At 42.8% G+C, this 57,671-nt stretch carries 42 protein-coding genes (1 of these 42 running past the window's edge); 27 read left to right on the top strand and 15 right to left on the bottom strand.

The features are described 5' to 3' along the window. The 3 genes from BM176_RS23550 to BM176_RS23540 all read left to right on the top strand — a co-directional run. Nucleotides 1-2,540: the 3' portion of an efflux RND transporter permease subunit gene (locus BM176_RS23550; protein ID WP_090106798.1), read on the top strand. It extends 607 nt beyond the left edge of the window; the window shows 2,540 of its 3,147 coding nt (coding positions 608-3,147); its start codon lies beyond the left edge, outside the window; it ends in the stop codon at nucleotides 2,538-2,540. Then, entirely contained in the window at nucleotides 2,527-3,642 is a 1,116-nt protein-coding gene (locus tag BM176_RS23545) for an efflux RND transporter periplasmic adaptor subunit (RefSeq protein WP_177230515.1), read from the top strand. Before BM176_RS23550 ends, BM176_RS23545 begins: the two co-directional genes overlap by 14 nt. 68 nt (nucleotides 3,643-3,710) lie before the next feature. Further along, the gene (locus BM176_RS23540) at nucleotides 3,711-5,000 is read left to right on the top strand and encodes a tetratricopeptide repeat protein (RefSeq protein ID WP_090106796.1); all 1,290 of its coding nucleotides are present in this window, start codon (nucleotides 3,711-3,713) and stop codon (nucleotides 4,998-5,000) included. Here the strand turns inward: BM176_RS23540 and BM176_RS23535 are convergent. The 7 genes from BM176_RS23535 to BM176_RS23510 form a co-directional block, all read right to left on the bottom strand. Then, nucleotides 4,992-5,606, bottom strand: coding sequence for a HupE/UreJ family protein (locus BM176_RS23535; protein WP_090106936.1), 615 nt, complete (start codon nucleotides 5,604-5,606; stop codon nucleotides 4,992-4,994). The two genes, BM176_RS23540 and BM176_RS23535, sit on opposite strands and share 9 nt — an antisense overlap. 123 nt (nucleotides 5,607-5,729) lie before the next feature. Further along, the gene (locus BM176_RS23530) at nucleotides 5,730-6,278 is read right to left on the bottom strand and encodes a DUF4331 family protein (RefSeq protein WP_090106795.1); all 549 of its coding nucleotides are present in this window, start codon (nucleotides 6,276-6,278) and stop codon (nucleotides 5,730-5,732) included. Between the two features lie 23 nt (nucleotides 6,279-6,301). Next, nucleotides 6,302-6,958 (bottom strand): DUF4331 family protein, encoded by a 657-nt coding sequence (locus BM176_RS23525; protein WP_090106794.1) that lies wholly within the window; start codon nucleotides 6,956-6,958, stop codon nucleotides 6,302-6,304. A 286-nt stretch (nucleotides 6,959-7,244) separates the two neighbouring features. Further along, complete coding sequence (locus tag BM176_RS23520) at nucleotides 7,245-7,877, bottom strand: response regulator (RefSeq protein WP_090106793.1); 633 nt, start codon at nucleotides 7,875-7,877, stop codon at nucleotides 7,245-7,247. Nucleotides 7,878-7,889: 12 nt separating this feature from the next. Further along, complete coding sequence (locus BM176_RS23515; RefSeq protein ID WP_177230514.1) at nucleotides 7,890-8,675, bottom strand: sensor histidine kinase; 786 nt, start codon at nucleotides 8,673-8,675, stop codon at nucleotides 7,890-7,892. Continuing rightward, on the bottom strand, nucleotides 8,645-9,301 hold the full coding sequence (locus BM176_RS32580; RefSeq protein WP_177230513.1) for a hypothetical protein: 657 nt from the start codon (nucleotides 9,299-9,301) through the stop codon (nucleotides 8,645-8,647). The genes BM176_RS23515 and BM176_RS32580 overlap by 31 nt, the downstream gene beginning before the upstream one ends. Nucleotide 9,302: 1 nt before the next feature. Beyond that, the gene (locus BM176_RS23510; protein ID WP_090106791.1) at nucleotides 9,303-9,746 is read right to left on the bottom strand and encodes a hypothetical protein; all 444 of its coding nucleotides are present in this window, start codon (nucleotides 9,744-9,746) and stop codon (nucleotides 9,303-9,305) included. 704 nt (nucleotides 9,747-10,450) lie between these two features. Between BM176_RS23510 and BM176_RS23505 the strand changes: the two genes are divergently transcribed. The 3 genes from BM176_RS23505 (at nucleotide 10,451) to BM176_RS23495 (ending at nucleotide 16,196) form a co-directional block, all read left to right on the top strand. Then, entirely contained in the window at nucleotides 10,451-12,499 is a 2,049-nt protein-coding gene (locus BM176_RS23505) for a pectate lyase family protein (protein WP_090106790.1), read from the top strand. 335 nt (nucleotides 12,500-12,834) lie between these two features. Next, a complete protein-coding gene (locus BM176_RS23500; protein WP_143097897.1) occupies nucleotides 12,835-13,695 on the top strand; it encodes a hypothetical protein in 861 nt (286 codons plus the stop codon). Nucleotides 13,696-14,237: 542 nt separating this feature from the next. Then, complete coding sequence (locus BM176_RS23495; RefSeq protein ID WP_090106788.1) at nucleotides 14,238-16,196, top strand: NUMOD1 domain-containing DNA-binding protein; 1,959 nt, start codon at nucleotides 14,238-14,240, stop codon at nucleotides 16,194-16,196. Nucleotides 16,197-16,220: 24 nt separating this feature from the next. On the opposite strand, the gene BM176_RS23490 is transcribed toward BM176_RS23495, so the two are convergent. Further along, nucleotides 16,221-16,772 carry a DUF4303 domain-containing protein gene (locus BM176_RS23490; RefSeq protein ID WP_090106787.1) on the bottom strand — a complete coding sequence of 184 codons (552 nt, stop codon included), beginning with the start codon at nucleotides 16,770-16,772 and terminating at the stop codon, nucleotides 16,221-16,223. A gap of 125 nt (nucleotides 16,773-16,897) precedes the next feature. Between BM176_RS23490 and BM176_RS23485 the strand changes: the two genes are divergently transcribed. The 3 genes from BM176_RS23485 to BM176_RS23475 all read left to right on the top strand — a co-directional run bounded on the left by BM176_RS23485 (nucleotide 16,898) and on the right by BM176_RS23475 (nucleotide 19,038). Continuing rightward, a complete protein-coding gene (locus BM176_RS23485) occupies nucleotides 16,898-17,728 on the top strand; it encodes a tetratricopeptide repeat protein (protein ID WP_090106786.1) in 831 nt (276 codons plus the stop codon). 300 nt (nucleotides 17,729-18,028) lie between these two features. After that, nucleotides 18,029-18,250, top strand: a complete 222-nt coding sequence (locus BM176_RS23480) for a hypothetical protein (RefSeq protein ID WP_090106785.1) — start codon at nucleotides 18,029-18,031, stop codon at nucleotides 18,248-18,250. Nucleotides 18,251-18,354: 104 nt separating this feature from the next. Further along, on the top strand, nucleotides 18,355-19,038 hold the full coding sequence (locus BM176_RS23475; RefSeq protein WP_090106784.1) for a DUF6624 domain-containing protein: 684 nt from the start codon (nucleotides 18,355-18,357) through the stop codon (nucleotides 19,036-19,038). On the opposite strand, the gene BM176_RS23470 is transcribed toward BM176_RS23475, so the two are convergent. Further along, entirely contained in the window at nucleotides 19,035-20,336 is a 1,302-nt protein-coding gene (locus tag BM176_RS23470) for an aldo/keto reductase (RefSeq protein ID WP_090106783.1), read from the bottom strand. The genes BM176_RS23475 and BM176_RS23470 overlap by 4 nt on opposite strands. 213 nt (nucleotides 20,337-20,549) lie before the next feature. Between BM176_RS23470 and BM176_RS23465 the strand changes: the two genes are divergently transcribed. The 14 genes from BM176_RS23465 to BM176_RS23405 all read left to right on the top strand — a co-directional run bounded on the left by BM176_RS23465 (nucleotide 20,550) and on the right by BM176_RS23405 (nucleotide 38,862). Then, the gene (locus tag BM176_RS23465; protein WP_090106782.1) at nucleotides 20,550-20,774 is read left to right on the top strand and encodes a hypothetical protein; all 225 of its coding nucleotides are present in this window, start codon (nucleotides 20,550-20,552) and stop codon (nucleotides 20,772-20,774) included. 104 nt (nucleotides 20,775-20,878) lie between these two features. After that, a complete protein-coding gene (locus BM176_RS33000; protein WP_255373578.1) occupies nucleotides 20,879-21,010 on the top strand; it encodes a hypothetical protein in 132 nt (43 codons plus the stop codon). Nucleotides 21,011-21,158: 148 nt separating this feature from the next. Continuing rightward, nucleotides 21,159-22,145 carry a grasp-with-spasm system ATP-grasp peptide maturase gene (gene gwsG / locus BM176_RS23460; RefSeq protein WP_090106781.1) on the top strand — a complete coding sequence of 329 codons (987 nt, stop codon included), beginning with the start codon at nucleotides 21,159-21,161 and terminating at the stop codon, nucleotides 22,143-22,145. Next, on the top strand, nucleotides 22,138-22,344 hold the full coding sequence (locus tag BM176_RS23455) for a hypothetical protein (protein ID WP_090106780.1): 207 nt from the start codon (nucleotides 22,138-22,140) through the stop codon (nucleotides 22,342-22,344). Before gwsG ends, BM176_RS23455 begins: the two co-directional genes overlap by 8 nt. Nucleotides 22,345-22,346: 2 nt before the next feature. Further along, nucleotides 22,347-23,348, top strand: a complete 1,002-nt coding sequence (gene gwsS / locus BM176_RS23450; protein ID WP_090106779.1) for a grasp-with-spasm system SPASM domain peptide maturase — start codon at nucleotides 22,347-22,349, stop codon at nucleotides 23,346-23,348. Nucleotides 23,349-23,397: 49 nt separating this feature from the next. Continuing rightward, the gene (locus BM176_RS23445; RefSeq protein ID WP_090106778.1) at nucleotides 23,398-25,620 is read left to right on the top strand and encodes a peptidase domain-containing ABC transporter; all 2,223 of its coding nucleotides are present in this window, start codon (nucleotides 23,398-23,400) and stop codon (nucleotides 25,618-25,620) included. After that, nucleotides 25,610-26,911, top strand: coding sequence for an HlyD family secretion protein (locus BM176_RS23440; RefSeq protein ID WP_090106777.1), 1,302 nt, complete (start codon nucleotides 25,610-25,612; stop codon nucleotides 26,909-26,911). The genes BM176_RS23445 and BM176_RS23440 overlap by 11 nt, the downstream gene beginning before the upstream one ends. Nucleotide 26,912: 1 nt before the next feature. After that, the gene (locus BM176_RS23435; protein WP_090106776.1) at nucleotides 26,913-28,052 is read left to right on the top strand and encodes a hypothetical protein; all 1,140 of its coding nucleotides are present in this window, start codon (nucleotides 26,913-26,915) and stop codon (nucleotides 28,050-28,052) included. A 306-nt stretch (nucleotides 28,053-28,358) separates the two neighbouring features. Then, entirely contained in the window at nucleotides 28,359-28,958 is a 600-nt protein-coding gene (locus tag BM176_RS23430; protein ID WP_090106775.1) for an RNA polymerase sigma factor, read from the top strand. A gap of 87 nt (nucleotides 28,959-29,045) precedes the next feature. Next, nucleotides 29,046-30,209, top strand: a complete 1,164-nt coding sequence (locus BM176_RS23425; protein ID WP_090106774.1) for a FecR family protein — start codon at nucleotides 29,046-29,048, stop codon at nucleotides 30,207-30,209. 238 nt (nucleotides 30,210-30,447) lie between these two features. Then, nucleotides 30,448-33,774 (top strand): SusC/RagA family TonB-linked outer membrane protein, encoded by a 3,327-nt coding sequence (locus BM176_RS23420; protein WP_177230512.1) that lies wholly within the window; start codon nucleotides 30,448-30,450, stop codon nucleotides 33,772-33,774. A 14-nt stretch (nucleotides 33,775-33,788) separates the two neighbouring features. Then, entirely contained in the window at nucleotides 33,789-35,192 is a 1,404-nt protein-coding gene (locus BM176_RS23415; RefSeq protein WP_090106772.1) for a RagB/SusD family nutrient uptake outer membrane protein, read from the top strand. A gap of 66 nt (nucleotides 35,193-35,258) precedes the next feature. Further along, the gene (locus BM176_RS23410) at nucleotides 35,259-37,718 is read left to right on the top strand and encodes a zinc-dependent metalloprotease (protein ID WP_177230511.1); all 2,460 of its coding nucleotides are present in this window, start codon (nucleotides 35,259-35,261) and stop codon (nucleotides 37,716-37,718) included. Next, entirely contained in the window at nucleotides 37,696-38,862 is a 1,167-nt protein-coding gene (locus BM176_RS23405; RefSeq protein WP_090106771.1) for a redoxin family protein, read from the top strand. Before BM176_RS23410 ends, BM176_RS23405 begins: the two co-directional genes overlap by 23 nt. A gap of 357 nt (nucleotides 38,863-39,219) precedes the next feature. Here BM176_RS23405 and BM176_RS23400 read toward each other — a convergent pair whose 3' ends face one another. Beyond that, nucleotides 39,220-39,933 (bottom strand): ion channel, encoded by a 714-nt coding sequence (locus tag BM176_RS23400; RefSeq protein WP_177230509.1) that lies wholly within the window; start codon nucleotides 39,931-39,933, stop codon nucleotides 39,220-39,222. Nucleotides 39,934-40,202: 269 nt separating this feature from the next. On the opposite strand from BM176_RS23400, the gene BM176_RS23395 reads away from it, so the two are divergent. Further along, nucleotides 40,203-42,029 (top strand): T9SS type A sorting domain-containing protein, encoded by a 1,827-nt coding sequence (locus tag BM176_RS23395; RefSeq protein ID WP_090106769.1) that lies wholly within the window; start codon nucleotides 40,203-40,205, stop codon nucleotides 42,027-42,029. Between the two features lie 224 nt (nucleotides 42,030-42,253). Here the strand turns inward: BM176_RS23395 and BM176_RS23390 are convergent, their stop codons facing one another. After that, nucleotides 42,254-44,311: a glucosidase family protein gene (locus tag BM176_RS23390; RefSeq protein ID WP_090106768.1), complete on the bottom strand. Its 2,058-nt coding sequence runs from the start codon at nucleotides 44,309-44,311 to the stop codon at nucleotides 42,254-42,256. 728 nt (nucleotides 44,312-45,039) lie between these two features. Between BM176_RS23390 and BM176_RS23385 the strand changes: the two genes are divergently transcribed. Next, complete coding sequence (locus tag BM176_RS23385) at nucleotides 45,040-45,411, top strand: hypothetical protein (RefSeq protein ID WP_090106767.1); 372 nt, start codon at nucleotides 45,040-45,042, stop codon at nucleotides 45,409-45,411. Nucleotides 45,412-45,547: 136 nt separating this feature from the next. Here BM176_RS23385 and BM176_RS23380 read toward each other — a convergent pair whose 3' ends face one another. Together BM176_RS23380 and BM176_RS23375 are read right to left on the bottom strand one after the other, a co-directional pair. Beyond that, entirely contained in the window at nucleotides 45,548-45,739 is a 192-nt protein-coding gene (locus BM176_RS23380; protein WP_090106766.1) for a hypothetical protein, read from the bottom strand. A gap of 4 nt (nucleotides 45,740-45,743) precedes the next feature. Then, nucleotides 45,744-46,916: a DUF6985 domain-containing protein gene (locus BM176_RS23375; RefSeq protein ID WP_090106765.1), complete on the bottom strand. Its 1,173-nt coding sequence runs from the start codon at nucleotides 46,914-46,916 to the stop codon at nucleotides 45,744-45,746. Between the two features lie 1,316 nt (nucleotides 46,917-48,232). Between BM176_RS23375 and BM176_RS23365 the strand changes: the two genes are divergently transcribed. Further along, nucleotides 48,233-49,369, top strand: coding sequence for a ComEC/Rec2 family competence protein (locus BM176_RS23365; RefSeq protein ID WP_255373580.1), 1,137 nt, complete (start codon nucleotides 48,233-48,235; stop codon nucleotides 49,367-49,369). After that, nucleotides 49,362-54,257 carry an NACHT domain-containing protein gene (locus tag BM176_RS23360; protein ID WP_090106762.1) on the top strand — a complete coding sequence of 1,632 codons (4,896 nt, stop codon included), beginning with the start codon at nucleotides 49,362-49,364 and terminating at the stop codon, nucleotides 54,255-54,257. Before BM176_RS23365 ends, BM176_RS23360 begins: the two co-directional genes overlap by 8 nt. Nucleotides 54,258-54,470: 213 nt before the next feature. Here the strand turns inward: BM176_RS23360 and BM176_RS23355 are convergent, their stop codons facing one another. Both BM176_RS23355 and BM176_RS23350 read right to left on the bottom strand, forming a co-directional pair. Beyond that, on the bottom strand, nucleotides 54,471-56,909 hold the full coding sequence (locus BM176_RS23355) for a DUF262 domain-containing protein (protein WP_090106761.1): 2,439 nt from the start codon (nucleotides 56,907-56,909) through the stop codon (nucleotides 54,471-54,473). Beyond that, nucleotides 56,899-57,546 carry an HNH endonuclease family protein gene (locus BM176_RS23350; RefSeq protein ID WP_090106760.1) on the bottom strand — a complete coding sequence of 216 codons (648 nt, stop codon included), beginning with the start codon at nucleotides 57,544-57,546 and terminating at the stop codon, nucleotides 56,899-56,901. The genes BM176_RS23355 and BM176_RS23350 overlap by 11 nt, the downstream gene beginning before the upstream one ends. Nucleotides 57,547-57,671 lie beyond the last annotated feature (125 nt).

The following is a 57,671-nucleotide window of genomic DNA, read 5'->3' as shown; positions in this document are numbered from 1 at the left end:
TAGTACAAACGATAGCGAAGTTTAATACAATTTCTCCTGCCGGTAATGTCAGAATTGGAGACACTACTTATATCACACCTCAAAACAGTGTGATTGAAAGCCTGCAGGACTTACAGAATACCCCACTGCAATTGGGTGCCGGCCCGTCCATCTATGTAAAAGATATAGCCAACGTAAGCCTGGGAGCTGATGTCACTACCAGTTATGCCCTGATCAATGGTAAACGGTCAGTATATATTCCTGTTACCAAGAGAGCAGATGCTTCTACCTGGGACGTAGTACAACGGGTAAAAGCAGCACTACCGGATATGCAGTCAGCCGTACCTTCAGATATTCATGTATCATATGCATTTGATCAGTCAGGGTACGTGATCAATTCTTTGAAGAGCCTTTTATTTGAAGGAGGGTTAGGCGCCATACTTACAGGGCTGATGGTATTACTGTTCCTTGGAGATCGCCGGAGTGCCCTGATTGTTATTATGACTATTCCGCTTGCATTGCTTACATCATCAACATTACTTTATCTGGTTGGCCAGACGATCAATATTATGACGTTGGGCGGTCTCGCATTATCGGTAGGTATTCTTGTTGACGAGGCCACCGTAACAATTGAAAATATCCATCGTCATATGGAGACGGGTAAAAGTAAAGCCCGTGCGATAGTAGATGCCAGTAAGGAAATTGCAGGGCCAAAACTATTAATCCTGCTTAGTATTCTGGCAGTGTTTATACCTGCCATGTTTATGAATGGAGTGCCAAAGGCAATGTTTCTACCGTTATCACTGGCGGTAGGTTTTGCCATGATCGCATCATTTCTGCTTTCACAAACCTTTGTACCTGTTGTTTCCAATTGGCTGTTAAAGGAACACGTGGAGAAAAAGGATATAGAGCCGGAGAAAGGATTTTATTACAGACTAAAACAGTGGTATATATCAGCCGGACAACGTTTGCAAGCAGGTTTCAGTGTAGTGGCAATTTTGTTCCTGGTTGTTTCGCTTGGACTTGTTGCTCTTCTGTATTCTTTTACCGGTACTGAGCTTTTCCCGCAAACAGATAGCGGGCAGGCACAGGTACGGCTACGTTTACCCGTAGGTACACGGTTTGAACGTACAGAAGATGCCACCAGGAAACTCTTACTATTAGCAGACAGCATTGCAGGTGTTGGAAATACGGAAATTACTTCCGCTTTTATAGGCACGCAGCCATCCAGTTTCCCGGTAAACTACATTCATTTATGGACCAGCGGCCCCAATGAAGCAGTAATCAAAATAAAGTTAAAAAAGGGCGTTATCCCGATTGCTGTTTTTAGAGAAAAGTTACGCAATACAGTAGCAAAAGAAATTCCGAAAGCTAAAATCTCATTTGAGCCTGGTGATATTGTAGAACAAGTGTTAAACCTTGGCAGTAATAATCCTGTGGAAATAGCGGTCGTAAACCGTAATCTGTCAGAAGGCAGAAAAACAGCCCAGGAACTGGTCAAAAAATTATCTGTTATGCCGGCTTTACGTGATTTGCAAATAGCAACACCACTCGATTATCCGGCTCTTAACCTGGAAGTAGACCGGGTGAAAGCAGGACAATTGGGAATCAGTGGAGAACAGGCAGCCCGTTCTATTTCAATTGCTACGTCTTCCAGTCGTTTTACCACGCCTAATTACTGGCTGGATAAATCTACCGGAACTGCTTACCAGGTGCAGGTACAATATCCGGAATACCGTATGAACAGCACTGCTACATTAGAGGCTATTCCTGTATCCGGTGGCGTTGGCAATACACATTATCTAAGTGAAGTCGCTACCTGGAAACGTACCGTTGTAGCCGGTGAATATGACCGGCTGAACCAGCAGCGGTATGTCACCATTACAGCCAATACACATAAACAGGATCTTGGAACCGTATTCAAAAGTGTAAATAAAGCTATTGCCAGCATGGGGAAATTACCTAATGGTGCAAAAATCCTTTTACGAGGACAACCGGTATTGCTGGAGCAAACACAAACAAGTTTGCAGTTTGGATTGCTGGTAGCTATCATTGTTATTTTCCTTGTAATGGCGGTGTATTTTCAATCATTCAGTATAGCTTTGGCAACTTTATCTATTATTCCTGCAGTAATCGCCGGCGCTTTACTTTTCCTTTTTATCACCAGTAATTCATTGAATATACAATCCTATATGGGCATCATTATGGCTGTTGGTGTAGCAATTGCCAATGCCGTACTCTTTATTACCAGCGCAGAGCAAAACAGGAAAGCGCAACTATCAGTGGGTCATATAAAGGCAGCAGAAACCCGTCTGCGACCCATTCTTATGACAAGTGCTGCTATGATTGCCGGAATGATTCCTATGGCTTCAGGATTATCGGATGGTGGTGATCAGACCGCCCCTTTGGGTATTGCCGTTATTGGAGGGCTTATTTTTTCAGCTATCGGTGTATTATTCTTCCTTCCACATGTCTATCAATTTATAATAGGAAGAAGAGCTTATAAATATGTTTCATTTGATCCTGACGATGCTAACAGCGCAAACTATGACCAACATTAACAATGTAAAGTTTAAATATATGCGATCACTCGCTTTTATAAGTTTATCCATATTACTCGCAGCTTGTGCTAATACAGAAAGCAAGCAGGAAAAAGAGACCACTGTTGAGGTGAAGGATACCGTACCTGTTTTTATCCTTAAACAGGATACTATCAAAAAAACGGTAGAATTACCTGCGGAACTGATACCATATGAAAATGCGGTGTTATTTGCCAAGATACAGGGATTTGTACGTGCTATGAAAGTAGACCTGGGAGACCGTGTCAGAAAAGGTCAGACACTTGCAATCATTGAAGCACCGGAAGTAAACAGCCGGTTTGCAGAGTCAGAAGCAACATTACAATCTGCCAAAGCCAGATGGGCTTCCAGTAAAGACAATTATGAAAGGATGCTGCGGGCTTCTCAGGCCAAAACACCTGGCATTGTAGCTCCTGTTGATCTTGAACGTAGCCATAACCTGATGCTTGCCGACAGCTCCACATACATTGCCGCCGCTAAACAGTCGCAAGCCTATAAAGAAGTATCAGGGTACCTGTATATCACCGCCCCATTTGATGGAGTTATCACTGCCCGTAATGCGGATCCGGGATCGCTGGTAGGAACAAATGCCATGCTGCTCACTGTCCAGAACAACAACACTTTAAGATTACGTGCAGCCGTACCGGAAATTTATACTGCAGTTGCCAATTCATCAGAAAATATAGATTTCAGGATAGATGCTTATCCTACTCAACGCTTTAAGGCAGTGCTTACCCGTAAATCATCCACCATTGATCCTGCAACACGCACAGAGCTATGGGAGTTTGAAGTAAGTAACAAAGATCATCAACTCAAAGCCGGATCATTTGCTTATGTCAGGATTGGGATGCAGCGTAGTGCTACTTCTTTCATCGTGCCATTTACGGCCATTGCCACAACTCAGGAACGTAAGTTTGTCATTAAGCTAAAGGACGGGAAAGCCGAATGGGTGGATGTTCGTCAGGGAATGACAGTGGATGCAGGAGTAGAAGTATTTGGTAATATCCTGGCCGGAGATACATTATTGAGAAAAGCTACCGATGAAAGAAAGCCAGGCAGCACTGGCTTCTGGGTAGTGAAATAATCACTGAATCCAAAGTAGGAGAATATTCAATCTGATTCGTATCCATTTACGTACTTATTACCAAAAAGATGAAATATCCGATTGGTGCACTTCTCCTCGCATCATTGTTTTCTTCCTGTAATAATCTTAATCAGAAAATTGTTGATACCGGATATATCGATAGTTTGATAAATAATTATACGTTCCCTCCGCTGGTAAAGGATAATGAAAAAGAATTGCTATTCTGGAAAAATAGAATTGATCCCGGGCGTCCAGGGCAGGTAAATGAATCAAAATATGCATCGGCTCTTATTACCAGGTATCATGAACAGGGAGATATTAATGATGTAAAGGAAGCGGAATTATTGCTGAAAAATATTAACAGAACATATAATTCGACATTATCTCTCCCATTTATAGCATTAACCTCTTCTGCCCTATTACAACACCAATTTACACAGGCAGATACTCTATTTCAAAAAGCAAAAAAGATAGGAATTAATGGCTTTACTTCCAATACACTTTCTTTTGATGTAAATTTTGAATTAGGAAGGTACAATAATGCTGGTTACAGTTTAAAACAATTAGAAAAGGGAAATGATTACAGTTACTATTTCAGGCTCTCAAAATATACTCATTTAAATGGTACTATTGACAGCGCTATTAATGCTATGCTTCACGCTGCCGGTCTGGTTAAGGAATCTGCCTACCTGCAGGGTATTGCTTTATCGAATGCAGGAGATCTGTATATTCACGCCGGGGATTTGAGAAAGGCAGCTGATTTATATAAAAATTGTATCCGCTTAAATTGTGCGGATTTTCACAGCATAACAGGGTTAGGCTGGATTGCGCTGGTACATGATAAAAATGATACGCTGGCAGAAAAAATATTTAAGTTCGTTCAAACAAAAAACAAACTACCTGATCCTCTGTTTAAATTATACCAGATGGCGCAAGGCAGAGGAGATAAAATACTCGAAAAAAAATATGCCAGTGAATTTGTTGCAAAAGCAACGGATACACAATATGGGGAAATGTATACCAAATATTTAATTGAAATTTATGCAGGTATTTTAGATGAACCTGCTAAAGCTGAAAGCATCGGAAAAGAGGAATTAAATAACCGGGCTACCCCTCAAACATATGCATGGTATGCTTATAGCCTCTTTGCGAATAATAAAAAGGACGACGCTTACAAGGTATTTCAACAGTATATTTCAGGAGAACCACTGGAAGGACTTGAACTTTATTATATGGGCAAAATGATGAATGCCCTTGGTAAAGGATATAATGCGCAGGAGTTTTTCAAAGCAGCAAATAAAAATAAATATGACCTGAGTCCGGATATGGCAAAAGATCTGGAGAATAACTTACAATAATAATCGTTGTACGGTCCAGTAACCAGCAATTATTGTGATAGTTATGGATAATGGGATGACAATACGTTTAGAATAATAAGGTTTATTGGCAAACCATCTGGCCAATAAAAAGTATGCCATCAGAATAATAGTTAATTGTCCTAATTCAATCCCTGCATTAAACATAATCAGGGAAATAAGATACGCATCTCTGGGTAAACCTACCTGTCCTAAAGCACCGGCAAACCCCATCCCATGTACTAATCCGAATAAGAAAACCACTCCGATACGTGATGTTTTCAATTTTCCGCAGAAAATATTCTCCAATGCCACATACATTATGGATAATGCGATAACAGGTTCTACAATCCTTTCAGGAGGAGTGATTACATGATATATTGTGAGGCCAAGGGTAACCGAATGGGCTATTGTAAAAGCAGTAGCCTGCCATAAAACAGGCTTTAATCCCGGACTTAATAGAAACAAACAGAGCACAAACAAAATATGATCAAACCCCAGAGGAAGGATATGTTGATAGCCCATGCGAAGATAAACAAGTCCTGCATCCGTTTTTGACATCTTTTCCAATTCTCTTACCACCACATGGGCGTAAAGCGGTAAGCTCATTCCTGATATTAATAACAGAATACAGAAGCCCTTGCTATAATGTAGTGAGAATTTGCCAGAATAATATTTCATAAAACACATAAAAACAAAAGCCGGAAATAATTCCCGGCTTTGTTAGAATTATTACCAGGGAGCAGCCTCATAGGGGAATGAAGCTGAAAATGCTTTATCATTACTATCTACATTATCCGAAATCAATGTAGGGTTCGAAGCTCCTGTGGGCCCGCCAAAGATCAAAATCAAGCTAACATCTATCACATCGTCATCCAAAGTTCTTCCGGTAAGTACATTTGTTCCGTCGTAATAAGTGGTTTTTCCGGTTGTTTTAACACCTAATACATCTGTTGCTAAAACGCCGGTAAATGCAGCTGCATCCAGGGTTAATGCATTAGTTGTAAAACCACCACTGTTATAGGCCTGTAACTGCGCTTCAAATTTGGTCTGGTAGGCAGCATTCATCACAGAAGGTATCGTTACATTAAAGTTATCCTTGTCAGCGGTTCCTACAAAAACGGTAGCTATTCCGGGACGTCCTACCTGATCGCCGGAAACCGCAAACACAGCACCGGTATTAGGATCTGTTGGATTTGTATCATAACTATTTGTTTCGCATGCACCGAGTACAAAAATTAGCGTGCAAACCCCTATGCTGATATATACATTCCTTTTCATGACAGTAATTTCTTTTTGATGAATTAAACTTTTTGTTTTGTTTGTAACCAAACATCGATCTTACCAGTACTGTTTAATAATGACTTTGGTACTTCTACCACAACACTCATTACATTGGTACCCTTAAATGTGTCAGTGCCAGGATCTACAAAGCCTGTAGCTGTACCACCGGTAATTTTGTGGAATTGGTCCAGATCAAAAAAGAAAGGATCATCTCTGGGACCTGCAAATGCGGTAATCCCGTAGGCCGATGCTATAATTGGTGTTGTAGCAGTATAAGGAGTAACAGCTACCGCTACAATAGCAGTGCCCATTACTGTACTTGACAAGCCTGTAGTACCTGGCTTTACAGGACCGTAGATATACATTTTGCCACCTTTGTATACGCATTGAATAACGAGATCTTCTACATGGTCGCCGCTATTATCAATCTTAAATTCGATCATTGTATTCTCATCAAATGCTGCTGTCTGCGTAGTTACTGGACTCATCAACCCCTGAACATTCCCAACAAAAACGAGATTGTTTACATCTGCCCCCTGAAATACATATAAGTCTGTAATGTCAGTACTTTTTGTTTTTACATTAGGTGCATCCGCATGATCTGATGCCCATAAAATTCCGCCACTAAGAATTAAGGCCACAGAAACAATGGCAACAATAAGTTTTGTTTTTTTCATTTTTGAGGGTTTAAAATACGTTGAAGATGTTTTGGGGTGAAATATTTAAGTGTTAAAAGTGATATGCAAGAAAAGATAGTTGATGTATTATTAATAAAAAGGGGATCTATAGGAGCTCTGGAGAGTCAAAAATCTAAATGTTCGTCAAATAGCATCACAAAAAGAAAGCCAAACATTAGGGGATGCGCTATATTTCCGTTGTCTATGCTTCTTTAAGAACCTTAGCCAAACACATTACCCCACACAATCGTTGGGCTTGGTTAAATACAATGCATATGGCAGCAGGCTACAAGGGCTTACTATTCCCAAAGCGCGCGCTGATCTGGGCACGGGAATGAACATTGAGTTTTTGATAAATATTTTTGATATGCGAATTCATCGTTTCCGGCGATATATAACATTTAGCCGCAATCTCTTTATAACTTAAACCCTCTATCAACAGTTCCAGTATTTCATGCTCCCGGCGTGTAAGGTTAAATTCTTCCATATTTGTTGCAGGCTTTTTACGAAAATATTCCATCACCTTTTTAGCAATAAGACCATTCATGGATGCTTTACCTTCACTCACTTCCCTGATAGCATCAAGTATTTTTTGAGGTGAATCTTTTTTCAATAAATAACCATTGGCCCCTGCTTTAATAGCTGAAAATATTTTTTCATCATCTTCAAAAACAGTAAGCATTAATATCTTTATCTCAGGAAATACTGCCTTTAATTCAATGACTGCGTCAATACCACTTTTGCCTGGGAGATCTATATCCATGATCAGCACATCAGGCATCTCTTTTACTACATCATCAAGAATATTCCTGCAATGTTCCCGCTCAAATAAGAGCTGTATGCTGTCCGATCCTGTAAGGATCAATCTCAACAGGTCCCTGTACCGGCTTTGGTCTTCAACGATGGCCGTAGTTATCATGAGTTTGATATTTTAAATAAATGATTCTTCATATGAAAGCGTTACCTCAGTGCCTGCTCCCATTATACTTTTTATATTAAGTACTGCGGGCAACATCGTTGCACGGTCAAGCATATTTTTTATACCTGATCCCTGAGCAGTAAATTGGGGTTGAAACCCTATACCATCATCTTTAATAGTAATAGTTACTTCAGGATTTGAAAAGCAGATGTGGATATCAATATGGTGCCCATTGGAATGCTTCAGAATGTTATTGAGGGTTTCCTGTAAGATGCGGAATATAATTACTTGCTTTTTCAATTCAATATTAAACGGCTCGCCCTTATCTGAATAATGAACGTCGAATAACTTCGTTTTACGAACCCTATCTAATTCTGTAATAAAGGATTGTTGCCAGCCAATTCGGCTGATATTTTCAGGATGGATGCTTTTTGAAATATCCCGCAGCGTATCCATGGCTTCGCTTAATAAACTATCTGCTTCAGTTATTTTCTGTTGTTCATGGTTTGGTATTCCTCCGGTTAATGATCTTATATGTACCATAGCAATAGAAATAAGAGTACCCACATTATCGTGCAGTTCGCGTGAAATACTTTCAAAAGCCTGCGACTGAATTTCCAGGTGCGAACGCAGAAGTTCTCCATCGAATTTATTCTTCAATTCAGACTTTTCCTGGCGGAACCGGTATTTCCTTTTTTGATTAATGAAAAGCGAAAATACTACCAGCCCTGTGAGCAACAGGATGATCGCGGTACTTCCAATAAGGATCAGTGTGACTTCTGATAATTTCTCCTGCATAAAAATCCTGCAATTATGAGTATATTCAAAAAGATTGTGAAGGAGTTGGAAAAATACAAATAGTAAAAATGAGTAAATTGTGGGAACCTTTCCCATAAATAATTAAGCATACCAAGAAAAGGTACTGTACCACCGAAATTAATAAGGAAACCAAAACTGAACCAGAACCAGGGATCGCGCGTGATTCTTTCTGTTTCTTCGCTCAGATACAATTGTCTGAAATAGGACGCCGATAGAAAAATTATGAAAACGCCGCCAGCAACAATAATAATTGTTTGCAGATCTGTTACTCCAAAACAAATTGATTCAAACACTACAAGTATGGAGAAAAGAACATAAAACCAACTAATGCTGCGGCGGACATATTCATTTTGTATTTGCCGCTGATATAAATATGCCAAAGCAAGATACATAATCCAGTAATGGATGTTATATATCCAATGGTTTTTAACACCCAAATGCTTTGTAATATGCCCAGCACAATCAATAAAAAAATTAATGACCCATAATAAGGACATTTTTTTTAACACAGTAGGGTAATGATCACGAAAGCTTATAAGACTAACCACGGCTGCCAACCCAACCACGAATAAAGGAAATGTTGATATAAATTGTTCGACATCCATTTTATGCTTTTACCGCAGGGATACCTGAGCGACCTGGAGGATTGAGGCCAGTACCTTGATTGTCTGTTCCTGGCATTAAAGTCAGTAAATGGTTTTCAACAACAATATCATCAGCAGAAAAAATATATTTTTCATCGTGTTTAAAATTCTTTGCCGGCACCATCGCAATGGTTGCCTGCGTAAATTCAGGAGATGCTTCCTGCCATTTGCATCCTTCAGCTAATTTTTCATCAACCAATACCTTAGCCGTAGGTATATCATTTAATTTAAACCTGAGAAAGTAGACCCGCACACAATCAGCTTGCTGCTCTTTACATTTAGTAATAAACTCTTCCAGGTCTTTTAATTCGATAAGGGCTGAGGTGGTAACAAAAGGTAATGTGTGATTATCACCGAAATCCGATTGCCATTCATTTAGCTGGCCGGTTGAAAAAATTTGTTGCATAAAATTGGGGTTAAAGTTGTGAATATATGTAATGTACGAAGTTATTAGAATAAGATCGTCCCTACAATCCCATATTTATGGCATAAATAAGGCAGGGGAATTTTCATTTCCACAACATCAATAAAATCACCATATATGGCCTGCGATTGCCATCCATAGTAACAGGCATTCAAAATTCGTTGCAGAGGACCTGGTAGCTTGAGCAAGAAAGGCAATTGTCCCTGAGATTAATAAAACACCTGTTCCTATTGAAAGGTATAAGCATCAATTCCGTAAACCACATAGTACAGTACCTTGCAAATTCCATATCTGCTTTTATTTAATATATTAATGTTTTTTCAATCAAACTCTATCCCTCAACTTATTAAAATTATAGCCAAAAAGTTTCTTTGCAGAGCTACATTATCGTGTCATATCAATTAACGTATACTCTTTAACGTTGTCAAGTAGCTGACCGTCAATGTATTCTCATTTTCAAGCGAATTACTTTTATTTCGCAATAAAAGCCTTCGGGAACGTTTGCGTAAATAACTTGTATTAATTTTTTATGAACGGTTAAAAAATCAATAAAAATTTAACACTTTTGTGCCATGAGCAATGAATGCTGTCGAAATCCCGGCATCTAATTACTATTCTGCCCTGTCCCTACCAGGTCGGATTTGTATTATTTATTTTTTAATCATTATTCGTAAAACGAAAAACCTATGACAAAATCCTGGATCTTATCCATGGGGTTAAGCGCATTGCTATGCCTTACCAATTTATTTGCAAAAAGTCAATGTACCATAGTTGGCTGGGCCAGTCAAAACGGTGGAGTAACAGGTGGCGGAACAGCCACTCCCACAGTGGTTACTAATTACAACGATCTTAAAACAGCCATTACTTCTTCCTCCGTGAAGGTTGTCCACATCTCTGGCACCATCACCATTCCCTCAGCGGGGCGCATCAGTTTACAAGACCAATCAGGAAAGACGATTTATGGTTTGCCTGGCTCTAAATTAGTATCAAATGACCAGACAAAAGCTAATTCAGGCATACTGTATGTAAAAAGATGTTCGAATATCATTTTCAGAAATGTCACTTTGGAAGGCCCGGGCGCTTATGACACCGACGGCTGGGATAACATGACGTTGGACAACAGTACCAATATCTGGGTGGACCATTGTGAATTTCAGGATGGAATGGATGGCAACCTGGATATTAAAAATGCAGCCGACTACGTTACTGTAACCTGGTGTAAATTTATCTACAATAAAGCCCCTACTCCAGGCGGCCCGGGTGGTTCGGATGACCACAGGTTCTCTGATCTGTTTGGCTCCAGTGATGGCGCTACCGGAGACAGAGGAAAACTGCGTGTAACCATGCAGCATTGCTGGTGGGCACAGGGTTGCAAAGAACGCATGCCAAGGGTGCGATTTGGAAAAGTACATATGGTTAACAACCTTTTCAATAGCACTGTTGCATCAAAATGTGTGACGGCAGGTTTTGAAGCAGATCTATTGGTGGAAAGTAACGTGTTTGAAAATGTGTCTAATTCCATCACTACAATGGATAATACATTTACCGCTGTGACCTCCAGAAATAATATTTTTACCAATACTTCTGGCGACACTACAAACAGTGGTACAGCATTCACCCCTCCTTACACATTGACCATAACGCCCGCTGCCAATGTAAAAAGCCTGGTTATGGCAAGTGCTGGTGCTACACTCACAAGCCCTTCCTGCGATAGTGCTGCTACCACTCCTGTTACTTACACCCTGACCACCACAGCTGCACCAACTACAGGTGGCACAATAACCGGTGCAGGAACTTATGACTCTGCAACCGTAGTAACTGTAACGGCTACTGCCGCTACGGGATATACCTTCACTGGATGGAGCGGTGATGTATCAGATACTACTGCTGCTGCTACCATAACCATGAGCGGTAACAAATCCGTTACGGCCAACTTTCAGGCGCTAAATACTGATAGCTCTACTACCCCTGCTGACTCTATTCCTACTGGCGATTCTACTACTATCAGAATAGAAGACGATGCTACCACCACACAAGGGCTTTGTAGTTATGACGGTGCTATCAGCACCAACAGTGGAGCCAGCAATGGCAAGGTAATTAATCTGGCCAACGCTTCCGGCAAAGGAGTTACCTGGAAGGTAAATGTGCCTGCAGCTGGTACATACTCCATTAACTGGCGTTATGTAAACAGCAGCAGCAGTAATACTTACAGCATGGCACTGATCATAAATGGTACCACAATCAACAATGCGTTGCCGTTCCCTAAAACGAGCAGCAGCACGGTATTTGCCAATGTAACAACAACGATATCATTAAATGCCGGTGACAATACCATCCGCCTTCAATCAACAACATCTACTGCAACCGCAGATATTGACTGGATTGAAATTACAGGGAACACACCTGTAGCAGCTAACTGCAATGGTACAACGGCAAGAACTGCGTTTTCTGCCGCTTCGTCACAGTTAACACATAGTGTAACAAAAACAAGCGTCTATCCCAACCCTACCAACGGTAAAGCGACGATAACAGTAACATTGGGAAAAAATGAACAGGCTGTTATCAGGCTTTATGATGCACAGGGCAGCGTGGTAGCTAACCTTGGTACTATCAGCTCTGTTACAGGAGGCATACAACAGATACCCTGCAACCTGAATAGTAAGCCGGGATTATATTATGTGGTTGTAATTGGCAACAAAGGATTAAAGGCTACCCACAAATTGGTTATAGAGTAATGATATAACTTCCAAATAAAATTATGTTGCAGTTTTGAATGTTATGAAGTATTCCAATGGCAGCAAGGTAATTTTATTCTTTATAAATGAGCTTGTCCTATAGACCCGTGAACAAAGAAGGGGGTGCTTCAATTGAAGCATCCTCTCTTTCTATTTAAAGGCTGTTTACTGATATTTGAGATCACCGGGAGTTTTTTAGCGATAAAATCGCTGAAAGTATCGGAATTGAGTTTTGAGAGTCATAAAGTTTCTGGTTTAATCTGAATTATAACACGGATTGCTTCTCTGAAAGGCAGATTTTTAGTACCTTAATAGGGCTTTGAATGAACCCTTTTATGGCAAAACAAAACAGTATTATTGCCCTCTCTGGCAGATTAGGAAATCAGGTGTACTACTACCGGAAAGATAAAAAGAACCGGAAGCAATACTTAGTGCGCCGCGCTCCTGATACAGTACAGCAAACTACTGCCACAAAAAGGGCAGCGACAGATTTTGGCATCGCCAGTAAATCCAGCCGTCTGATTCGCAATTCCCTGCGTGAATATACTCAACACTGCTATGATAACACGCTCCATTACCGTCTTAATACCATGATGGGAAAAATCTTACGTGCAGATGGCAGTCATCCGGCTGGCAGACGAATGTTAATAGCTGCCAATATGCAATTGCTGAAGGATTTTCAGTTCAACAGGGCTGCAAGTATTCATCAGCTTTTAAAAGCCACTCCTGTCATTGAAAAAAACGATCAGGGAGATCTTATTCTATCATTCCCTGGTACTTTCACCAGTAGCAGCAACGCATTACGAAACGTCACCCATCTATCAATAAAGGCAATTGGTTTATCCGTCAATTTTACAAAGCATACCACCCGCCAGGTGATAGGTGAAGCCACCATAATCAAACGGGGAGAAAAATATTCTCCCATTACCCTTAAACTGGATCCGGACAGTAGAAACATTACACTTATCCTGTTGGAAGTACAATCCTTATATGAGGTGAATGGACATTTACATCTATCTCAAAACAAAACTGCATGCGTCCTGGATGTTATGGCTATAATACCACCACAGGAACAGCCGAAAGAAGTAAAAAAACAATACCGTAATAAAGCACCCAGGTTATGGACAATCCCTCCATACCCTGTACCTGCCAGTATATTAAGGTCTGTTGTTTATAATTCTCTCCCGGAAGGCTAACATTATCCGTTCTTCACAATGAAAATATGAATGTTATATCTCATGGAAGGATGTTTCCATGAGCATCGCTATGTCATGAAAAAGCGTTTGCTGATATTTTTTGCATAAAATATATCTGATACAGTAAATGAAGAACTATGTATAACCCCATAATTGAGTTTTAGTATAATTTACCCGAGCAAACACCTTACTTCAGTATAGGTCCAACCTTTCCCCGTCTTTCCTCCTGCTCTAACCCTGCTTATCTCCTGAGATCATTAAAGATTTAGCTATACACTCCCCAAAGCGCTACCCCAATAAATGTCTTTTAGGTGCCCGCTCAATGTTTCTGATGATACCCATCATGGTGTACCAGTTAAAAGATTCCATATATCACTATTTCAAAATAAGTAGAATCCACATTTTTCAATCAATAACATCGGGTTAACGTATTCTACATTATACATTTTCTATTTTAGATCAGCGAATATTTATTGCCCCTTATCAGCCTAAATTATGGGACAATTTATGGATATAGTTTACATTTTATATTCAAAAGCTCAATGAAACCAAGAATTAACCCCGATCGTACCCCGCAGCGGGACTATTCCAAATATGCCTTTACGAACCGTTCCCTTGACTCAATGGAAGGGGAAGAATGGAAGGACATACTTATGTTCGATGGATATTATTCCATATCGAACTATGGCCGTCTCCTGGCAGCACCAAGACCCGTGAATAGTATAACCGGGAAATCTTACTATACCAAAGAACAGATCAGAAAGCAGTTTCTGACTAAATCTTATAATTCCTATATAGGGGATTATAGGGAGCAATTAAGTCTACACCTCCGATATGAGGGCCAAAAGTACAGTTTCAATGTCAACCGTTTGGTTTACGAATTTTTTGTCGCGCCGCCGGGAACTACTATGGACAACCTTTTGGTAGTTCATAAAGATGGCGATAATTGCAATAACCGGTACGATAATCTGGTGCTCATGAATGGCACGGAACTCTATGGGCATGGCCTTGCCTTAAAACGCAGGCCCCGTACAGGCCTGAAAATGAAAAAGGCCAACCGGCAGTCGTCGGAAAAGAACGCCCCACGCCCCATCATTAAATACTCTCTGGACGGAAAAAAATTAAATGAATATGATAGCGTTGAACAGGCTGCCCTGGCCAATGATACGTCTCGGGGAAGCATCCGGATGGCCGCCCAACAGAAAGTTGTACAATTACATGGCTCTGTATACCGGTTTAAGGATATGCCTTATCATGGTGAACATGCGGGTTTTTCTTATGAGAAGCCCGTCAACCAATACAATCCGGAAGGGAAGAAAATAAAGACTTATCAGAGTGTAAAAGAAGCCGGGACCCAAATGGGTGTAGACCCCAATACCATCAGCAGATGCGCCCTGCGAAAATCCATGACATGCGGTGGTTTTGTCTGGCGCTACGAAGGGGATTCTTACAATGGCGAGTATAAAAATAAAATCAAAAACAAACCAAAGGAGATTGTACAATATAACCTGGACGGTAAGAAGGTTGCAAGCTTTACAAGTGTTAACGAAGCAGCCCGTCTTACCGGATTTAGCACGGCTGTACTCCTTGATTGTGCTAATAGAAAATCTAAAGTAGCACATGGCTTTGTATGGCGATTCCAAAGCGATCCTTATTCGGGGGAATACAAGAATTACCGCCGGGGTAAACCTGTTACCCGGCACACACGGGAAGGGGAAAAGATAGACACCTATCCTACAATAGAAGCTGCTGCCCGTGCCACAGGACTTACACCCGATAATATCCAGAAAAATGTGAATGGCCATAATAAAACAGCTGGTGGTTTTATCTGGAGGTTTGCGACAGCAAAGGAAGCTCAGAAACTTCCAGCTGAAACGGCAAAACATCCAGGTGCCGGGAAAGGAAAGCAGGTAATCCGGTATTCATTGGACGGAAAAAAACTGGCCGTTTATTCCAGTTTAATGGAGGCTGCCAAAGCATGTGGTGTTAATATAAGCGGAATTTCAGCAGCGCTGGATAATCAGACACGGTCAGCTGCAGGGTTTGTATGGCGGACAAGAGGAAATATTTATCATGGGGACCTGGCCCAAACACCCTCTCCCAATAAAGCACATATCGTCACCCAGTATGATCTGACGGGACACAAGCTTCATGTCTATAAAAGCACACGGGAAGCAGCCACCGTCACAGGAACTTCTTCTTCTTCGATCTCGATGGTCGCCCGTGGTAAATTAAAGACTACCGGTGGTTTTATTTGGCAATATGGTGATGGCCCGGCAAAAATTGATATTAAAGAATACTTTGCACCCACGCAAAGACATATCAGGAAGATTAGTAAGCCCGTCCTGAAATATTCCCTGGCAGGTGAACTCATTAAAGAATATCCCAGCATCAGTGAGGCTGCCCGTATTGAGGGCATCGGACTTTCCAGGATCTCGGGCGCGATCAATGGAAAGTCAAAATCTGCTGGTGGGGATTATTGGAAATTAAGAGTAGAATAAACGAAAACATGTTGTGCGTTCGGCTTATCGTCCCCACGTTTTCATCCAATCTAAATATTCCGTTTTGTATGCGTCGTCGTTAAGTTTGTTTATTATGTTTTCTAAGTCTTTCGTTTCAAATTCATATTCAGAAACTGTAAAGGTTAGAAAAATGTCTTTACCAACTATTTTGTTGAAAAAGCCCTCGTTTTTTAGTTTTTCCAAAACCCCAATACAGGTTTTATAAAGTTGGCTTTGAAATTTTAAAAACCATTCTTCATTATATTCATGATTGTCAAGAAATTCATTTTCCTCAAGTTCGGTTCTTAATTGTATACAAATTTCGTTAAACTCTTCGTCAGCACCTTTCATTTCATATTTCCATTCTGCTGGCTCAAATTTGTGATAAGTTAAATCGTCTTGGTCAACAGTAGTCAAATGCTTTAAAGTGTTAGTCGAAGGACACACGGTCATAGCACCTTCATCACTATACAACGCAAATCCATAAATTTCGTCAGCTCCATAATTTTCAAACATTTCAATAAATGCTTTTTTAGTTGCCTCTTCTATTTTTTGTCTTAAAGTATCAAAGTTCATATTATTGTCTGTTTATAAAAAAAAACATAACGCTGAACAGGACGTTATAAGATGAACAGCAAATTAAAGAAAAGTATTAGCTATTGGCCTGATAATCCTATATTCAGGAATTATCTTTATAACACATGAAAGCAATACCCGTTACCCTCCTGCTCCTGCCATTCTTCCTGGCTGGCAGTACAGTTTCCGCTCAATTCCAACCCGATAAAGACTCCGTAGAGAAAAGATTTCTTGTCAACGGCGCATACCGGCATCATTATTTTTCACCAGAATGGCAGCAGTACCTGGACAGTGCGCTCGCAATACTTCCCGGAGAAGCCTCCTTCTGGCAGCAGAAGGCCATGCCGCTTTTCAAACAGCGTAAATATGAGGCAGGAATGATATACCTGGACAAAGCCGTGGCGCTTGATCCGGCGGAATACCTCGATTACAGGGCATTTATTAAATGTATTTTCCAGAAAAACTATCAGGGTGCCATAGCAGATTTCAATACCGCCAAAATAGCAAGGTACCATCAGGGCGTCATGGATCATGGTTATGATTTTTACCTGGGCCTGAGTTACCTGCAGCTGACCAACTATCCTGCCGCCAAAGCTGCTCTGTTGCAAACAATCCGACGCGTACAGGAAAGTAGCCCCAGTGCGCCGGTACATTTCCTCTATTATTTTTACCTGGGTATAGCCGGTTATGAAACGGCAGACTATTACACTGCATTAGATTTTTTCAACAAGGCGCTGATACAATACCCGCAGTTTTCAGATGCAGGATATTACAAAAGTCTTTGCCTGATAAGGTTACATCGTGAACTGGAAGCGCGGGAAACACTGGCTGCATCCTGGAAAAATTTCAAGGAAGGTTATTCCATTCCGGAAGACAATGCTATTTATGAACCTTATCCCTATCAGGTAAAAGGCTGGATGTACAGCTATTATATGCAGCAGTTAAAACTCCGGTGATTGCAGCGTATATAATTTACCGTTAACCGCCTGTAACGCTGATATATATATTATAGGGCTTGAAAAGTTATCCTTATTTTTTTCATTTATTTTATGCTGACTGTTAGCTGGTATTCCGTATAAGTCTGTCCGGAAAACACTTATCATCAATCAGTTATTATCAGCCTGGACACATCCCGCCACCAGATATCAGGGAATACAGCAGTTTTACAGCAGGAAAAATCAATGGAAATTACAAGAATATGATTTAACTTGTTAAAATCTCTATATTCAATTTCTCATCCCAAACCCAGTTTTTTTATGAAAAATTCAAAGCGTTTAACCCTTGAAGACTTCCAGATGGAAGCAGTTAATTCTGGCAATGAAGTAGAAAGAATGCTCGGACTGGCAGCTGCCGGCTGTCATCTTACCGGCCCTCACAAAAACGAGGATGGTAGCACTACCCTGATTGATTACGAATGGGGTCTTGCTGAGGCAGCCCCTCAACTGAGCCTAAACGATCAGTTGAGTGCACTGGCTTAATCAGTAACGCAACCGCATGAGTGAAAAGCAGGCAGGAGTTACTGTATAACTTTCTGCCTGCATGTTTTGTTTTGACTTTTTTATTTAGCTGGTAAACAATCACTATGAAATGTTATCCCGCATGTATATCATTGCTGATGGTATGTTTAGGTAACAGCGCCTTTTGTCAGCATGCACCTTTAACCCTTATACAAAAAGATTCCATCATCCAGATGTTAGCAACGGCTGCCTCCTCGGATCAGCAGTATCGTTCGCAACTGGAAAGTGTGCAAAGTAAATACGGTGGAGATTCTCCCGAAATGAAATCCCTGTTTAAAAACATGGCTACCGCTGATTCATTGAATTTGCTGAAGGTAGCCGCCATTATTGATAAATTTGGCTGGCTGGGAGAAGATGAGATAGGTAAGAGTGGCAATACCACCCTCTTTATGGTGATACAGCATTCGGGCATTCAAACCCAGAATAAGTACCTGCCGGTGATGCGTGATGCTGCAGCCAATGGTAAAGCGGCACTGAGAAGTCTGGCACTGCTGGAAGATCGTGTGGCGTTGCATCATGGCAACCGTCAGCTGTATGGCAGCCAGGTGATCTGGAATATGAAAACAAATCATTACCAGGTGGCTCCACTGGAAAATCCTGAAGAAGTAGACAAACGGCGCGCCTCCATGGGATTGTCTTCCATGGCCGAGTACCTGTCAGGCTTTGATATGAAATGGGATGCGGCACAATATGCAAGGGAACTGCCGGCTATAGAAGCAGACTTCTTTAAAAAGCCCGCAAAAAATTAACATGCGTCTACAGGCGATACCGGTGGAAAAACAGGCTTCAACTCATCCACATAGGAAACGCGGCGCATCCCTACCAGTACATGATCCATGCCCCGGTGCAGATATTCCCTACAGAGAACTACAGGCAGTGTATCTCCTTGTATTGTAGGGAGGAGCCGTTCCTGACCATTTTCCCTGAGCCAGCTGATCACCCTTCCCGTGGAGGTTTGCAGGCAATACTGCCAGCATATCTGCTCAAAGGAACGTAACAACTGCATCATCTCTACCGGGATGTTATTGTCGTACAGGAGGTGAGCGATCGGATACAATGTGCCGTAGAACAGCTTATTGAAGGCCTCTTCATGTGGAACAGTTTTCCAGTTATCTCTGAGGAAGGCCAACAATGCAAAATTATTCAGGCTGCTCTCTGGCTTCTTTTGCTGCAGCTGTTGTTCCAGCAATGCAAAGCATTTATCATGCACGGCTTCGTCAGCAGCGGGATTACTGGAAAAATGCTGGGAAGGATAGATCACCATACGCAGCATACCATTGGCTGAATTAGCATTCAGCGGGCGGTTACCAAATGTACGGATACCATGCAGGGCAGCCATTTCCAGTAAACTCATTTTACTGGCCGGCGCATACACATCCGCCTGGTGTTCGATGATGTTAAAGGGGAACTGTATCAGTTTAAAATGATTGGTTGTTCCTATACGCCTCGCAGCGGCAACCAGCTCGGCCAGGTCAGTAGCCTTAGGTCCATCTGTAATACTAAGCGTATTGGAACTGACGCCATAGTAACGTATCCTGCCGGCGGCAACCTCCGTTTCCAGGAACGAGAAAGCCTGCTCAAACCTGCGGTAGTATTCGGCTTTGGTGGCAATTGCTGCCTGCTGTTCAAAGAAGTATTCCGGGGAATGCAGAAGGAATCCATCCAGGTAGGTAGTACCCATGCGGCGCAATGAAGTATCTATCTGCAAGCGGAGATATTCAGGATGCATGGAATGAAGGAAGGTATCACTGATCGTCACTACATTTTCCAAACCCTTGCCCGATTCCTGTAATTTCCTGAATGATACGAGATTATCGCCACTGATATAGCCTGCTTTGGTAACAATAAATAATTGCGCCCGTGGAATAATTTCCAGCAGTTTGCCAACAAGCATTTCCGATGCGCCATTTTCATAATTGGACGCGGTATCCAGCAGGTTGCAGCCGTTACGTACGGCATGCAGTAGCGCTTCCAGGTGTTCTTCGTGGCCGGCGGATGTCCGGTACATACCAAATCCGATCTTGCTCAGTTCATGCAGCTGTATCATGGAAAGTAATTTTCAGGTAATTAATAAGGGCTGTTGAAGTGGTTATTCGCCACCATTTCCGATAGTATGGAACGCTAACGTATATAGATATAGGTTCGGGTTTTATATTTTTCTTCAAGGGTCAGAAAATAATGAAATCAGTCAAAACTTTTATTGGATATATCTGAATTTAAATATAAATTTATTTATTCTTAAAACAAAAACCTATATTTTATGGAACAATCAAAACGTTTGTCACTGGACGACTTCCAACTGGATATTGCTGAGAGCAATAACGAAATTGAAAAGCTCATGGGACTTGCCGCTGCTGCCTGTCACAAGACCTGCAACCCTCAGGCGGACGCCACTTACATTGACTGGGTTGACTATACGCAAGAAGCAGTACAGCTGGCAGAAATCAGTGATCTTTCTATCAGCCCTGCGTTGACCTTGTTTTAAGAAGGTAATTCCTGCCAGTACAAAACTAAAAATGTAACCTGCAGGAATGAAATGTTTGTAGCATAGCCCTGTTACCCTTCGTATCACACCGCTAAAATCCTCCCATGAACAGATTATCCCTGGAAGATTTTAAAAATAACGAGATCAATACAGAAAATGAGATCGAAAGAATGTCGGGGCTGGCTGCAGCTGCATGCCATACTACGTGCAACCCTGACCGTGAAGGTGTAAATTGACTGGATTGATTACGAAAAGGAAGTCCTACTGACTACTGATTCCAACTCGTTATTGGCGTTACGCCTGTAGCAAGCATTGCTTCAATTTATCACAGTGATGTCAACATTGCTTGACATCACTTTTCTTGTTTAAATCTGTTTATTACCTATGGTTCTGATAATATCCAAAGACCTGGAACCTTCTACGGATAAAGTGATTGACTGGCTGCGCTATCTGGGAAAGCCCTTCCGCCGGATCAACGGTACGGACCTGCTGGACCCTGCCCATGCCCCCACCTTACAGGTAGTCAGCAGTCAGGCAGATATGCATTTTAACGGCAAAGTACGCGCCGCACTGTCGGAAATCACTGCAGTATGGTATCGGCGGGACGGCACCAAACCACCTGATACACGGGCCATAGCCTCCCTGCAAACAGCCAGTTATTACCCGGACATTGTACATCATCTCGGCCAGGAGAACACCATTGCCAAAAAAGCCCTGTTTGTTCTGCTGGCAACATCTACCCGGATATTGGGCAATTTCGGTAAATCCAGTGTTAACAAAATTGAAGTGCTCATCACCGCACAGCAACTGGGACTGGATGTACCTGCAACGCTCATTACCCGCTCAAAAAAAGAACTGCAGGAGTTTCTGGATATCCACGGCCCCCTGATCACCAAAGCGCTCTGGGAAAGCCCCGGAATCACCATACAGGAAGATAAGACCACGAACTACACCAGCTATACAGAAGAAATCACCCCGGACATCCTAACCGCCCTTCCGGAGGAATTCTTCTATTCACTATTTCAGGAAAAACTGGATAAAGAACTGGACCTCCGCGTCTTCTACCTCGATGGGAAATGCTATGCCATGGCTATTTTCTCTCAAATGAACCAACAGACCAAAATCGATTTCAGGAAATATGCCAACAACAGAAATGTTCCCTATCTCCTTCCGGAAAACATCCAGCACCTGATAGTGCAGCTCATGCAGGCCATGCAACTGAATACCGGCTCGCTGGACTTTGTAAAAACACGCAGCGGCCGTTACGTTTTCCTGGAAGTAAATCCTGTGGGACAATACGATATGACCTCTGTTCCCTGTAATTATCAACTGGATAAAAAAATTGCACAATACCTTTCACACCATGCATAAATACCCTGAGGAACCACCCGTTTCCCTGCAGCCATTTCCGCCGGAACTTGCCTCCGCTCTGCCTGTCAACTATTACCTGTTTGTCAGGAGCATCAGCGATAAAGCCATCTCCGCACCTACCACAGTGCACAGTCATCTGCATAACACATCCGCCTATGTGATTTTGCCTTTTTATAAAGCGATTTCCAATATTCTGTAACGATGGAATGGTTTAAATTTTTTGCGTCCTGCCGTATTGTTGCTGGTAAACACAGCAGCGCCATTTATGACCTGGAGCGCTCTGTTATTTATGACCTCCCTAATGCCTTCCTCGATGTACTTCGGGAAGTGGAATTTACGCCACTGGAGCAATTACCGGAGATATATGGTGAAACCCGTTACCGGCAGATCAAACAGTTCATGGATAAGTTCGTTGAAAAAGAAATTGCGTTCTACACCACCGAACCGGAACGCTTCCCCGATATTGATCTATCCTGGGAAATGCCCCATCATATCACCAACGCCATTCTGGAACAGGATGATCCGGGCAGCTACCATTTTCCTGCCATCATAGCGCAACTCAATGAACTAAGCTGCCAGGCGGTACAGATACGGCTACTCCGCTATTTCAGTCCCGTACAAATTACAGATGAAATCCTGAAAGCCCTTGCCGGTACCCAGATCAACTATTGTGAAATAATGGCCCCTGCCGGTGATATCAGCGCAGCACAGTGGATAGCCCTGATGGACCTGCAACCACGCCTGCGCAGGATATATGTATATGCAGCGCCGGAAGACACCGTATTGTATAATGACAACGACCGTTTTGGCAGAAAAATAGTAGCATTCAAAAAAGATATCAGGCAGGAGACCAATGAAAAGATTCGCCTGGAAAGATTCTCCCCCAACATTATCAGCTTCACGGAAGCCCAGTCCCACAACCTGGGCCTGAACCGGAAAGTGGCCATCGATAGCCAGGGAAATATCAGGAATTACATTTCGCATGCCAATACTTTCGGCCACGTAAACGAACAACGGCTGGAGGTGGTGATCACCCAGCCCGCATTTCGTGAAAAGTGGTTTCTTTCCAACGACCGGATTGAAGACTGCAAAAACTGTCAGTACCGCTATACCTGTGTCAGTAACAGTGATATCAGACAGGAAAACGACAAGTATTATAAAACAGATATGTGCACGTTCAATCAGCAGGAAAATACCTGGTAAAATCAGATCCGCTGTGCAATTGTTTACCATAACATAAGAGCCAAGTGCTATGCCTTTATTCAAGAAGAAAAAATTTCCGTTTTTTAAACAGATAGATCAGTTCGACTGCGGGCCTGCATGTCTGAAAATCATATCCAAATTTTACGGGCGGAATTTCAGCTCCGAGCACCTGCGTGATATTTGTAACATCACGCCGGATGGTATCACGATCAAATCCCTGATGAAAGGTGCTGAAACACTGGGGTTCAAAACCGTGCCGGCCTCTATCTCCTATGAGGTGCTGGAACAAAAGGCTCCCCTGCCCTGTATCACCTACTGGCGCGACCGGCACTTCCTGATCGTATATGCCTTTGACAAAGGACAGGTACAAGTGGCGGACCCCTCTCACGGCCTTCTCTCCTACAGCAAAAAAGATTTCATTGAAGCCTGGCAGAATAACGCGCTGGCAGATGAAAACACCAAAGGCATCGTACTATTACTGGAACCATCCTCCAGCTTCTTTGAACAAAAAAACACCGAATCCTCCAAAGGGCTACTGGGGCTTTTCCCTTATATCAAAAATTACAGCAAATATATAGTGCAGATATTTCTGGGGTTATTCCTGGGCAGCATACTGCAGTTGATACTCCCCTTCCTCACACAGAAGCTGGTAGATAAAGGCATCAATCTCAACAACCTGAATTTCGTATATGTGCTGCTATTAGCACAGTTAATGCTGTTCTTTAGTATGTCATTTATAGCAGCCATCCGGAGTTGGCTGCTGTTGTATGTGGCAGCCCGTATAAATATGCTCATCTCATCGGACTACCTGGTGAAGCTGCTCAGCAAAACGGTTTCGTTCTTCGATTCCAAAACGCCAGGCGATATTCTGCAACGTATCAATGAATCATCCCGGCTGGACGCCTTTCTCTCCACAGCCCCTGACGCATTCTTTTCCTATCTCAACGCCACTATCTTTCTCGTGGTGCTGGCCTATTACAGCTGGACCATCTTTTTCATTTTCATACTAGGCATCGCGTTGTATACCACCTGGGTATGGGCATTCATGAAAAAGCGTGCGGAGCTGGACTTCCGCCGGTTCGACTCATCCTCCGGCATGAACAGCAAACTGATACAGATTGTGGGCGGCATACAGGAAGTAAAGGTAAATGGTTCAGAAAGAAAGCATATACGGGACTGGGAACGTGTACGGGTAGATTACTTCAAAACATCGGTATCCTCCCTCAAGCTGACTCAGTTTCAGAGTATAGGCGGCAACGTTATCAACGAGGTAAAGAATATCCTGATCACGTTTTCCTCCGCACTGCTGGTGATGGACGGAAAAATCAGCCTGGGGGTTATGCTGGCCATACAATATATCGTAGGGCAGATTAATGGTCCCATGCTGGGCCTTGTGAACTTTTTCCGGTCCATACAGGATGCGCGCCTCAGCATGGAGCGGTTCGCCGATATAGATCATATTACCCCTGAACAGGAACAACTGAACGACAATACCCTGATGAAACTCCCGCCTCAGAATTATGATATACACATCAAAGATCTCAGTTTTTCGTATGTACGGGATATTAACACTCTTGTACTAAAGAACCTGAACCTGACAATTCCGCGGGGAAAAATAACCGCCATCGTTGGCGACAGCGGCAGCGGCAAAACCACGCTGCTTAAGCTCCTGCTCAAACTATATCTACCTACTACCGGCGATATTATGGTGGGTAATTACAACCTGCGACATATTGGATCCGACAACTGGCGCTCCCTCTGCGGCACCGTGATGCAGGATGGTTACATATTTTCCGACACTATCACACAGAATATCACAGAATCCGCCAGCGATGAAAACGTAGACATCAACAAACTGCTGAATGCCGCCAAAATAGCCAATATCGAGGAATTGATCAATGCGTTACCTGCCGGGTTCAACTCCATTATTGGCGCCGCAGGCTCCAGCGGAAGAACACTCAGCGGCGGACAACGTCAGCGTATACTTATTGCCAGAGCTGTTTATAAGAATCCTGAATTCCTCTTCTTCGACGAGGCTACCAGCGCCCTCGATGCCAATAATGAAAAAAAGATCGTGGAAAACCTGGATGCCTTCTTCCAGGGTAAAACCGTCATCATCATTGCACACCGGTTAAGCACCGTTCGCCGGGCAGATCAGATCATTGTGCTGGATAAGGGTGAAATAAAGGAAATAGGCCGCCATGAAGAGCTGGTGGAACGCAAGGGATACTATCATACATTAATCAAAAATCAGTTAGAAATTGCCAATTGACGAACAAAAAATAAACAGGATCAACATCCGCAGCGAATACTTCCAGGATATACTGGACAAGGTTCCATCCAGGATTATTACCTATGGCAGCATTGGTATGCTGGTGATTTTCATCATCATCATCATCGGCATGAAAGTAGTCCGTTACCCGGATGTAATTACATCGGAAGCGGTAGTTACCACCAGTACGCCACCCGTTACCGTGCATAATCGTGTCAGCAGCCGGATAGTGAGTCTGCTCAAGGCCGACCAGGATACCGTCAGCATTGGTGAATGGATCATGGTATTATACAACAGTGCCAGCTATCAGGAAGTGCTGCAGCTGCGTGAAATATTGCGGCACGTAAGCGGGTCAGGATTCTGGGAGAAAATAGATACCGTAAAATTTGAAGAACTGACCGCACTTGGTGATATGCAATCGGGATACGCACGCTTTTACAAAAGCGTAGAAGAGCTGCGGTTATTTAACCGCCTGAACATCCAGCGCCGGCAACTGACCATCAATGCAGACAGGGCCAGGAGCATGAACGACCTGGACCGCCAGCTGCAGCATAAACTAACGATTCTGCAGCGCCAAAGCATGTTATCCAAGTCGGATCTGGACCGGAACATGCTGCTGGATAGCTTGCGGGTAGTAGCCAAAACAGAGGTGGAACAAAAGGAAATTGCGTACCTCAACACCCAGAGCATCGTGGAAGAGCTGAACAACACCCGGGTTAGCAACCAGCTGCAGGAACAGGCGCTTACCAAAGAGAACGTCACCCTCGCAGCGGATTACGACAATACCCTATTCAACCTGCGTAAAAACATTTTCCAGTCGTACAGCGACCTTACCTTCCAGCTTACAGAATGGCAGAACAAATATGTACTGGATGCTCCCGTCAGCGGAGTATTGAATTTTTATGATATCAGAACAGCGGATCAGTTCCTGAGCAACGAACAGAAAGTATTTACCATCACGCCGGTATCCGGCCAGGAGTATTTTGCCATTGCCAAACTGCCTATCACCAACTCCGGGAAAGTACGGGTGGGCCTGAAATGCAATATCCGGCTTAACAACTACCCATATACGGAATTTGGCATGCTGAAAGGTACGGTAACGGCTATGTCTGCAGCCGCCAAAGAAGGCTTCTATAGCGTAAAAGTACAGCTGCCAAAGCCCCTGGTTACCACGCTGCACAAACCATTGGATAATAAAAGTGAACTGACCGGAGAGGCAGACATCATCGTAGAAGACCTGACATTGTACGACAGGTTATTTAATTCCATTATTAATAAAAATACTTACTGATATGAACTACTATGCAAACTTTGAAGAGCATCTGGGCGCCGTGGTAGATTCCGTAAAGAAAATGCTGTATGCCAGGCACAAGGATATTTTCCAGCGGCTTGATTTCTACAACGACGATATTTATCTTGAGCCATTGCTGTATACCTATCTGCAGCAGCAGGACAACAAATGGCTGGACAGCATCATCTATGGTTATGAGCAGTCCAGGAAACCGCTAATAGCAGTGTTTCCAAACAGCAACGGGCTTATCTACCTCCCCAATACCGGCTACCTCCGTACATCCTTTACCGGTAGTTCGCTCATGCTCCGTACCACCGGCAATACCATGACGTTGCTCGATGGAGAAAACGAGATACCCTTTACTTTTGAACCGATACTCCATAGCGAGCATGGCATAGAGATCGTGACAGATCATCACCCATTACTGATGAATGTATTCACAGAACAGGGTAACCACCCGGAGGATATCCATGTATCCGGATTGCATCTGCAGCATCTGGCATCGTTCAACAAAGGTATGCATATCATCCGGCAGCTAAACCCTGATCATTTCGGACTGTTGCTGAAAAATCTGAAGAAGGTCATGCTGTTTACAGCAACACAGCAGAATTCTTTTTCGGTATTGTCTGCCCACAACATGATTTTCCTGCACGTCAACCCCTGGGATGATGAAATATTCTTTGCAGATCATATTTCGCATGAAGGTGCCCATGTCACTTACTTTACTTTAACGTATGAAACCAAGCAGCAGCTGTTCACTATCAACTACAATACGCCGCTGGGCGATCTCGTGGGCAATCCGGGTCATTACCCCAGTGTATATCTGTTTTTCCATGGCATGTTCACTTTCATGGAGATTACCAAAACCCTGCAGGGCTGCATTGATCTAACCGGGCTTACTACTATGCAGCAACATGATGTGAAGGGGAGATTTATTTTCCATATGCAGCGATTTAAGCTGTCGCTGGATATGTTTGCAGAACTGAATCTGTTCAAAGAAGAAGGAGCAGCATGGTATGCGCTGTTTCTGGCACAGTATGAGGCTTTTGAACAGCAATACAATTCCTTGCTGCCTCTGTATAATCTTACAGGTCAGCCCTATGATTTTAATAGTAAAGTTTTTGCAGAGATAAATAGTTGAACTGGCGGGGCACTTTCTATCTTATCACCTTTAAATATAACTTCAGAAGATTGTATTCAAGGCAAATGTATCTGCATGTATAAGGAGTTTTTCTGCATCGAGTGTACGCACTGCTGGATAATATTGATTTATTATATATAATAACTACAGCTTCGCCTTCCCGCTAAAGAATACAACTATAATATACCCGATCTTATCAGGATTTTACTACCTTTAAGGTGTCAAAATATCCAACTTGGATATTGCCGGGAATGCACAAACCAACAGACTGAGAAATGTCGCACCATAACAAACTTTTATTAAATTATGTCTTCCAGGCATTCGGACTATGAATTGATCAGGATGCTGATTGAAGGAGACGCCACAGCTTTTGCTGAATTGTATGAATTATACAGGGACAAAATCTTTTCTTTTGCCTTTATACTTACGAAATCCAGCTCAACAGCCGAAGAAGTGGTGCAGGAGGTCTTTTTGAAATTATGGGACAGAAGAGACCAGATAGATATCAACCAGTCTTTTACAGCATACATCAGGAAAATCACTTATCACCAGGTTATTACTTTTTTCCGCAAGGCTAAACGCGACAGAACGTTGCAGCAACAGCTTTACGATAATATGACGGCATTGCAGCAGGTCAGCCCGGACCATCTGATGGAAAAACAATTACAGAAAGCCTATCACGACGCGATCAGGCAACTCCCACCACAGAAACAAAAGATATACCTGCTTAGCAGGGACGAAGACCTCAGTTACGAGGAGATCGCCAGCAAGATGGGGATCAGTAAGAACACTGTAAGAAACCATATGGCAGAGGCTATTAGTTTCATACGCCGGTATGTAACCACCCACTCCGATATCGCCCTCCTGGTGCTCGCAATCTGTATGCAGCAACGTCAGTCCGTATAGGCATACTATTATTTTAAATTTTTTTTCGGGACAACTAGTATTCTTTTTCTTTCCAGGCGTATCTGTATAAAGTGCGCTAAAATAACAATGGCATTGAATAAGGAACAATTAGCAGCATTGTACAAAAAGTACATCGATAATCGATGCACAAGAGAAGAGTTGCAGGAACTGATAGATAAACTTGGGGCAGATGGGGATGATTTGCAGGAGGTAATGGTATTCTCATTATTTGATGAGACGTGGAACAGGCAGGAAGCATCTCCGGGTAAGTATCCGCTGCCAGACCTACCCCCGGTTTCGGCAGCCTCATCTCAGGTGGTGCCGCTCTATAGCCCGTCCCGTAAGTGGTGGCGTCTTGCAGCAGCAGCAGCCGTCTTGTGCCTGGTGATCGGAGGCGTTTACTTATGGCAGAACCGCCAGCAGCAGCATATCGGTACAATGGTGCAGGACATAAAGCCTGGCAGCAGCAAAGCCACATTAACACTGGCGGATGGTTCGGTTATTACCCTCGATAGTGTACAGAACGGTATGTTGACGCAACAGGGCAATACTAAGGTGATCAAGTTAGACAGCGGACAACTGGCTTATAACACGGGAAAGGGACAGACAGAATTATCTTATAATGTACTTACTACACCAAAGGGTGGCCAGTTCCAGGTAACATTGCCTGATGGTACGCAGGTATGGTTGAATGCCGCCAGTAGTTTGCGCTATCCAACGGCTTTCAAGGGCAGAGCCAGGATGGTAGAGCTTAGCGGGGAAGCCTATTTTGAAGTGGCAAAGAATGAGGCCATGCCTTTCAGGGTTGTTGTGAATAATATGGAAGTGGATGTATTGGGCACCCATTTTAATATCATGGCCTACACAGATGAACCGGCGTTAAAAACAACCTTGCTCGAAGGAGCGGTGAAAGTAGTGAAGGGAACACAGAGCAATGTGTTAAAACCTGGGGAGCAGGCCAGCATACTGCCGGCAGTTGAAAACATCAACATTGCCAGGGTAGACGTCAACGAAGCGATTGCATGGAAAGAAGGCCGGTTCCGCTTTGGAGGAGATGATGTTACCGTGATAATGCGACAGCTGGCCCGCTGGTATGATGTGGAAGTCGTGTATGAGGGCAGCTTTAAAGACGTACACCTGGGAGGGGAAGTACCGCGTAATATGAACCTGTCGCAAGTGATAAAAGTACTGGAATTAAGCGGCATAGAGGCAGAACTGCGCGGAAGGCAATTGATCATTACACCAGAATAGTCTTACTACAGTTTACTATACCTATAAAAAGAGGGAAATGCATGGACAGATAAAACAGTGAACCATAACCAAAACCAACCAAAAACCGGATTCCGACTGCAATCGGAGTCCGGCACTATTGGGCAATTAGCATGATCGTCTAAATCGCGTATTTAATCACCCAAATCCAAAGGTAATGAATTTTTTCGCCGGGTATCCACTCAGGTGCGGTACCGTAACAACCAAAATCCGGAGAGTCATGAAACTAATGGCAGTTCTCCTATTAGCTGGGGTTTTACATGTAAGTGCAACAAGTCTGGCCCAGACCGTTACCTATTCTGCCAGAAATGTAGCGTTGGAAAAGGCTTTTGCCGAAATCCAGCGGCAAACCGGGTATTCCTTTGTTTACCGGATAGAATGGATGAAAGAAGCCAAAAAAGTGGACATTTCCGTACACAACAGTTCCATCCAGGAAACACTTGGCCAGTGTTTCAGAAACCAGCCTTTTTCTTACGAAATCATTGACCGGACAGTAGTACTGAAATTAAAGGAAAAAGCAGCTCCTGCGCCCCGGAACATCGATGAACCTGTAGTCTCCCCCCCTTCCCTGGAAATAAGCGGACAAATAATCGGGGAAGCAGGTCCCCTGGGTGATGTTACCGTGCAGGTAAAACGCACCGGCAAAGGGATCATCAGCGATGCCTCAGGACGGTTTACCCTGCGTGGCCTGGAAGCCGGTGATGTACTGCTGATCAGCGCTATAGGGCATGAAACAAGAGAAGTACAGGTAAAGGAAATACCACAGAAAGATAATAAGGGCTTCCTGTATCTGCAGTTAAAGGCTGCTGTAAGCAAACTTGACGAGGTACAGGTGCTGGCATACGGTCAGAGTACAACCCGCCGGCTCAGCACTGGTTCTATAAGCCGTGTAACCGGTGAAGAAATTGCCAAACAGCCGGTAAACAACGTATTGCAGGCACTGGCGGGCAGAGTAACCGGGTTAAGTATCAGCCAGGCCAGCGGACTGGCCGGTGGAGACGTTACTTTTCAGGTAAGAGGACAAAACTCTGTTAATACTGATCCTTTTACCAGTGCTCCACTGGTGATAGTTGATGGTGTACCTTATCCCAATGTACCTATTATTCTTCCGTCTGTCAGCGGGACAGGAAGCTCCAGAAGTTCCTATAATATAATCGGTCCGGGTGGTTATGGAAATCCCCTGTACAGTTTTAATCCAAACGATATTGAAAGTGTCGAGATCCTGAAAGATGCTGATGCTACCGCTATCTACGGTTCACGTGCAGGCAACGGTGTAATGTTGATCACTACTAAAAAAGGGAAGCAGGGTAAAACAAAAGTGGAAATCAATGTGAATACTGGTATTGCGATCAATACCAGGAGGGTAGATCTCTTAACAACACCTGAATATATTGCCTTGCGCAAAGAAGCATTTAAGAATTCCGGTATATCGCCCACTGCTATAAGCGCCCCTGATCTGTTTACCTGGGATAGTACCAAAACCATAGATTGGCAGGATAGACTATTGGGCAACACTGCGCATACCACCGATGTGAATGTGAGCATGAGCGGTGGAGCCGGCGGAACTTCATTCCTTATTTCTGGCAATTATCATTACGAAAACAGCATTTTCCCTGACAGGCGCGGTTCCGAAAAAGCTGGTGTACATTATTCCCTGAACCATACTGCTAATTCCGGCAAGTTCAGTATTGCTTTAACTGGAATGGTGAATTCGACAAATACCAGGCTGCCCACCGGCTCATATGGCACTTATGCTTATTCGATGCCACCAAATTTTGAGGCTTTTGATGCTGCAGGAAACTTAAAATGGGACTGGAATGGTAACAACCCTTATGCAGCGATAAGAACTTCTTATTCTAATAAAACTTTTTCCCTTACTTCTAATTTATCATTGCGCTACAACATATTACCGGGTCTGGATGCCAAAGCTTCCATCGGGTATACCCGTGTGGAAACAGATCAACAACAACTGAATCCAAAATCAGCGGCCAATCCAGGCAATACTTTTTTCCTGTCTTCCAATCTGCTTTCTACCAACCGCAGTCAATCGTTGAATTTTGAACCGCAGCTGCAATATGTACGTTCAATCAGCCGCGGTACATTAAATGTAATGGCGGGTGCTACCATTATGAAAACCGTTGCTGAAATGCCGTTTAGCGTGAACGCTTATAATTTTAGTTCAGACGCTTATATCAACAATATTGCTTTGGCTGGTACTGTTTCCAACAATACAACGTACAACGCATTCCAATATGCGTCATTCTTCGGCAGTACCAATTTTAACTGGCAGAACAGATATATTGTGAACGGTTCTTTCCGCCGCGACGGCTCTTCACGATTTGGGTCTGGCCACCGCTATGGAAATTTTGGCGCTATTGGCGCTGCCTGGTTATTCTCGAATGAATCGTTCGCTGACCACCTTACTTTTTTAAGTCATGGAAAATTAAGAGGCAGTATCGGATGGGTAGGCTCTGACAATGTGAGTGGTGGAAATTATGCCTATCTGCCCCTCTACACTAATACTTCTTACGGATATAACGGAACTGCCGGACTGGTTCCTTCAATGCTGGAGAATCCTGATTTTGGCTGGGAGTCAACTTCCAAACTGGAAGGAGCCCTGGAATTAGGTTTCTTAAAGAATAGGGTACTGGCCACCGTCGCCTGGTACCGCAATCGCACCGGTAATCAGCTTATTGGCTGGCCCGTAAGCACGCAAACAGGGTTCTCCTCGTATACAGCTAACCTTAACAATGCAGTGGTGCAGAACACCGGCTGGGAAATTGAGTTAAATACGGTGAATATTAGTAACAAGCACTTCAGATGGACCTCCTCTTTCAATATTACCATACCCAATAATAAACTGTTGAAGTTCGATGGTATTGAAAACACGGCATTTGCCAGTGCTTCAAGCCCATTGCAGGTGGGCAAACCACTTAACTCTAATTTTGCCATACCTTTTCTTGGACTGGATTCAATGGGCAGGCCACAGTATGCAGATGTAAACAAAAACGGAAAGATAGATTATTTCTCCGGAGCGGCTATTTATGGTAAAGGAGATAAAGTGTATATAGGTAAAAGTTATGCCGGTTATTACGGTGGCTTCACCAACACGTTTAGTTACAGGAACTGGCAGCTGGATTTCACATTGCAGTATACAGGAGATCTGCAAAAAAGAAACTATCTGGCTTCTATTTCGCAGCCTGGTTTAATGTATAACGTTCCCCGGAAGGCTATCAGTGATATCAGGGCAAAGGGGCTGGATAAAGCCTTTATTAAAGCATCCAGCACAACAGATTTTTTCTATTATGTTAATTATGCCAATGCTTCTTATATGGATGCCTCCTTTATTCGTCTTACCAATGCCGCCTTGTCGTACAATTTATCCGAAAGGCCGCTGAAACTATTGCACTTGGTGGGTTTACGAATTTACATGCAGGCGCAGAACCTGTTTGTGATCTCCAATTACCATGGCTTTGATCCAGAATCAGGGGCCGTCTCAGTACCACCATTATTAAGAGTAACAGCCGGCCTACAGTGTACATTCTAAAAAAACTTACGACTATGCAATCACTAGCTTTTCATAAAACAATACTATATAGCTGCCTTATCGTAAGCATGACAGTTCTCACAACTGGCTGCGAGAAATTCCTGGAACCTGATTTTAAAACGCAGGTAACAGAAGATGTGGTATTTGCCAACGACGCTAATGCGCAGGCAGCTATCAGTGGCCTATATTCCAACTTGTCTACAACCACTGCATTTAACGGGGAAATGACGCGACTGGCTGCCTTTTCTGCCGATGAACTGGCTTATTATACAACAGTACTTTCTTACGACCAGTTTCAAAAGAACCAGCTACTGCCGGACAATAGCGATGTTAAGAATATATGGGACAACTACTACAAAGCAATTTACCAGTGTAACACTATTATTGAAAATAGTTCAACATCCACAGGAATGAGCGAGGCAGTTAAAACACAGCTCATGGGTGAAGCTAAATTCCTGAGAGCATTTTGCCATTTTTACCTGGTGAATTGTTTCGGTCCCGTGCCGCTAATTACCGCTACAGCAAAAGAAAAAACAGCTGATGCTCCCCGGAATACAGTAGAAGAGGTGTATACACAAATTAAAGCCGATCTGACAGATGCAATGAACACTTTACCCGGCGACTACGCTATTACTGGTGCAAAACGGATCCGTGCCAATAAATGGGCTGCCGCTGCTATGCTGGCGAGAGTGTATTGCTATACAAAAGACTGGGCAAATGCTGAAGCAATGGCAACAGCAGTGTTGGATAACACCAGTTTGTATTCATTGCAGACCACTGCAAACATCAACAATGTGTTCTTAAAGAATGGAACTGAATCCATATTGGAGTGGGATAGAACGCCTCTCTCGGCCACTCTTGAGGCAAGCATTTTTCTAGGCTGGTTCAATTACTTTGGTTATTTCGATCATACGATGTTGCCCACTTTGATAAATAGCTTTGATAGCAATGATGTAAGAAAAACAAACTGGGTGAAAACGGGGTCAACGGGAAGTGGTCCCTATAAATATAAAACCAGCTTAGGTGCTACCGAGAATTACCTGGTGCTTCGTGTTGCCGAGCAATACCTTATCCGCGCCGAGGCAAGAACGCAGCAGAGTAATATCAGCGGGGCCCAGGCTGATATAAATGTGATCCGTAATCGCGCAGGGCTTGATAATGATAACACCATGACAGATAAAATAACAGCCATGGCCGCCATTGAAAACGAAAGAAGACATGAATTATTTTGTGAATGGGGGCACCGCTGGTTCGATTTGAAACGCTGGCCCAGCCTTACGGCACCGGCCACCAAAACCCGGGCTGATGATGTATTGGGCACTTTAAAAACTACCTGGACGTCAACCGCAATATTATATCCTATTCCGCAAACAGCAAGAGATGCCAACCGGAATCTGACTCAGAATGGCGGATACTGAATCATGCACCGGCAATCGTGAACCCACGATTGCCGGTATACTAAAAAAATAATCATCTAGCAGAACATGAAAAAGCTTATTATGGCCACAGCCTTGCTGTGTGCTCTGGAGGGTATTGCCCAGAAAAAAGAAGTTAAGCAGGATAGCGCCACTGCCACCGCTAAAGCGGATACTGTGAAACCAGGCGCCGTGAAGGCGTACGATAAAGTGATTACTTCAAAGGTGACCACACGTAAGGGCTTATTTACTGTTCACACAGTCGATGACAGCTACTACCTGGAAATTCCTGATACTTTACTGGGTAGAGAAATTCTCATGGTAAGCCGTTTGGCCAAATCGCCGGTTGATGGACTAAGACTTGGAGCAGCATCCTATTACGCAGGCGATGAAATTGATGAAAGAGTGATCACATTTGAGAAAGGCCCTTCGGACAAGGTATTTATGCGTGGTATTTCCTATATGGTGCGTTCATCTGATTCTTCTCAAAACGGTATGTATCGTTCGGTTCGGAATTCCAGTGTACAACCCATACTGGCTGCTTTTCCGGTTAAGAGCTATAATGAAAAAAATCCAGCCACGGTGATTGACATCACTGATATCATCAACAGTGATAACAACATTTTTTCTATATCAGGCAGGTCGAGAACACAATTCAAAATTGGCGGACTTCAACGCGACCGGTCTTATGTTGAGTCCATCAAGACCTTCTCACAGAATGTTGAGATCAGGACGGTAAAAACCTATGCTGCCGCAACGGATCTTTCCGGAAGTCCCCTCACATTTGAATTGAATAGTTCTCTGGTGCTTTTGCCCAAAATACCTATGAAGCCGCGTTATGAAGATGGTAGAGTTGGATACTTTGGAACAGGCTATGTCGACTTCGACGCTGAGTCGCAGGGAGTAAAAAATACAACAATGATCACCCGCTGGCGGCTGGAACCCAAGCCTGAAGATATGGAGAAGTACAAACGTGGTGAATTGGTAGAACCTCAAAAACAGATCGTGATCTACGTTGATCCTGCTACTCCAAAAAAATGGGTCCCTTATCTTATACAGGGTGTGAATGACTGGAACGCTGCATTTGAAAAAACAGGTTTCAAAAATGCCATAGTTGGAAAAGAAGCACCTGCAAATGACAGTACCTGGAGCCTGGAAGACGCTACTCATTCTGCTATTGTTTATAAACCCTCTGACATTGCAAATGCCATGGGGCCACACGTACATGACCCACGTACAGGAGAGATCCTGGAAACGCACATTCACTGGTATCATAACGTAATGAGCCTTGTGCATAACTGGTACATGATACAGGCCGGAGCCGTAGATCCAAAAGCGAGAAAAATGGAGTTTAATGACAGCCTGATGGGACAGCTCATTCGTTTTGTGTCTTCTCACGAAGTAGGGCATACATTAGGCCTTATGCACAATTTTGGCTCCTCCTCAACTGTTCCTGTTGACAGCTTAAGAAATAAAGAATGGGTGGAAACTCACGGGCATACGCCATCTATTATGGACTATGCAAGGTTTAATTACGTAGCACAGCCCGAAGATAATATAGGCGAAACAGGCATCTTCCCACGTATAGGGGACTATGATAGATGGGCCATCGAATGGGGATATAGATTATTTCCTGATATCAGAGGCGAGAAGGAAGAGAAAACATTCCTGAATAAATGGGTCATTGATAACCTTTCAAAAAACCACCGGTTATGGTATGGTCCGCAGCTCATCTTTGGCGCAATGGATCCAAGAAGCCAGAATGAAGATTTAGGAGATGATGCTATGAAGGCCGGATTGTATGGAATAAAGAACCTTAAGCGAATCATTGTACAATTGCCCGAGTGGACAAGAACTCCAAATGAAGGATACTACAATCTCGCAGTTATGTATACGACCCTGCTAGGTCAATTGGGCCAGTATACAAAGCATGTAACTACCAATGTAGGAGGTATTTATATAACCAGTAGGACTGTAGAAGAAAAAGGGGATCCATACGTACCGGTGCCTAAATTCCGCCAGAAACAGGCAGTAGCTTTCCTGAACGAACAGGTATTTCAAACACCACAATGGTTATTCAATAAAGAGATCGGTTCTAAATACAGCTCCATGCCTGCTGAGGTCAACAAGTTTGGAATAGGGGTGCTTACAGATCTGCTTTACAGCGTGGATAAAGTACAACGCAGTATCCGCACATTCCCGGCAGCTGACAACTATCCGATAGCTGAATTTTTCAGTGATGTGAAGAAGGCGGTTTGGTCTGAGCTGGCAACGGGTGCAATGATAGATACATACCGCCGTGATCTGCAGGTGGCTTATATTACCTGTTTCATTGAAATGATTAAAGTGCCTGCCGATAGGCCCGTTGGTAGCACTCAGGCAGAGGTTATATCATTGGCGCGGGCGCATCTGAACGAATTGCAGAGAGGGATTAAAGCAGCGCTTGTGGTTGAGAAAGACCCGGTAAGCAAAGCTCACTTGCAGTTTGGCAGTGAAAGGATAGAAGATGCATTGCATCCGAAGAAATAAAATCAAGTTTCAGGGATCTATTAAAACTAAAAGTATGAAAGTGATTTTCAATAATATTTTGAATGTGGTCTTTGCAATGCTGATGGTACCATCAATTGGCCGGGCAGATGCGAATGGCCGTCAGTATGTTCTTGTGAAAACAGACGTTGATACGCTGAAGGTCGGTGATCCCGCTCCCCGGATTGTAGTGCGTAAATGGCTCAAGGGAACCCCCGTGACAAGTTTCAAGCCGGGAATGGTATATGTAGTGGAGTTCTGGGCTACCTGGTGCGGGCCCTGCCAGGCGGCCATGCCTCATTTGTCTGAGCTGGCGGGAAAATACAAAGGCAAAGCAGAGGTACTCAGCTTCGATGTTAAGGAGGATAAAAAAACTGACTTCCTGCCAAAGGTGGAGCGGTTTGTTAAGTATTCGGGCAATCGCATGAGTTATACTGTTGCAGTCGATGCAGCTGACGATACTATGGAAAGAACATGGCTTAAAGCTGCTGGTAGCAGTGGAATTCCCGAGCTATTTATCGTTGATCAGCAAGGGAAAATTGCCTGGCATGGCCATCCGAATTTTGTGGATGATGTATTGGATGCAGTGGTGAACGGTAACTACGATGAGGCGGGCAAAAAAAGGATCGAAGCGGCGGCAAAGGAAAAAGAAGAACGGTATAACGCCCTTAGTAAAAAAATGATGATTGCGTCCAAGGATGGGAACTACCAGGAGGCTTTGGCAATCGTAGAGGATTTATTGCCCGTTTATCCCGGAATGCAGAATTATTTATTATGTAAGAAATATGAATTCCTCAGCCGAAAAGATTCCTCCGCAGGAAGGCAATTAGGTGAAGAGCTGATGAGTCAGTGGACTCCGAAAGACCAGCTTGCCCTGGCGTTTTGGATAGTAGTTACAAGGTCTGATGGTTCCTTTAAGCCTGATTATGAGTTTGCACTCAAATGGGCGAAGCAGGCCGCTGCACATTCAGACCCAGGAGAAAAGGGTGTTGTTAAATTACTCGGTCAGCTCTATTATGCGATAGGCGATAAAAAGCGAGCCATCGATTGTCAGAAAAAGTTTATTCAAATGCTCAGGAAGGATGGTACGAATTCGTCAAATGTGCTGAAGCCAGAAGAGGAGACCCTTCAACGTTACAAGCAGTAAAACAGACTTATAACTATTTACGAAAATGTCAGTTAAAGTGAAAGAACGGTTAGATGAGTATATAAGCAAAGTAACAGCAAGGTCGGAGCACTTTATAGGTTATCCTATAGCCACTGATTTTGATTACAGCGATCTGTATCAATTGCTGCGATACCCACTTAACAATCAACTGACGGGAAGAACGTGTCTGGTACACTAGGTGATGAATACCAGAGGTGTGGCATGCGAAGATGTTCATGACTATTTTTGGAAGAGGGTTTTAGATTATTCATTGATTCACAGGTTTCTTTCCAGTTACCTGTGCTTTCCTTTTATATTCTGTTCTTTATGAAAATGGTGAATGAGTTTCAGGTCGGTTTAATCCTCATGCTGGTAAGAAAGGCTCAACTTCTTATTGTTCACCGAAAGATATTTACCGATAATGATACTGGTAACAAATACCGTGTAGAAATGGCCCGCAAGTCCAATCAGCATCACAGCTCTTCTCGCCAATAATGATAAAGGTAAAATATCTCCGTACCCTATCGTAAGCAGCGTTGTAAAACTGAAGTAGTTAAGGTTATTCATCACTGCATAGCCTGTGCCTGTATTGGAAAACGCATTAGGTTCTTTGATCTGGATCTGATAAAAGACAAAAGTGCCTATAAGACAAAGCAGCACAAACCCACACAAAGCGGCCGATAGCAAACTTCTTGATACACGTTTTGCATACAACACCTCTTTAAAAACATCTGTTGCTACTATAAAAAAGAATAACAGGTACAGGATGCCCAGCCAGCTCTTGATATCGGTGATACCCAGTTCGCTTTGACACAGATCGAGGAAAACGGTACAGGTTATCACAACGAGGATAAATATGCGCAAACGCTTATTATAATAAAAAACGATAAATCCCGCGATCATATTCTGATAAATATTGAATATTGCTACCACATGCACATGTTCCGAAAAAGTATTACCAAATATGAAGACCATAAAACTGATGAGCAGCAATTCATAACGCTTCTTGCGGGCATGACATAATATCTTCTGAATTAGTTTCGTTTCCTGCATAGTCATAATTATTTGCATCGAATTCATTTTAATTGAATTTCATCAGATATGCAGGTTTTGTTTTGTTAAAACAAGATAAACGCTGGAAATGCACCGACAAAACGATTATTTATATGCATATCACTGTATCATTGATACAGCATTCCCTACACCTTTGTTGGAAATTTGCCCAAACAGCACTATTCACGGACGACTGCATGTCCGTTACAGGCCTGTCTGCTTATCTTTTCACTGATATTCTGTCACCCCTTTTACAATAACCCTTCGTTAACTTAAAACTTTCCCACATGAACAAACATTTATACCTGGCTATTATTGCCTGGTTTATTGGTTTAAGCACTACCCAGGCACAAAATGCGGATCAGCTGTACTACAACACCTTTGCATTGCAATTCCACTACAAAGCAGCAAGTTTCGTCGTAGACACGCCATTAGTAGCTTCTGCCCCACAAGCCTTTCTGTTATGGAGCGCCAACGCGTACCAGGATTCCACGAAAAGTTCTTTATCGCTCGATCAGTTTGATGCCAACGGCAACTTCATCTCCGAGCATGTGGTACCACAACCCGGCAAGCTGTTACCTTCCCTGCTGCCAAAGAAAATCTTCCGCATGAAAAGCGGTAAAGGTTACTATCTCTTAGGCCACGTAATCCAGTCCTTTAATCTGATCAATGGCATCCCTGTGTACTCCACACCAGTACTCATCCGCCTGGATCAGCTGCTGAACCCTATCTGGGTACAGAAGCTGCACTTCTCTGCGGTTAGCACTGCCAACGCCAACGCGCTCATTGAGTACAATGATCTTATCGAAGCTATTAACGGGGACCTGATCATTGCAGGCCGCTACAGCCCCGCGCCAGCAGGTCAGCAGATAAATATACTGGTAACCCGCCTCACCAACACTGGCACCATCGTATGGAACTACCAGTACTCCACCAACTTCACCTGTAACGCTAACGCGCTGGCCCTGACAGAAGCCACCGATAACAACATCATCCTGACTGGTTATGTAGAGCTGTGTACCAGCGGCTTTGGTGGCCCACGCCAGGTACTCTTCCTCCGTCTCCAGCCTGGCGGTATCCCTGTTACTGGTTTCGCTTATCTCGGTGCCACCACTGAATCTGCCGGCACCAAGATCGTGAAACGTACCAACATTGCCGGTAACGATGCCTTCTTCATCTCCGGCTTCACCGATGTTACAGCCGTCACCGGCGCAGCTAACAGACAGGTACTGATACTGGACGTAAGAGAAAGCGGCGCCATCGTAGGCTCCTTCCATGTTGGCGATGCCGGTACAGAAGAATCCAACGACCTCGTTATCCGCAACCTGGGTAACGAAAACTACTACCTATATCTCACCGGCTTCACCACCAGCTACTACACTGCCGTGAGCAAAGAAGTATTCTACCTGCAACTGCGCTACGTGCCTGGTTCCCTGGGTCTCGTGGAATTCAGCACCTTCCCGCAAACGGCCAGCTACACCGAAAGGTATGGCCTTGAAATAAAAGCTGCCGGCAAAGACAAGTTCGCGATACTGGCCAACGCCAACTACATCATCAGCAGTACCAGCAACACCAGTACGTTTACCAACGTGCTACTCCGCGATCTCAGCACCACCAGTCAGCAGTGTATCAAATTACACCAGCCGCCGGTAAGCATCATCAACCTGAATCCTAAACAACTCACGGTATCACCGATAGCACTCTCTTTCAAACCTTATGCAGAGAAATATATCGTGTTCCAGAAAGTATTTCCAAAACTACTCTGTGGTCAGTTCATCGTCAAAGCATACGATGCCCTCAACAGCGGCGTGATAGAACAACGGGTAGCCGCGCCAGCTATGACACTCAACAACGTGGCGCCGGTAACCAAACTGGAAACCGTGAGCATCTATCCTAACCCGGCCAGCAACTATGTCTTTATCGAATACAGCAAACCTATCACCTCCAAAGTGTTGGTGAAAGTGTTTGGTGCCGATATGCGCTTGCTGAAAACTATTGAAATCAATGACAACAAGAGGAAAACGTTGTCACTCGATGGCCTCCCATCCGGCTTGTATTTTATACAGGTGGGCGATAATAATAAAAACGAAATCTTTAAGATAATGAAAAACTAAGCACCACTTGATCACATACAAAGAGGGTGTCTTTCTATGTTGAAAAACAAACCTTCGGGAAAAAAAGTTTAAAAAAGGAACTTCAAGGCTGGTCTTTTTAGACCAGCTTTGAAGTTTACAGTAGGAAGTGTTAGCTCAAGGCAAGGGTGTCCACCGCAAGGTGGAATCTGGCCAGGTCTTTTTTTTCAACAATGACCTCGATACATACCCCGAATCAAATAATGCTATAAAGTTACTGCTTGTGTATTGCCCTCATTTATCTTGTATTTAATAGTTTTGCTACCCTCGGTTATGGTAATATTTAATTTTTCCTTATTCAGCCTGGATATTTTGAGATCGAACACATGACCGAACGAGTGGATGTTATTTAATGCCATTTCATTCCAGTCCTTTGGTAGCCGTGGCGTGCAATTAAAGCTGTTAAAACCTGTTGGCAGCATACCAAACAGTCCTTCTATAAATATCCTGCAATAAAGCCCACCCTCGGCAGACAAATGCCTTTGGTTACCCTCGGGATAAGCTTCTACCGGATATGGCACATGTTCTCCCAACAGTCTCCTGCGCGAATAATATCGGAGATAGTCCATTGCTCTTTCTGTTTCACCTGCCTGCAATACACCACGAAGCGCATACAGGGTTGACCGGTCCCAAAAAGTTTCTTTACCTGCTTCGGTAGCCAATCCGTCGGTTGTCCATAACCTGGGCGAAAACAGAGCGTTGATCGTTCCCTTGCTCCGGTCTAAAATGCCCATGGTAAGGGGCACGCAGATCCAGGCACGCAATACATCATTGGTTTCGTAATATTTATACGCTTCAAACCCTTCTACGTTACCGCCAAAATATTTTTCGATATTAGTCTTAAGTATCGCTGCTTGTTTTAAATACGAATCTAATTGTGATTTAGGCTGATACAGTTGTTTACCAAGATCAGCCGCAGATCTCAATGCAGCATAATAAAGGCTGCTTGTTGCCAGGTTGGCTTTGCCTGATGGGAAGCGCCCTTCCAGTTCATCATGATCTGAAGTAACAACGCCCTGGTCATTTAGTTTCCTGCGACTATATTCAAGACACCAGGTGATAAGCGGCCATAATTCTTTTGCAGAATCAGGATGACCATAAGCCAGTGCGAACCGGGAAGCTCCATAAGCGATCATGGCCATGTCGCCCCTGTCACCGGCGCCTTGCCATACGGCATCCCCTTCAGCAACTATGGAACTGGGTATGGGACGGTATTCGGGGTTCATGTACCTGGCAAACAAACGGTAACAGTCCATCGCTGAGAGGGTGCCAATGCTATCGCCAAGGAATGCAAAAAAGGGGCAGACATATTCGGCCTGGTCATTTGCCCATACAGCCGCATAATAAGCAAGGCCACCGGGGCCATGAAGATAACCAACCTTGGTTTTGTAAATACTTTCGGTTCCCCTGATTTTGGCAAATGAAAACTCCGTATTCAATATGGTATCCGGTGTTTGTAATTGCAATGGTGATAAAATAGTTTTAATGCGGTTTTCACGCGCGTTTTCTTCTATATCTGCATCAACGGTAATAGACTGGGCGGGAAAATCTGTTGCCCGGTAACAAACAGCAAAACTGGTGCGCTCTCCTGGTTGCACTATCCGGCTACCATCGCCTACGGATGCCATTATGATCGTGTGCGGCCTTACTTTACTTTGAATGCTATCCGTTCTTACCTCACGCTTCAGGTATTCCATCGAAATAGTAACCGGCTTATCGGTCGTATTTGTGAAAACAAATTTTTCAAAGACCATAGGTTTGTCCACGGAAGGAAAAATACGCCGTTCAATTTTTACCAGCTCAGGATTGCTCGTTATTGCATCAATCTGCATAATACCTTTGTGGCAGATGCTTTTGATGTTATAGGAAAGATTGCCTGACTTTTTCCCGATGGCCAGATCCATTTTTAACTGCCGGTTATTAATAAAGAACCGGGGCAACTCGTTATCCAGGAAAGTATAATCAATGTGGCTTCGGGTAACGTCGGGCAGCATCCTGAATGTGGGGAAAACCACTGTTCGCAAAACAGAAGATCTGCCTGCACTATCTAATCCATACTGAACCCAAACAGATACTTTTTCTCCCGACATTTCAATATGATCTGTATGCGGCAGCCAACCATTGATTGTCCATTTGATACTTCCATCAGGCTGTATAGCCCAACGGTCTGTTTGCTGAGGTAAGTCATGCTGTTGGGCAAAAAGCAGGGATGGCAACTGAAAAGCTAAAAAGCTTACAAGTATTTTGTTAATCGTTAATTTCATTTAATATCAATTATGCTGGTTAAAAGTAGCTGTACGGATCGATAGCAAAAGGGACAAGCCTGAATACTTATCTTATCCCTTTCTTGTGATCCTAACCCGATTGAACGGGATGCTCTACCAACTGAGCTACCAAAAAAAAATCTCACCTTTCAGTGAAGCTTCTTTCTGACCCCGTCTGGACAATTCCCAAACCAATTTTATGAAGGTTTGAAATTATTTAATGAATTAAAGTCATAAGTAATTCCTAAAAATTACTTTTATTTAATGACACAATGAAAGAATTGATAAAATATATTTTATGCAAACAATACTCGGTGCCAACGGACAAATAGCAATAGAATTAGCCAAAGAACTAAACGCTAAATACACTTCTGGCAGGTTTAGCGCATGAATTAACACATGCCTATCAATATGACCAGGGATTGACTGATTTTCAACTGAATGGCAATCTTGGATATCTACATGATATTACGGATGAACAATCCGCATATAGAAGACAATTTGTAATTGGGTCCAGTTCACTTGGGAATATTCAGCAGATGTCAGAAATTACAGATAGTTGGGTTCGGGCCTATAGTTTGACTACAAATTCATCTCTTCGTATTATTATTTTGACACATAGAGCTGTTGATCCTACTAAGACGATTAGTGCAAATGTAATAGATGGTGCTAAATCATATAAAGATGTACGACAAACAATATTTCCAAATTTTATATCGAGATAAAATATGAATAAGAAATTAGCTTTTGTGTCATGTATCATTCTTTTTTCATGCTCTGAAAAGATAAATCAACAGACAGTCTTTGACCATAAATATTTTGAAAGTTCAAGAGGACCTTTGTTTTCAGGTAATCAGATATGGTTTAACAGTGCTAATACTTTTGAATATATAAAGCATAGCGCAGGAATATATATATCAAAAGGACACTGGAAGTATGATGCGAATAAAAATGAAATTACATTAATTGCTGACATTCCTTTTACAAAAACATTCCCTCATACTATTGATACCATGTGGCTGGATGTAACAGGTCAAAAGATGCAGATAAAATCTGAAAAGCAGATTTTGTTTGATGGGATTCTGTATAATTTGAAATAGTATAAAACGTTTATTTATACGGCCCCTGGAAGTGATCAACTTTCGGGGGCTTTTTTGTGCGTCGTACAATGATTAGAACATATGTGGCGTTATGCCGGTTTCAATAACCCGATAAGCTAAATACACTGCTACTATACTAATCTGCAATAACCCCTCCAAAGCGCACGGCCGTAGCGTTACTGAAGTTTCTGCAATAGTTCCCCCGGTACCTCCCGCAGGAGACCGTGACACCGTCTCTCATTACTTTGAGAGTTATACCGAAATCGGTTTTACCCACCCCTCCGGAAGCATCCAGTTTATACAACTTTTGGCTCAGCACGGTTTTCATGCTGTTATTTTTCTTTTAAACAATCCTGTAAAAAATTGATGACCTGTGTTTGGCCGTCTGGCGAAGCATATTGCATAGCATCAAAACAATTAATCCCATTATGATTTCTAATGTACGGGTTGGCGCCTAATTTTATAAAATGGTAAATTTTTTGTTTAAAAATTTCCGGGTCTTGATGGGAGAATTCAAATTCAGCATTCTTATTTAATTTATACTGGTCGTCAAGCCAGTACAGGAGAGCCGATACAAGTCTGTAAATAATTGTTTTTCCAAACATATTGTAAGCGTTGATGTCGGCGCCATGTTTTAAAAGCAGGGCAAGTGCCTCCTCACTGTAGGCATAGTCAACACAATTATGTAGTGCATACCTGATAGTTGCTTTTTTTGATAGTAAATATTCACTAAGTTCATTATTCTCAAACCAGTAGGTTAATTCAAGAAAGGTGATATCAGCGAGTTTGTATTTGCCGTTTATATCAATCTCTCCACTTTCCACCTCCTTTTTAAATTTTTCATTCAATTTACGAGCAATCAGGCTATGTTCATAAGAATCATTTTCAAACTTTTGAGATGGCTTTAGTTTATTGTATTTAAGAGGAGCCGTGTATCTTTGCGGAGCTTTGATCTCGTGCGGCTTATTCCAAATTCGTTCATACGATCCATTGTCTTTTAAAGCATCCCAACGGGAGATACCATTTGATTTTAAAGAAACGATCCGTTCGTAATGAAATAAAAAGTTTATAGCGCTTTTACTCCAGTCACAACCACAAACAATGTCATAATAAGAGAAGTAATCTTTGGAAGCCGTCTTTATATTAATTGCAGCGATCCCCATTATCGATTTTACGTTATCATATTTTATGTGCTGAAACTTCTTTTCATTTTCAGCATTAAAGCGTCTGATATCCTGTAAATTCTGAAGCGTTTTTTCTGTGATAACGTGTACGATCTTTTCCTGGTTGTTAATGATAAAATCCAGAGTATTCAATTGTTCTACGTATGGGTCGGGGTTATCAGTCAGGTCGTCCTCGAATTCAATCGTCACCACTCCATTAGTGGGTAATTCAGAAGAAATGGATGCATAAGGGCCGCGTCGTTCCTGGAATCCGGCAAATGCTGACAGCTCTATTTCGTACGACCAATCACCATTGAGTTCAAAATTGTCTTTGTTCATCATATGTTTTCACTAAAAATCATTTGTAACTGGCTGCATCGTCCTGGCATGCGAAAGTAGAAAATAAAGTTCGGATATGGGAGTGAGAAAGCTACAGTATAAACTGAATAACAGTGATACGATATTCATATCATCTTTGAAAGGGCTATAATGGACTGAAAGACGACCATTATAGATAGGTCACAGAACTGTTCACCATTTTACTTGTATCCGTTTGAATTGATTTGATGCGGAAAAGTGCAGCAAATGCAAGCGGGACACGTATTTTAATAAAAAAGGCCCGTCTTTCGACGAACCTAAATGTGAACCGGATTGGACAGTTTTCAAACCTGTTAAGAGCAGAATTGAAGGCTCTTATGAGGTTAAATGTTGGTAATCAATAATTAAATATAGTTTGAGATCTGCCTTCTCTGATATCTGGAGATTGGGTGAGAGTTCCGGTTTACCCAAATCCAACAGGTTGATGTATAGGCAATTTTTAGAAAGCGGATAATAATGATGATAAACAGCGCTAGGCCAATGGTTATAGCCATCTGAGTTAACGATGCACCGTTAGTATATTCACAATAAACTTTTATAGATACTAAAATGCCGTTGTAAATGAAACAAAAGCTTGCCAATATTTTGAGGTTAGTTGTTTAAGGTCCTGAATGTTATTGGCAATAGATTTCTGAGGTTGAAATAACTAATGGTGATTTATGTGAAAATTCCTATCCCCCCTAAATATGAATTGTTAATCAGGAGTTAATACATAAGCAAAAAAGGTGCTGAAGTTTTCAGTGCTTTTCTGCAAACTTAAAAATTCTATCTAACTTATCACCAGTATTCGATATCTCAACCACAATCCCTTCTCTTTTCCATATTGCAATAGCCGGTTCTTCGTTTATAAACCCTCTTTTTAATTGTAGTTCGAAGGATAGTTGTTTAGCTCCAAAGGTAAAACTCAGATAGTTACCTACCCACTGCTGGGAAATCCTTTGGGTGGTATTGCATCACCTTCAAACCTATAATAATAATAATAATAATACAGCTTTATATTATTTACTTCTGTCATATTGTATGTGGATGTTTCTTTTCCACTTACTGTAAAAAAAACAGTACTTATGATTGCCTGGACAAACCTTCTAATAGGAAATACAAGGAATGGAGGCCGGATGGGCTGCCTAGGTTTTGTGACATGTGAACAGGCTTCAAGCTCAGCAATGCTATCTGTTGATATAGATATAGCTTCCGGTACATATGCACTAACAAGTTATTAACAGTGTGCATACTTACCTTCGCCATGAATCCTCTAAAAGAAACGGAAATAGTTAAATTTGGTGGTCCATTTCAAAGCAAAGGAGGAAGTAAAACAATTTAACCTTATTATATTTTCAGGTATGTTAAAAGATACGCATGAACTGAATTTTACTTTTCTGGATGTAGGTGGCGGGGATGCTATCTGGACTCGGTTTTTGGGCAACGATAAGAATTGGCACAATATATTGATAGATGGTGGGTATGCAAAGACCTATAGGGATGGGTTTGGACCGTTAATACGGAGTATAACTGCTAAGGAACGTGTGGACCTCTGGGTAATTAGTCATATTGACCTGGATCATATTGGGGCAGTATTGGGCTTCACCGAAGACAAAGCGATCAAAGACAAACCCGCTGCTGTTGCAAAGTTTTGGTTTAACCATAGCCCACTTCTGGTGGCACAAGGAACAGGGAAGTTAGGCGTTGTGCAGGGAGTCAAGGTGAGGACATATTTAGAGCAGCATGGCCTTCTTTCCAAAGAAGGTATTACCACGAAACTGGAGCCGTCAGATTTCTGGGGCTTAAGGATCAAGGTACTTTCACCTTCACCTGAAAAAGCGCGTGTTGCAGACGAACTCTGGAAAGAGGAGGAGCATAGGACTAAGACGGGTCGTAGGGCAGATCAAGCAGACCATAAACAAAAGTTTGAGGACCTGGCAAATAAAGATTTTTCCGAAGATAGCAATCCATGGAATGGGAGTTCTATCGCTTTACTTTTGGAATTTAATGGTGTCCGGGCGCTGCTCCTGGCAGACAGTCATCCCAGCACGGTCGCTGAATCGCTATGTAGGTTGGGTTTTAGTGCTGAAAAACCGCTTGATGCTACCTTCGTGCAGCTTTCACATCATGGTAGTAAGGTCAATACCAGCGCTGAACTGTTAAGGTTAATTAACACCGATACTTATGTGGTCACAGGAAATGGAATCACCAATCGGCATCCGGATAAGGAGACCCTGGTACGTGTACTTTCTCTGGAAGGAAGGCCCCAAAGAACAATTTCGTTCATCTTTTCCTCAGACAGTAAGGAGCTACGGGGCTTGTTCGCTGTAGATGGAGAGGTCTACAGCAAGTACGACTTCTGCTGCATATTTCCTGAAGCAGGTCAGCTGTATCAAAGCCTAAACTATTTACCCCTAAACGAAACTAACGATGAATGAACATATACCCCAGATTGCAACACTCAGGATTGAATGTAATAAGGGAAAAGGAACAGCGTTGCTGTTCTTTCCGGGCTCAGAATTGGAATATGTGTACGTGCTAACGGCAAAGCACTGCCTGATGGGAGAGCATTTCGATCAACCATTTACCTACAGCGACATCCTGCTGGACAAGATCTTTAACCCAAAAGCAGGCACTTACCACAGTTGTCGGCTTACGGACACAGATGTGATCGTTTTTTCAGGTGATACGGAAGACCTGGCACTGATCATCCTTCCTAAGGAAAGGATAGTGACGCTTACAGAAACTGAGTTCCCTTGCCAGGTCATTGATACGGCCCCTTCCATTACGGACTACCAGGTCAGAGGGTTTGCCAGTTTCAATGATCAGGAGGCTGACCGTTCTTTTGAGCTGACATACAGGGAAGATCAGAAGGACAATAAAAACCTGTTTTTGCTTTGGACGGATGCTAGTCTGGATACCTATTATGATAGAGCCCTTACCAATGTTAAAGGCCTATCCGGTGGTGGGGTTTTCGCCAAGGTAAATGGGAACACCTACCTGACCGGGATAATGCATTTATATGAAAATGGGAATATTTTCACCGCCACTAAGGTTTTGGCTTACAATGCACTGATCGACCGAGCAAAGTACCGTTTAATTGATGTGGTGAAACCTGAAACGGACGCCAGCGTGTTGGATGCTTTTCGCAAAATGGACCTTAACCGTGAGGAAATCAATAGGCGCACGAATGATAAAGTAGGACTGGTGCATGTTCCGCGTGACATCAGTAAATTGGAAAGTAGCTTGTTCAGCAGCGGTATGGCTGTTGTACATGGCAAACCGGGTGTAGGAAAATCGGCCCTGGCGAAATCTACGGTTTCCTCACTGAAGGGAAAAGGAGGTATAACGGTGATCACCTTTACCCCGGAGCAGCTGTATTGCAACTCCCTGGCTGAAGCCTTGGTTAAGGCAGGCTACCATGCCGATATAGAACGGCTGCTGAGCAGCCCCTTGTCTGGCAGCCGGGTGGTGTTCTGGATTGAAAGTTTCGAGAAATTAATTGAATCGGGATATGGAGATGCATTCCGGGAGCTGCTAGGCTACCTTAGAAAAAACAGCAACCTTTCCCTGTTGTTAACGATCCGGGACTATACGCTACAAAAATTTAAAATCAACTTTCGCTTTGAGCTGCCCGAAGGAGATATTTACTATGCGCTGGATGCGTTTAATGATGCCGAAATAGATAAGATCCGGGAGCTGATTCCTGAAATGGGGCCACTGTTAGACAATCCGAAGCTCGATGAACTTCTGCGGACACCGTATTACCTGGATAAGGCAGTAAGGATTCTTCCTGAGCTTCTTAAGAATCCAGGAGTTGATGAAGGCGGTTTTAAGAAGTTAATGTGGGAGCATATTGTAGAAGCCGGGAATAGAGCGCGGGGCCAGGTGTTTTCCAGGATTTGTCTGAAGCGGGCAGGGGAAATGTCGCTGTTTACAACTACGGAGGAAGCTTCCGATGTGGTAGAGGCCCTTGTCAGAGACAATATGCTTCAGGAAGAGCAGTCTGAAACTGGTAACCGTTATAGTCCTTCGCATGATATCCTGGAGGACTGGGCCCTTACTCGTCATATCAAAGAAAAGTGGAGGAATGCGGAGCATGCAATGGACTTTATCAGTACGTTGGATGAAAGCCCGGCCATGGTCAGAGCATTCAGGTTGTGGCTCGATGAATTTTATCGCGATGAGCCGCAACGGTCGGCAGCATTTGTTCAGGGAATCCTCATGGATGACAAGGTAGACCAAAAATGGAAAGATGTCCTGCTCGTCGCCACTTTGCGTTCTGCGCATGCCGCCATACTTCTTGATACTTTGCAAGGATGGTTGCTTGAAGATAATGGGCGGAACCTACGCAAGATAATGGGCTTGCTTCAGACAGGATGTAAAACTTTTGACCATAAAGGGAAGGACTTCAATCGTCTTGCACCTGTTGGCAGTGGCTGGGACTACATGATAACCTTTGTCCGGAAGAACCTAAGTGCTATTCTCACCTTTAAGGGATTTGAATTTACCTATTTAGATGTCGTAGAGGCTTGGAGTAAAAGGCTGCCTGATTTTAATCCAGTTGTGCTTCCTCCGGCGTCGGCAGATGCAGCATTTTTGCTGGAGGATTATCTTTACCGGTATCAGGACAAGCTTGTTGTGGACAGTCATAACAGGTGGGAAGATGTCTTGCTGAAGAGGAATGTTGAGATACTGTTTAAACTTACAGGTGCGGCACAGGAACCGGTTAAACAGCTCCTGGGGGCGGCAACAGATATAGACAAAAAGTGCCCCAGGTGGAAATCGCGGGGATTCCTTCAAAGCATATGTGATTATGCGGTAAGAGGAAAGCTATCCGATCAGTTGTGCAAGTATTTCCCGGATAATGTTATACGCATAGCAGAGCAGGACTGGACCAAAGAAGAGATAACAGAAGAACCAAGTATGATCGGGTCTATAAGGATCCACGAGGAACCAGATATCGATGATTTTGGCATCGAAGACAATATGGACAGTGATTTTGACTTTCCCAGCGGGAACCAAAGCTTTTTGTATTGGATGTTTTTATACCATCCTGATAAAGCATTGGATTTCTTGTTGCCATTTTTAAACGCTTGCCTTGAGAAAAATAGCAAAATTCGTTCTGGTATTTCCGGTGCCGAAATAAAAGTGGTGACGATAACTTTTCCAGATGGATCAGTTGGTAATTATTACGGCTGCATGGAATACTGGAGCATGTACCGGGGCTTCAATGCCAGGAGCAGGTTGATCAGCTCCCTCCTGATGGCACTTGAAAAAGCCTTGCTGGATTTGCCGAATGCTGAAGAGGGCAAAGCTACCAAGGCCTCACGACTGTTGAACAGGATGATCCGGGAAAGTAACAACGTGGCGGTGCTGGGTGTGGTGGCCAGTATAATGCAGGCACATCCTGAACTGGTAGATGAAAATTCTGTTATGCTGCTGGGTGTTAAGGATTTTTACCTATGGGACGGAGGTAGGTACAGCAATGAACTGGTAAACCTGCATGATTACCATGATGTTCCAGAATTTGCCCAGGAAAGAAGAGCTGAGGACAAAAGGCCTCATCGTAAGGCATATTATCAAGGGCTGGTAGGTTTTGTGACAGACTATATGTTTCGCTATCAAACACATAGACCACAGCTGGATAAACTGCTGGATGCTATGTGGGATGCTGCTAATAGCAAGGATATGCCTTGGTGGAAGTTTCTTTACGATATGGATGCCCGTAAATATGCAATCCAAAGGGTAGAGGAGCCTGGCTATGAAAATATGGTTCAGCTGGTTCCCGGATACGACCAGGAGGTTAAAGAGATGATGAGTGGTGGTAGCCTGTTTGGAGATTTGCCCATTGCCAATACGGTTTGGTCCTATAAAGTTTTTCGGGGAGAGCATGTGTCGAATAAAACGTATAGCATTTGGAAGACGGGCTATGATAGCCTTCAAGGGGCAGGTGCCGCATCCCGAATAATGCTTTCTCCAGGAGCATTGGCAGCAATAGGATTAAGGGACTTTTTCGATCAGTTGGCGCCTGCAGAATTGGAATGGTGCCAGCAGGAGCTGTTCAGGTACGCCCAAAAACAGCTTAAGCCCAAAAGTGATAGGTTTGGTTCTTTTGAAACGGACACTAATGAGGCGATGTTTGGTCTATCCTTTATTTTAAAGCTGAAGCCAGCGGAAGCCATTACAGAAAAGGGGAAATCATTAATCTTCCGTTTACTGGTTTCTCCAATGGATGGAAGGGCAAAGCATCAACTGATTGATGGCCTGATTAGCGAGCTTAGGGAAAGTAATCCTGATTTTTTAACAGATTGCTGGTGTGGGCTTTTGGAATATATCAATAGGGAAGAAATGCTTGCCGATAAGAGTGTCCAGAAAGCAGAGGCTGGATATTTTGGTGGACCGGATGAAGATGAAGAAGCTCAGGAAATGGAATGGCTTAATGGTTTGGTCAGTAAGGTGGTCAAGAGCGAAATCGATACTCCCAAAGCAATTCAGCCTTCGCTCAGAAATTCTACTTATCATAGGTTAAACGATGCCTTGCGCATCATCCCTGCGGATACTACTTTACCGCAGCAGCATGAGTTTATACAGCGTTTATTCAGCTGTCATGTCGAATATCTGAATGACAGAAAGCCGCGCAGGAGATATGATTATTTTGAATCCAGAACTGAGTTTAAGTCTTTTTACGCACGCTTCCTGCTATCGCAACCACAGGAACTTGCAGCGAAGCTTTTTAATGAGTTGTTGGAGGCTACGTTGCCCAAGAAAGATGATCCGGATACAGACGAATTAGACAAATTCTTAGATGAACAGATCAAGGAGCTAATTTACGCGGTGGACGGTGGTTCATCTGTGGAGAACTTTTGGGCATTATGGGAACAGCTAAGATTGTTCGTCTTGAAACATCCGCACCCTTACTTGTTACCTTACTTCCTGCTGGATATAAAATGGAAGACAAATTCAGAGCATTGGCGCGTATTGGATGGTAAAAGCTTATATTATAAATATTTCCTGACTAACTATGGCCACAATTCAGTAGATCTGAGTATGAAGCTGCTTTCTGGTGTTGGTTTCCGTAATTTTATGCCGGATTCTATCAGCTGGCTCACGACCATAATCAATTATGAAACACTTGTTACTGTAGATATGAAGCTGTTTGATAATTTTATTTTAAAATCTTTTTACAGCTATGGAACTCAGATCAAATCTAATAAAGCATACCTTAATGATTTTATTTTATTGCTGGATCTGCTGATTTTGCGGGGCTCCGCTAAAGCTTATATGCTGAAGGAAGAACTCATACAATATAAACTGATACAATAGCCATTGCCAGAAGGCTTCATAAATAAGTAACAGGACCATTTTTAGCCATTCGGGCTATCCCTAAGGTACGTGGGACAGCCCGAATGGAAAATTTAACTAGCTAATCCTAGAAACTTTTTTCGTCTATCCATGCGACATAAGAAGCATGATCTAACACTAGTATTTTCGTAAAAAAAATCTTGATTGCCGATTTGATATTTCCATAATGAAAAATCAAGATAAAGGCATCAGAATACCATGCAGATCTTTATAAAGCACATCGATATCTACTGCTTTAATAAGATTTTCGTCCCTCACTTGATAGTCCATGGTAAGCAGTTGAGCTTCCATTTCCATTTTATTGCCATACAAATAAATTTCAAATAGAAATTCAGGACCATTAAAAACTACTTCTATCCGTTTATCCTCCATTATTATTTCCAGATAGGAAGAATCCTCCGACCGCTTTACCGGATGATACTTCAGGGCAAACACTCCCCCTTCATGTACAAAGGGCCTTAGTCGCAAATACAGTAAGTAAGTGTATAGCTCATTGTGATAATGATTCAATTGCGATTGGCCCAACAAGCGTATCCAATATTTCCCATCTTCACGCTCGTCCATACGGATCATTCTTTGATCACACACATCAATACATTTAGGATACGATACGAAGTATTTCCTCCAGTCTTCAAGTCGACCCGCCTCCTGATCAATAATTTCCTGAAGGCTCCGAGGATCATCCAAAATCAGACGAAGTAAAGATTGACCACCGCCAGCCGAGTCATCATTAAAAACACGTCGCCAATTTTCATCCCTTTCCCTTGCATTTCCCTGTTTGGACCGACAAAAGCTCCACCGGTAGCTATCCTTATCAATTAAGTAGTCTCCCTTGCAAAGCAAGGCCCTCTCCAGCAGATGATCAGAATTGTCGAGATACTCTTTACTAAAATATATCGCTGCGTTTTCTGCATAGTGGTTGAAAAGTACTCTGTCATGTACAGATTGGTTGTCTGCCAATGCCAGCAAAAAACCTATCTGGCCATAGAAATAAGCATGTCTTTCGTATTGCAACAGATCCTGTGTCCAGTTAGGATCCTCTTTAATCAGGGATGCTTTCAATATTTCCTCAGTTCTTTGAATAGCAGGGAAATAAAGTATTCTGGGATTACCAGTTAAATAATTGATAATGTTCAGACAATGATCAGACAATAAGTAGATCGATGTAATAGCCGAGACATATTCCGGAAAATCATCAATGCGTGAATTGTAAATCAGATTCTGGCTGATACGTACCCACTGAGAAAAAAGAGCTTCATCCTCTGTGTCATACAAGTTCACAGGTTTATTAAGTTTAACAACAAATCGGATGATTGCGTATAAGAACGTCTTATGAAACAAGTTAAGCCCTACTGTTCCGGTAAAGAGCGATTTTGAAAATGAATACTCGAAAAAAGGTTTACCTGAATAAGCCTTGATCAGCTCATCCAGCCGAATACTCCCTCCCTTTTCCAGAAAGCTTAAAAAAACAAACAAGTCTGACAATGAGCCTTCATTGAAAATAGTATGCTTTTCATAAAAAGTCATCGGCAGGAAATTATCTGCACCATTTCGCTCAATATCCAGTTGTTCAAGTATATCCCGGATTTCCTTACTTAAATCAGCCTGTCCTTGCAGCTGGGCCTGGCTTACATAATAATATTGTCCAAACCTTCTGAACAGATTGAGGTAGGCGCTGTCAACATCATCCACACTATCGCGATGCCTCCAGAAGATATCCATCCATTCCTTATCAATCCGGACATCCCATTCAGACATCAATTCCAAACCTTTGTCTTCAACATAAGCAATCAACCAGGATTTAAAATTTTCAAAGTCAGTCAGCTGCTTTCCCCTGGAATTCATTTTCACATATAGTTCGTCTTCTTCTTCTATCTTATCCAAATCCAAAAAATCAAACGTTATCATTTCTTCTACGGGGCTATAGAGCCGGTCATAATAAACCTTTATGTCATCCTCACTTGCATCCTTTAAAGAGTTCTGGATTTCATCCAGCATAACCATCATCCCCGAGACAGTCGGATCCCGTAACCATTCGTCAAATAAAAATTTCTGATCTTTTAATAACTCACTAATGGAGCTGGCATCCCCCTTCAATTGATTAACATGTTCAACCAGTGCCTTACAGAAATCCCTGGAACTTTTCCTGGTTTTATAGGAAAAATTGTATAATCTTTTCTCCGGCTGTCCATTACGATAGCAAAGATACCAGTGAACGAGAAAAAGCGTGGTCAGACGCTGTTGTCCGTCTAGGGGAATAAAATACTGTTTTAGTGCTTTCTGAGAATCTTCTTCTGGAGGAAGATCATAATTAATCTTAACATCGAGATTATCCGCGTAAGTCTTAACTGCCTTTAAAAGCTCCCCAATTGATTTTTGGTTTCGCCAGAGCAATTCGCTGTTTAAATCACCCTTTATTTTCCCATAGATAAAATCAAGGTGCAGGGGGCTGTTATTTTTCAACGCACCAAGAAGGGCATCCACAAAACCCTTCCTGATTTGGTCTGTTTTGACTTCTATTCGTCCCTGAGCATAGTCTCTCTGTATAACAGGAATTTCTACCCGATATTCCGTAATCAGACGGATAAACGTGTATTTAAAACTATTTTTCATGGGATACAGGTTTAGGCAGATAAGATTCTAACATAACAGCTATAGCATTTTCATAATCTTCAGCATCCTTTCTGCTCCAGAATTCCATTGGTATACTTTCGAGGTCTTTTGTATAGTACTTTACAAACACATTTCGGGTAACTAATGGGACAAATACCCCTTCCTCAATCTCTTTATTCAGGATTGCCGACCGCTTTGATAAAAATCCCTTGTTGCCAAGCGAACTATTCGTGCATATATCCAGCAAGGTGAGGTTACCAATACCGTGTAACCCCAAATCCACTGTAATTCTTTCACTCAATTCCTGCAACCGGCTTCTGTATTCCTGTGGCACCGCCACTGCTTCAAAATTCTTTGCTTCTTCAAGCAGGCTGACAACCAGATCATTCAAACTTTTATCTTCCCGGAGCAGCTTTTCCTGCTCAGTTAACCAGCTTTTAATTTCCTCTGCGGACTTTAATTCCCTTGGATTTTGCGGATGAATATGTTCAATGCTCCAAATATCCTGATTGTATCTCCAGAAGGGAAATTTAACCTCAGGTAAAAGTTCTTCGTAAGAAAGTATGTTGAATAATAATAAAACTATTCTCGTCCTCCTGTAATTGTCCTGAAAGTTAAGATTACTCAGTGCATACATCTGGTCCGAAGGATCGTCCTTTCCGGATCCTATAATGGACCCCGAAAAAAGGACCGGCAGTTAAGATAAAAAATTTTAATCTTAAATTGCCTACATAATGACAAAAAAGAGCAGACGTAAATTTA

This window comes from Chitinophaga sp. CF118, assembly GCF_900112615.1.
Lineage (GTDB): Bacteria > Bacteroidota > Bacteroidia > Chitinophagales > Chitinophagaceae > Chitinophaga.
The sequence above is the reverse complement of the archived record's forward strand: the minus strand, read 5'-3'. Positions and strand labels throughout refer to the sequence as shown.

Bases quoted from the DNA above. Each gene is read 5' to 3' on its own strand.
- BM176_RS23490 (WP_090106787.1), bottom strand. From the start codon at position 16,772: ATGAACTTTGATACTTTAAGACAAAAAATAGAAGAGGCAACTAAAAAA.
- BM176_RS23395 (WP_090106769.1), top strand. From the start codon at position 40,203: ATGAACAAACATTTATACCTGGCTATTATTGCCTGGTTTATTGGTTTA.
- BM176_RS23435 (WP_090106776.1), top strand. From the start codon at position 26,913: ATGAACTACTATGCAAACTTTGAAGAGCATCTGGGCGCCGTGGTAGAT.
- BM176_RS23540 (WP_090106796.1), top strand. From the start codon at position 3,711: ATGAAATATCCGATTGGTGCACTTCTCCTCGCATCATTGTTTTCTTCC.
- BM176_RS32580 (WP_177230513.1), bottom strand. From the start codon at position 9,301: ATGGATGTCGAACAATTTATATCAACATTTCCTTTATTCGTGGTTGGG.
- BM176_RS23445 (WP_090106778.1), top strand. From the start codon at position 23,398: ATGCCTTTATTCAAGAAGAAAAAATTTCCGTTTTTTAAACAGATAGAT.
- BM176_RS23375 (WP_090106765.1), bottom strand. From the start codon at position 46,916: ATGATGAACAAAGACAATTTTGAACTCAATGGTGATTGGTCGTACGAA.
- BM176_RS23465 (WP_090106782.1), top strand. From the start codon at position 20,550: ATGGAACAATCAAAACGTTTGTCACTGGACGACTTCCAACTGGATATT.
- BM176_RS23470 (WP_090106783.1), bottom strand. From the start codon at position 20,336: ATGATACAGCTGCATGAACTGAGCAAGATCGGATTTGGTATGTACCGG.
- BM176_RS23525 (WP_090106794.1), bottom strand. From the start codon at position 6,958: ATGAAAAAAACAAAACTTATTGTTGCCATTGTTTCTGTGGCCTTAATT.
- BM176_RS23405 (WP_090106771.1), top strand. From the start codon at position 37,696: ATGCATTGCATCCGAAGAAATAAAATCAAGTTTCAGGGATCTATTAAA.
- BM176_RS23545 (WP_177230515.1), top strand. From the start codon at position 2,527: ATGACCAACATTAACAATGTAAAGTTTAAATATATGCGATCACTCGCT.
- gwsG (WP_090106781.1), top strand. From the start codon at position 21,159: ATGGTTCTGATAATATCCAAAGACCTGGAACCTTCTACGGATAAAGTG.
- BM176_RS23485 (WP_090106786.1), top strand. From the start codon at position 16,898: ATGAAAGCAATACCCGTTACCCTCCTGCTCCTGCCATTCTTCCTGGCT.
- BM176_RS23350 (WP_090106760.1), bottom strand. From the start codon at position 57,546: ATGTATGCACTGAGTAATCTTAACTTTCAGGACAATTACAGGAGGACG.
- BM176_RS23480 (WP_090106785.1), top strand. From the start codon at position 18,029: ATGAAAAATTCAAAGCGTTTAACCCTTGAAGACTTCCAGATGGAAGCA.
- BM176_RS23420 (WP_177230512.1), top strand. From the start codon at position 30,448: ATGAAACTAATGGCAGTTCTCCTATTAGCTGGGGTTTTACATGTAAGT.
- BM176_RS23475 (WP_090106784.1), top strand. From the start codon at position 18,355: ATGAAATGTTATCCCGCATGTATATCATTGCTGATGGTATGTTTAGGT.
- BM176_RS23425 (WP_090106774.1), top strand. From the start codon at position 29,046: ATGGCATTGAATAAGGAACAATTAGCAGCATTGTACAAAAAGTACATC.
- BM176_RS23510 (WP_090106791.1), bottom strand. From the start codon at position 9,746: ATGCAACAAATTTTTTCAACCGGCCAGCTAAATGAATGGCAATCGGAT.
- BM176_RS23430 (WP_090106775.1), top strand. From the start codon at position 28,359: ATGTCTTCCAGGCATTCGGACTATGAATTGATCAGGATGCTGATTGAA.
- BM176_RS23515 (WP_177230514.1), bottom strand. From the start codon at position 8,675: ATGCAGGAGAAATTATCAGAAGTCACACTGATCCTTATTGGAAGTACC.
- BM176_RS23505 (WP_090106790.1), top strand. From the start codon at position 10,451: ATGACAAAATCCTGGATCTTATCCATGGGGTTAAGCGCATTGCTATGC.
- BM176_RS23415 (WP_090106772.1), top strand. From the start codon at position 33,789: ATGCAATCACTAGCTTTTCATAAAACAATACTATATAGCTGCCTTATC.
- BM176_RS23390 (WP_090106768.1), bottom strand. From the start codon at position 44,311: ATGAAATTAACGATTAACAAAATACTTGTAAGCTTTTTAGCTTTTCAG.
- BM176_RS23495 (WP_090106788.1), top strand. From the start codon at position 14,238: ATGAAACCAAGAATTAACCCCGATCGTACCCCGCAGCGGGACTATTCC.
- BM176_RS23380 (WP_090106766.1), bottom strand. From the start codon at position 45,739: ATGAAAACCGTGCTGAGCCAAAAGTTGTATAAACTGGATGCTTCCGGA.
- BM176_RS23520 (WP_090106793.1), bottom strand. From the start codon at position 7,877: ATGATAACTACGGCCATCGTTGAAGACCAAAGCCGGTACAGGGACCTG.
- BM176_RS23360 (WP_090106762.1), top strand. From the start codon at position 49,362: ATGAATGAACATATACCCCAGATTGCAACACTCAGGATTGAATGTAAT.
- BM176_RS23455 (WP_090106780.1), top strand. From the start codon at position 22,138: ATGCATAAATACCCTGAGGAACCACCCGTTTCCCTGCAGCCATTTCCG.
- BM176_RS33000 (WP_255373578.1), top strand. From the start codon at position 20,879: ATGAACAGATTATCCCTGGAAGATTTTAAAAATAACGAGATCAATACA.
- BM176_RS23530 (WP_090106795.1), bottom strand. From the start codon at position 6,278: ATGAAAAGGAATGTATATATCAGCATAGGGGTTTGCACGCTAATTTTT.
- gwsS (WP_090106779.1), top strand. From the start codon at position 22,347: ATGGAATGGTTTAAATTTTTTGCGTCCTGCCGTATTGTTGCTGGTAAA.
- BM176_RS23535 (WP_090106936.1), bottom strand. From the start codon at position 5,606: ATGAGCTTACCGCTTTACGCCCATGTGGTGGTAAGAGAATTGGAAAAG.
- BM176_RS23355 (WP_090106761.1), bottom strand. From the start codon at position 56,909: ATGAAAAATAGTTTTAAATACACGTTTATCCGTCTGATTACGGAATAT.
- BM176_RS23500 (WP_143097897.1), top strand. From the start codon at position 12,835: ATGGCAAAACAAAACAGTATTATTGCCCTCTCTGGCAGATTAGGAAAT.
- BM176_RS23410 (WP_177230511.1), top strand. From the start codon at position 35,259: ATGAAAAAGCTTATTATGGCCACAGCCTTGCTGTGTGCTCTGGAGGGT.
- BM176_RS23400 (WP_177230509.1), bottom strand. From the start codon at position 39,933: ATGCAAATAATTATGACTATGCAGGAAACGAAACTAATTCAGAAGATA.
- BM176_RS23385 (WP_090106767.1), top strand. From the start codon at position 45,040: ATGAATAAGAAATTAGCTTTTGTGTCATGTATCATTCTTTTTTCATGC.